Raw genomic sequence first — 57050 nt, forward strand, 5'->3', positions numbered from 1 at the left:
GACGTCGCGCACGACAACCATATCGAGATTGAAAGTGCGTGTGGTGGCGTCAATGCCTGCACCACTTGCCACTGCATCATTCGTAAAGGTTTCGACAGCCTTAATGAGGCTGACGACCTGGAAGAAGACTATCTTGATAGGGCGTGGGGGCTGGAGCCGACGTCGCGTCTGAGTTGCCAGGCGAAAGTGGGGACTGAAGACCTCACCGTTGAAATTCCGAAATATTCGCTCAACCATGCGGCCGAAGCGCCGCATTGATTCAAGGAAATGTCATGAGCCTGAAATGGGTTGATGTACAAGAAATCGCTATACAACTTGCCGAAGCTCACCCTGAGGTCAATCCTCTTACCGTGAACTTCGTCAAGCTGCGCAACCTCGTAATGGCGCTGCCGGATTTTGACGACATCCCTGACCGGGGTGGCGAAAAGGTCCTGGAGGCGATTCAAGGCCTGTGGATCGAAGAAGCAGACTGAGCCGCCTTTTTACGCAGTTAGGCAATACCCAATAACCCGCGTATAATTCGCGGGTTTAATTTTTCGTAAATTACCGTTTCTGGAGTTACACCATGGCTGTTCAACGTACTTTCTCCATCATCAAGCCTGACGCTGTTGCAAAAAACGTCATCGGCGAGATCACCACTCGTTTCGAAAAAGCCGGCCTGAAGGTTGTAGCTTCGAAACTCAAGCAACTGTCCAAGGCTGAAGCTGAAGGCTTCTACGCTGAGCACAGCGCTCGTGGCTTCTTCGGCGACCTGGTTGCCTTCATGATCTCCGGTCCTGTTGTTGTTCAGGTTCTGGAAGGCGAAAACGCTATCGCTCTGAACCGTGAGCTGATGGGCGCTACCAACCCTAAAGAAGCGGCTGCCGGCACCATTCGTGCTGACTTCGCTGAGTCCATCGATGCCAACGCTGTTCATGGTTCGGACTCCGAAGCCGCTGCTGCTCGCGAAATCTCGTACTTTTTCGCTGCTACTGAAGTAACCGCTCGCTAAGCATCGGCTTAAAGAGTGAGGGTGAATCCATGACTACATCGACTGTTAAAACCAACCTGCTGGGTCTGACTCAGCCGGAAATGGAGAAATTCTTCGACTCAATCGGGGAGAAGCGTTTCCGTGCCGGTCAGGTAATGAAGTGGATTCACCACTTTGGCGTCGACGATTTCGACGCCATGACGAACGTCAGCAAGGCCCTGCGCGACAAGCTCAAGGCCATTGCCGAGGTGCGTGGTCCCGAGGTTGTCAGCGAGGACATCTCCAGCGACGGCACCCGTAAATGGGTGGTGCGCGTGGCGTCCGGCAGCTGCGTCGAGACCGTGTACATTCCCCAGGGCAAACGCGGCACCTTGTGCGTTTCGTCCCAGGCAGGCTGTGCCCTGGATTGCAGTTTCTGCTCCACCGGCAAGCAAGGCTTCAATAGCAACCTCACCGCCGCCGAAGTCATCGGCCAGGTGTGGATTGCCAACAAATCCTTTGGCAGCGTCCCGGCGACCGTCGACCGTGCCATCACCAACGTGGTGATGATGGGCATGGGTGAGCCGCTGCTGAACTTCGGCAACGTGATTGCGGCCATGCACCTGATGATGGACGACCTGGGCTACGGCATCTCCAAGCGCCGTGTGACCCTGTCGACCTCCGGCGTGGTGCCGATGATCGATGAGCTGGCCAAGCACATCGACGTCTCCCTGGCGTTGTCGTTGCACGCACCGAATGACGCATTGCGTAACCAATTGGTGCCGATCAACAAGAAGTATCCGCTTAAGATGCTGCTCGAATCTTGCCAGCGTTACATGGCGACCTTGGGTGAGAAGCGTGTGCTGACCATTGAGTACACCATGCTCAAGGACATCAACGACAAGGTCGAGCACGCGGTCGAGATGATCGAGTTGCTCAAGAACACGCCGTGCAAGATCAACCTGATCCCGTTCAACCCGTTTCCACATTCTGGCTACGAGCGGCCGAGCAACAACGCCATCCGCCGTTTCCAGGATCAACTGCACCAGGCCGGCTACAACGTCACCGTACGCACCACCCGTGGTGAAGACATCGACGCCGCCTGTGGCCAATTGGTAGGGCAGGTGATGGACCGCACCCGCCGCAGCGAACGTTATATCGCCGTGCGCGAACTTAACGCCGCCGAAGATTTGCCGCAAATTGCTGTGAATCGAATCTGAGAGAGGATCTCTATGCCCTTGCGCCTTGCGCTGCTTTTACTGCTTACCGGCCTCGTTGCCGGTTGTGTTTCATCGGGCCATGACAGCCCTTTGCACACCACTAAAGGCCGTGATGAGGCGCGGGTTGCCTATGTGCAATTGGGCTTGGGGTATTTGCGTCAAGGTATGAGCGAGCAAGCCAAGGTGCCGCTGAAAAAGGCCCTTGAACTGGACAGCGCGGATGCCGATGCCAACGCCGCACTGGCTCTGGTGTTTCAGGCCCAGGCAGAGCCTGAGCTGGCCGACCGCTATTTCAGCAAGGCCCTGGCTTCCCGTCCTGCCGATCCCAGGTTGCTGAACAACTATGGCAGTTTCCTGTTCGAGCAGAAACGGTATGACCAAGCCGCCGCTTATTTCCAGCAAGCCAGCGCCGATACTCTTTATCCTGAGCGTTCGCGGGTGTTCGAGAACCTCGGGGTGACCTCGATGCGCCTGGGTCAGCGCGACAGCGCGCGTCAGCAGCTGGAAAAAGCCCTGCATCTGAACAGTCGCCAGCCACGGGCTTTGCTCGAAATGGCTGAGTTGTCTTACGAAGACAGGCATTATGTGCCGGCACGAGACTATTACGAGCGTTTTAGCCTGCTCAGCGGGCAAAATGCACGTAGTCTATTGCTCGGTGTGCGCCTGGCGACGGTTCATGAAGAACACGACACGGCCGCACGTTTTGGCCAGCAACTCGAACGACTCTATCCCGGTACGCCGGAATATCAGCAATACCTGTCGGAGCAATGATGAAAGCCGCGCACCCGGAAGATGTAGCAGCTAATCGCGTAAACCCAGGCGAAACCTTGCGTCAGGCCCGCGAAAGCAATGGTTGGTCGCTGGCGGAAGTGGCCCTCAAGCTCAATTTGACCAGCACGTCCCTGGCCAATCTGGAAGCCGGCGCGTTCGACAAGCTGCCTGGGCACACCTTTGCCCGTGGCTATATTCGCGCCTACGCCAAATTGCTGGGTATTGACCAGGCGGTGCTGGTGCAGGAATTCGACCAGTTCACCGGTACCGATGCCCAGGGCAGCAATGTCCATGGCCTTGGGCGCATCGAAGAGCCAACGCGGGTTTCCCACACGATTTTGCGGATTGTCAGCCTGTTGCTGCTGGTTGCCGTGGTCGGCGGCGGTTTCGTCTGGTGGCAAGACCAGGCCTCCCAGCGCAACAAAGACCTGACCAGCAACGCCATGGAGCACGTCGAAGTCGAAAGCGCCGATGGCACCACCCAGATTCATCCGCTGGACGAGCCGGAAGACCAGGCAGTTGCCGAAGGGCAGGCCGCACCGCAAGTGCCGGCTACGGCTGAGCAGCCGGCGCCGCAAGTGGGCACCACGCCTGCTGACACTGCGGCGGTACAGGCGCCGGTGACCCCGGCAGCACCCGTGGTTCAAGCTCCTGCGGCACCCGCACCCGCACCCGCGACGCCTGCGCCAGCCGCACCGGCAGCGCCAGCAATGTCGCCTCCGACCACCCCTGCGTTGATCGCCGGTGACGGGCGCGTACAGATCACCTTCATCGCTGACTGCTGGACGCAGGTCACCGATGGCAACGGCAAAGTGCTGTTCAGCGGTTTGAAGCGTAAGGGAGATACGCTTGACCAGGGCGGCAAGCCTCCTTTGACGCTGCGTCTGGGCTTTGCCCGTGGCGCGCAAGTGGCCTACAACGGCCAGCCTGTAGACGTGGCGCCGTTCACCAGTGGCGAGACCGCTCGCCTCAAGTTGGGACAATAGTCATGCACGGCGAATCTCCAATCAAACGTCGCGTATCGCGCAAGATCTGGGTCGGCTCGGTGCCGGTGGGGGGCGATGCCCCCATTGCAGTGCAAAGCATGACCAACAGCGACACTAACGATGTGGCCGCCACCGTCGCCCAGATCAATCGCCTGGAAGCGGCCGGCGTAGACATCGTGCGGGTTTCCGTACCGGACATGGATGCCGCCGAGGCTTTCGGCCGCATCAAGCAGTTGGTCAAGGTGCCGCTGGTTGCCGATATTCACTTCGACTACAAGATTGCACTGCGCGTGGCCGAGCTGGGTGTGGACTGCCTGCGTATCAACCCGGGCAACATCGGTCGCGAAGACCGCGTGCGCGCCGTGGTGGACGCTGCCCGTGATCGTGGGATTCCGATCCGCATTGGCGTGAACGCCGGCTCCCTGGAAAAAGACCTGCAAAAAAAATACGGCGAGCCTACCCCGGCGGCGCTGGTCGAGTCGGCACTGCGCCACGTTGAGCACCTGGAGCGCCTGAATTTCCAGGACTTCAAGGTCAGCGTAAAGGCCTCCGATGTGTTCATGGCGGTAGAAGCCTACCGCCTGCTGGCCAAGGAAATCGTGCAACCACTGCACTTGGGTATCACTGAAGCTGGCGGTTTGCGCTCAGGCACAGTGAAATCTGCGGTGGGTCTCGGTATGCTGCTCGCCGAAGGGATTGGCGATACTATCCGCATCTCCCTGGCGGCAGACCCCGTAGAGGAAGTGAAGGTCGGCTACGACATTCTCAAATCCCTGCGTTTGCGTTCCCGTGGTATCAACTTCATTGCCTGCCCGAGCTGCTCGCGGCAGAACTTCGACGTGGTGAAAACCATGAACGACCTGGAGCTGCGCCTCGAAGACCTGCTGGTGCCGCTGGATGTCGCAGTCATCGGTTGTGTAGTCAACGGGCCGGGTGAGGCCAAAGAGGCTCATGTGGGCCTGACCGGTGGTACGCCGAATTTGATTTACATCGACGGCAAGCCGTCGCAGAAGCTAACGAATGACAATCTGGTGGATGAGCTGGAAAAGCTGATCCGCGAGAAAGCGGCCGAGAAGGTCGCCGCTGACGCAGCGCTGATCGCTCGCGGCTGATTGAACGAATTTAAGGATTTGATGTGAGCAAGTCTCTGCAAGCCATTCGTGGCATGAACGACATCCTGCCGGAGCAGACGCCACTGTGGCGCTACTTCGAAAGCACTGTCGCGCGCCTGCTGGATAACTACGGTTACAAGCAGATCCGCATGCCGATCGTCGAGTTCACCGAGCTGTTCAAACGCTCCATCGGTGAAGTGACCGACATCGTCGAAAAAGAGATGTACACCTTCGAAGACCGCAACGGCGACTCCCTGACCCTGCGTCCGGAAGGCACTGCCGCGTGCGTGCGCGCCGTACTGGAACATGGCATCACCGGTGGTGGCCAAACCCAGAAGCTCTGGTACATCGGCCCGATGTTCCGCCACGAGCGCCCGCAGAAAGGCCGCTATCGCCAGTTCCACCAGATCGGTTGCGAAGTCTTCAACCTTGACGGCCCGGACATCGACGCCGAGCTGATCGTGCTGACCTGGCGTCTGTGGGGCCAACTGGGCATCCGCGATGCGGTCAAGCTCGAACTCAACAGCCTGGGTACCAGCGAGTCCCGGGGCCGCTATCGCGAAGCCCTGGTCGAATACCTGTCGGCTCACCTGGATAAATTGGACGAAGACAGCCAGCGCCGTCTGAAAACCAACCCGTTGCGCGTTCTGGATACCAAGAACGCCGACACCCAGGCCGTATTGGTCAATGCACCGAAAATGGCCGATTACCTGGACGACGAATCCCGCTTGCACTTCGAGGGCCTCAAGGCTCGCCTGGATGCCGCGGGGATTCCCTACGTGATCAACCCCAAGCTGGTGCGTGGCCTCGACTACTACAGCAAGACCGTATTCGAGTGGGTCACCGACAAGCTCGGCGCCCAAGGCACCGTGTGTGCCGGTGGTCGCTACGACGGCCTGGTCGAGCAAATGGGCGGCAAGCCGACTACGGGCGTGGGCCTTGCCATGGGTATCGAGCGACTGATCCTGTTGCTGGAAACCCTTGAACAGGTTCCCGAAGAAATTTCCCGTCAGGTGGACGTGTACCTGTGCGCTTTTGGCGAGGCTGCCGAACTGGCCGCCCTGGCCTTGAGCGAGAAGGTGCGCGACCAACTGCCGAACCTGCGCCTGCAGATCAATGCCGGCGCCGGCAGCTTCAAGAGCCAGTTCAAGAAGGCTGACAAGAGCGGTGCGCTGTACGCACTGATCCTTGGCGATGACGAATTGGCCCAGCAAGTGATAGGTTTCAAACCCCTGCGTGGCCAGGGTGAACAACAGAACGTTGCCTTTGATGCGCTCGCTGCGCACTTGGCCACCTGCGTCGTGCAGGGTTGAAGCTGTCGAACAGCCGAATTTAGCGATTAAGGAGTATTGGGGTGTCGAGTACTGATGATGAGCAACTGGCCGAGTTCAAGGACTGGTGGCAGCGTAACGGCAAGCCCCTGGTCACTGGCGGCCTGCTGGCTTTAGTGGTGGTGTTCGGCTGGCAAGCCTGGACCAAGTATCAGGCCAACCAATCCCAGGGCGCCTCGATCGTTTACCAGCAATTGCTGGAAACTACCCTGACGCCGGACGGCAAGCCTGACCCTGCACAGGTGGCAGACCTGGCTGGCAAGCTGAAAAACGAATTCGGCGGTAGCACCTACGCCCAGTACGGCAGCCTGTTCGTCGCGAAGGTCGCGGTCGATACCGGCAAGCTGGATGACGCAGCCACCGAGCTGAAGGCCATTGCCGACAAGCCGACCAACCCGACCCTGGGTGAAATCGCACGTCAGCGCCTGGCACAGGTATTGGCGGCACAGAACAAGGCTGACGAAGCACTCAAACTGCTCGACGGCGATGCTGACAAGGCATTCGTGGCCACTCGCGAAGAGCTCAAGGGCGACCTGTTGGTCCAATTGGGTCGTACCGACGAAGCCCATGCTGCGTACCAAAAAGCCAAGGCGGCGCTGTCTGATGAAGCGGCGGTCGGTGGCTTACAAATCAAGCTCGACGACTTGGCCAAAGGGGATGCGTGACGTGATCCGTTGGAAACATGCAGCATTGCTGGCTCTGGCCGTTTTGGCCGCGGGTTGCAGCAGCAACAGCAAAAAAGAACTGCCGCCTGCCGAGCTGACCAGCTTCAAGGAAGAAGTGGTCCTGCAAAAACAATGGAGCCAATCCATTGGTGACGGGCAGGGCGACCTCTACAACCTGTTGCAGCCGGCGATCGACGGCGACAACATCGTGGCCACTGATTCCACTGGCGTCGTGGTTGCCATGGATCGCATGAACGGCGACGTCAAGTGGAAGAAAGACCTCGAACTGCCGGTTTCCGGTGGTGTGGGTGTCGGCTACGGCATGGTGCTGATCGGTACGCTCAAAGGTGATGTGGTCGCACTCGACTCCAGCACCGGCGAAGAGAAATGGCGCGCTCGCGTGACCAGTGAAGTGCTCTCGGCGCCAGCGACCAACGGCGATATCGTCGTGGTGCAGACCCAGGATGACCGCGTAATCGGTCTGGATGCCTCCACTGGCGACCAACGCTGGTTGTACGACAGCACCCCGGCGGTGTTGACCCTGCGTGGTACCAGTGGTCCGATTGTGACCAACAATCTCGCTGTGGCTGGCCTGTCGACCGGTAAAGTAGTCGCCCTGGATACCCAGAACGGCGTGCCGGCGTGGGAAACCCGTGTGGCTATCCCGCAAGGCCGTTCCGAGCTGGACCGCGTCGTGGACATCGACGGTGGCCTGCTGCTGTCGGGTGAAACCCTCTACGTGGCCACCTATCAGGGCCGTGTTGCCGCGCTGGACCTGCAAAGCGGCCGCATCAACTGGCAGCGTGATGCTTCCAGCTATGCGGGTGTCGCCCAAGGGTTTGGCAGCGTCTACGTGAGCCTGGCCTCCGGCACCGTTGAAAGTGTCGATGAGCGTTCCACCACTGCACTGTGGAGCAACGACTCGCTGGCTCGCCGCCAACTGTCGGCACCGGAAGTCTTCTCCAGCTACGTAGCAGTCGGTGACTTTGAAGGTTACCTGCACCTGCTGAGCCAGGTGGATGGTCGCTTTGTCGGTCGCCAACGTATCGACAGCGACGGCCTGCGTGCGCGTCCGCTGGTGGTAGGTAACATGCTTTATGTGTATGGCAACGGCGGCAAGCTGGAAGCCCTGACCATCAAGTAAGAACCATGCTTGGGGTAACCCCCAGGCGGCCCTGCTTTTGCGGGGCATGCGGCATCTGACGATGCTGCCCCGAGCACCAGCCGCTGCCCTGCAGCGGCTTTTGTATTTTCTGAAATAACGAAGTGGAGAGCCGCATGGTTCCCGTAATCGCCCTGGTGGGCCGACCTAACGTCGGCAAGTCCACCTTGTTCAACCGCCTGACCAGGACTCGCGACGCCATTGTCGGCGACCTGTCCGGTCTGACCCGTGATCGCCAATACGGTGAGGCAAAGTGGCAAGGGCGCTCCTACATTATTGTCGACACCGGTGGTATCTCCGGTGACGAGCATGGCATGGACGAAAAAATGGCCGAGCAGTCGCTGCTGGCCATTGAAGAAGCCGATGTCGTGTTGTTTCTGGTGGACGCCCGCGCGGGCTATACCGCCGCTGACCAGATGATTGGCGAGCACCTGCGCAAGCGCAACAAGCGTTCCTATCTGGTCGCCAACAAGATCGACAACATCGATCCTGAGGCGGCCCGTGCCGAATTCAGCCCGATGGGCCTGGGTGATGCGATCCCGGTCGCGGGTGCCCACGGCCGTGGCATCACCCAGATGCTGGAAATCGCCCTGCGCGACTTCCCCAAGGATGATGTCGAGGAAGAAGAGGGCGAGGAAGAGATCGTCGCTGAAGGCGAGGAAGCCAAGCGCATTCCTGGCCCGAGCGAAAAAGACGGTATCAAGATCGCTATCATCGGCCGCCCGAACGTCGGCAAGTCGACCCTGGTCAACCGTATGCTCGGTGAAGACCGCGTTATCGTCTACGACCAGCCCGGCACCACTCGCGACAGTATCTACATCCCGTTCGAGCGTAACGACGAGAAGTACACGCTGATCGACACCGCCGGTGTGCGCAAGCGCGGCAAGATCCACGAAGAAGTTGAAAAGTTCTCCGTGGTCAAAACCCTGCAAGCGATCAAAGACGCCAACGTGGTGATCTTCGTGATGGACGCCCGCGAAGGCGTGGTGGACCACGACCTCAACTTGCTGGGCTTTGCCCTGGAAGCCGGTCGGGCCCTGGTGATCGCGATCAACAAGTGGGACGGCATGACGCCGAGCGAGCGCGATTACGTCAAGATCGAACTGCAGCGTCGGTTGTTCTTCGTCGAGTTCGCCGATATCCACTTTATCTCGGCACTGCACGGTACTGGCGTGGGTAACCTCTACGCCTCGGTACAGAACTCGTTCAAGTCCGCGGTCACCCGCTGGCCGACCAACCGTCTGACCCAGATCCTCGAAGACGCCGTGGGCGAGCACGCACCGCCGATGGTCAACAACCGTCGGATCAAACTGCGTTACGCCCACTTGGGTGGTGCCAACCCGCCGATTATCGTGATCCACGGTAACCAGATCGAGAAGGTGCCCAAGTCCTACGTGCGTTACCTGGAAAACACTTACCGCCGAGTCTTGAAACTGGTCGGTACGCCGATCCGTATCGAGTTCAAGGGTGGCGAGAACCCATACGAAGGCAACAAGAACACACTGACCGACCGTCAGGTGAACAAGAAGCGTCGTTTGATGACTCACCACAAGAAGGCCGACAAGAAGCGCCGTGACAAGAAATAACGGCAGCTTTGCGTTGTAAGCGACACGCTGCAAGAGAGGGCTCCTTTGGAGCCCTTTTTTGTGCGCGGCCGTTTGTGCCTTGACCCGGTGCAATTGGCAGCTTAAAACTTGGGGCTCACCTGCAGGGGCCTCCGATGATCACCAGCAAGCTGCCGAATGTCGGCACGACCATTTTCACCACTATGTCGCAACTTGCGGCTGAAACCGGCGCGCTCAACCTGTCCCAGGGTTTCCCGGATTTCAATGGCCCGCAAGGTTTACTCGATGCAGTGGGCAAGCATATCGCTCTGGGTCACAACCAGTACGCGCCCATGACCGGCTTGCCCGTGTTGCGTCAGCAGGTGGCCGCCAAGATTGCTCGCAGTTATGGCGCCGCAGTCGATGCCGACAGCGAGGTGACCATCACTCCTGGCGCCACCGAGGCGATCTTCTGCGCGATCCAGGCGGTGATTCACAGTGGCGATGAAGTCATCGTGTTCGACCCCAGCTACGACAGCTATGAGCCCTCGGTGGAGCTGGCCGGTGGTCGTTGCATGCATGTGCAACTGAGCCTGGACGGTTTTGCCCTCGACTTCGAGCAGATCAAGGCGGCGCTGTCGCCGCGCACCCGCATGATCATCATCAACTCGCCACATAACCCCACTGGTGCGCTGATCAGCCGCGCCGAGCTGGACCAGTTGGCCGAACTGATCCGCGACCGCGATATCTACCTGGTCAGCGATGAGGTCTACGAACACCTGGTGTTCGACGGTGTGCCCCACGTCAGCATATTGGCCCATCAGGAGCTGTATCAGCGCGCCTTCGTGGTCAGCTCCTTCGGCAAGACCTATCACGTGACCGGCTGGAAAACCGGTTACGTGGTCGCGCCGCCGGCTCTGACTGCCGAACTGCGCAAGGTGCATCAATATGTCAACTTTTGCGGCGTGACCCCTTTGCAGTACGCTTTGGCTGACTTCATGGCTGATCACCCGGAGCATGTCGAAGAACTGCCGGCCTTTTACCAGGCCAAGCGCGACATGTTTTGCGACCTGCTGGGGCCATCCCGCTTCAGTTTTACCCGGGTGAGCGGCACTTATTTCCAACTGGTGGATTACTCACAGATTCGCCCAGACCTGGATGACATTGCCATGTCCTTGTGGATGACCCGCGAACACGGCGTGGCGACCATACCGGTCTCGGTGTTCTACCAGAACCCACCCCAAGGCCAGCGCCTGGTGCGTCTGTGCTTTGCCAAACGCGAGGAGACGCTGCAACAAGCAGCCGAAAAGCTATGCGTGATCTGAGTGCACTGCCCAATCTGAACATCGCCCTGATTCAGACCAGCCTGGTGTGGCATGACCGTCAGGCTAACCTTGAGCATTTTGAGCTGCTGCTGGAGCAGGCCAATGGTGCGGACCTGATCATACTGCCGGAGATGTTCACCACCGGTTTCTCCATGGAGTCAGCCACCCTCGCCGAGCCGGAAAAGGGGCCGACCCATCACTGGCTCCAGGCGCAGGCAACCAAATACAACGCGGTGATCACTGGCAGCGTGATTATCCAGGCCGCCGACGGTAGCCACCGCAACCGCCTGTTGTGGGCAAGGCCGGATGGCGAGGTGCTGCATTACGACAAGCGTCACCTGTTCCGCATGGCCGGTGAGCACGATCACTACACCCCCGGCGAACGCCAGGTGCAGTTTGAGTTAAAGGGCTGGCGCATTCGCCCACTGATTTGCTACGACCTGCGCTTCCCGGTATGGAGTCGCGATGCCCAGGACACCGACTTGCTGCTGTACACCGCCAATTGGCCCGGTGCACGTCGTCAGCATTGGAACCGCTTGTTGCCGGCGCGGGCGATTGAAAACCTGTGCTATGTGGCTGCCGTGAATCGGGTAGGCACGGATGGCAAAGGATTTGCCTATACAGGCGACAGCCAGGTGCTGGATTTCCAGGGTGAAACCTTGCTGAGTGCAGGGGAGGCGGACGGGGTGTTCCAGGTGATTCTGGATGCGGCGGAGTTGGCTGCTTATCGCACCAGGTTTCCAGCGAACCTGGATGCCGATAGCTTTCAGTTTGTCTGATAAACCGCTATCGGGAGCAAGCCCCCTCCCACTTTGATTTGCGAATACATTCAAATGTGGGAGGGGGCTTGCTCCCGATAGGGCCATCAGCGCCACCATAACCCCAAAGCAAAAAGGCCCCTGGATTCACACCCAGGGGCCTTTCACATTTCAGCAGCCGATTACGCCGCTTTGGCTTCCAACTGGCTCAGCGAGCGGTTCAGCGCACTGAACAGCGCCTTGAAGCTGGCGGTGGTGATGTTTTCATCAATGCCCACACCATGCACCGGACGTTCGCCGTTCACGCGCAGTTCAATGTAGGCGGCCGCCTTGGCATTGGTGCCCGCACCGATGGCATGTTCGTTGTAGTCCATGATCTCCACGCCAATCGGCAGGCCGGCCACCAAGGCTTCCAGCGCGCCGTTGCCTTTGCCTTTCCAGTGCAGGTTGGTTTCGCCCTGGCCCTTGCCGGAAACTTCCACCTCGACAAAGCTGTTGCCGTTCTCTTCCTGCAGGCGATGGCTGACCAGCGCGTACGGGGTGTTGGCTTGCAGGTATTCACGCTGCAGCAAGGCGTAGATCTGCGGCGCAGTCATCTCAAGGCCCACGCGGTCGGTTTCGGCCTGCACAACCTGGCTGAACTCGATCTGCATACGACGCGGCAAGCTGATGTCGTATTCCTGTTCCAGCAGGTAGGCGATGCCACCTTTGCCCGACTGGCTGTTTACACGAATCACCGCTTCGTAGCTGCGGCCAATGTCCGCCGGGTCGATCGGCAAGTACGGCACTTCCCACAGCGCATCGTCTTTCTGCTGGGAGAAGCCTTTGCGGATCGCGTCCTGGTGGGAGCCGGAAAATGCGGTGTGTACCAGGTCGCCCACATAAGGATGACGCGGGTGCACCTGGATCTGGTTGCACTCTTCAACGACTTTGCGCACACCGTCGATATCGGAGAAGTCCAGTTGCGGGTCCAGGCCCTGGGTGTACATGTTCAGGGCCACGGTCACCAGGTCGACGTTGCCGGTACGCTCGCCGTTGCCGAACAGGCAGCCTTCGACGCGGTCGGCGCCGGCCATCAGGCCCAGTTCGGTGGCGGCGACACCGGTGCCGCGATCGTTATGGGTGTGCAGGCTGATGATCACACTGTCACGACGGTTGATATGGCGACCGAACCACTCGATCTGGTCGGCATAGATGTTCGGTGTGGCGCATTCAACGGTGGCCGGCAGGTTGAGGATCATCTTGTGCTCGGGCGTCGGGTTCCACACCTCGATCACTGCGTCGCAGACTTCCTTGGCGAACTCCAACTCAGTGGCGCTGAACGTTTCCGGGGAGTATTCGAAGGTCCACTGGGTTTCAGGCTGTTGGGCGGCGTATTTGACGAACAGTTTGGCCGCGTTGACGGCGATAGCCTTGATGCCATCCTTGTCCTGGTTGAACACGATGCGGCGGAACGACGGCGACGTGGCGTTGTACAAGTGCACGATGGCCTTCTTGGCGCCGCGCAGGGATTCGAAGGTGCGTGCGATCAAGTCTTCACGGCCCTGGGTCAGCACCTGGATGGTGGTGTCCTCGGGGATGTGGTTGTCTTCGATCAGGGTGCGCACGAAGTCGAAGTCGGTTTGCGAGGCGGCCGGGAACGAGGCTTCGATTTCCTTCACGCCTACAGATACCAGGGTCTTCCAGAAACGCAGCTTTTTCGCGGCGTCCATCGGCTCGATCAGCGACTGGTTGCCATCACGCAGGTCAGAGCTGCACCAGATCGGCGCGGTGGTGATGGTCTTCGATGGCCAGGTGCGGTCCTGAATATCAATGGTCGGGAACGCGCGGTACTTCGACGACGGGTCTTTGAGCATGCTCATCGGGAAATCCTTTGTTGTTGGGGCCGAGAAAAGGCGGCCTGCCGTGAAACTGTTTTTGGGGAGAAAGCTTGGGACGAGGCAGATCGATTCAGCCTGGCAGTCGTGCGCTGACGAGGCACAGGCTGCGGTGCTGGCGAAGCTGAATGAGGGTGTGAGAGGTTTTCATAAGCTCAACCCTAACCGCAGGGGTGAAAGATGGCAAGCAGTCGATAAAAATTGAGATAAGTTCTGCTCTGCGCAGAATAAACGAGATTTTATGCTGGTTTTGAAGTTGATATCTGGTTTTAGTTGCGCGCCGGTGATGGGGCGCGCAATCGCGTGTTTCAGGGTTGGAATGCGCCGATAAAGATAGCCGGGTCAACCCGTGCATCGTTCAGGCTGACGTTCCAGTGCATGTGCGGCCCCGTCGCCCGTCCGGTCGAGCCCACCTTGCCCACGACCGCACCGCGCACCAGTTGCTGGCCCACCTTCACGTCGATCTTCGACATATGGCAGAACATGCTGATAAAGCCCTGGCCATGGTCGACGAATACCGTGTTGCCATTGAAGAAGTAATTGCCAACCAGAATCACCTTGCCGTTCGCGGGCGTCTTGATCGGCGTACCGGCCGGCACGGCGAAGTCGAGGCCCGAATGCGGGTTGCGCTCTTCACCGTTGAAGAAGCGCCGCACCCCGAACTTGCTCGACAACGGGCCGTTCACCGGTTTGTCCAGCACCAGGTTGCTCGGCAGGGTGGGGCTGAAACTGCGGTAAGCCTTGAGCTGTACCGCCAACTCGCCTTCGATGCGCTTGAGCTGGGCTGGGTCAGGGTTGACCTGGCTTTTATTCTTCAGCGTGATGCGCTGTTCCGGGTACTTCTTGTAACCGACGATAAACGGCAAATTGCGCCCGCCGCTGCTGATGCGCTCGTTACCAGGCTTGACCGTCAACGGGATACCGACGATGGCTAGCCAGTTGTCCTGTTCTTTGACCACCAGCACCGGTTTGCCTTGGTATGTGGCTTTGGGCGCCGTGGCGGCCGGTCCCAGTTCGACCACGGCCACACCACCGGGCACCGGTTTGTTCAAGGTGCGGGTGATATAGCTGTCCGCGTAGGTATTCATGGACAGGCACAGCAGCAACAAACTCAGTAGACGTGGCATCAATCAATCCAGTAGCGAAAGGGTGACGGGGGTCAGGTGATTGTCTTCCACCCGCACTTGCAGTTGACCTTCACCCAGGCGCGCGGTCAGGCGCTGGCCGGTGTGGGTTTGTGCGGCATTGCGAATCGCCTGGCCGCGTTCATCCAGCAGGATGCTGTAGCCACGGCCCAGGGTCGCCTGCGGGCTGACCACCTGCAACGTCTGCACCTGGCTTTGCAGTTGCAGGCGTCGGGCCTTGAGACCTTCGCGCATGGCTCGGGGCAGGCGTTCGGCGAGGCTGTCCAGGCGCTGGCGCAACAGCGCCAATTGGCGGCCCGGATGCTGGCCGGCGAGGCGGGTCTCCAGGCGAATCAAGCGCTCGCGACGGGTATTGAGGCCGCGCTCGAAGGCGCGGCGCATACGCATGTCCAGGTCATCCAGACGTTGTGCCTGCTGGCGCAAGCGCTCGCCCGGGTGACGCAGGCGCCGGGCCATGCCTTCCAGGCGCAGGCGGCTGTGGCTCAGGCGGTTACGCATCAGCATCACCAGGCGCCGATGCAGGTTGTCTACCTGGCGCACCAGATGGCTGGCGTCCGGTGCCAGCAACTCGGCGGCGGCGGAGGGCGTCGGAGCGCGCACGTCCGCCACGAAGTCGCTGATCGACACATCGGTTTCATGGCCGACGGCGCTGACGATGGGCGTGACGCAGGCGTCCACCGCTCGGGCCACGGCTTCTTCGTTGAAGCACCAGAGATCTTCCAGTGAGCCGCCGCCACGGGCCAGGATCAGCGCGTCGAAGCCGCGGGCATCGGCGAGTTTGAGCGCCCGCACGATCTGCGGGATCGCCTCGCGGCCCTGCACAGCGGTCGGGATCAGTGTCAGTTCAATGTTCGGCGCCCGGCGGCGGAACACACTGATGATGTCGCGAATCACCGCGCCGGTCGGCGAACTGATGATGCCGATACGCCGCGGGTGCGCGGGCAGCGGCACCTTGCGCTCGGCGCTGAACAGGCCTTCGGCGCTGAGCTTTTCCTTCAAGGCATCGAAGGCCAGGCGCAGCGCGCCATCGCCGGCAGGTTCCACGGTGTCGAGGATCAGTTGATAGTCGCCACGCCCCTCGAACAACGAGACCTTGCCACGCACTTTGACCGCCAGGCCGTCCTTCAACGCCTGGCGCACGCGTGCAGCGTTGTTGCGAAACAGCGCGCAACGCACCTGGGCCCCGCTGTCCTTGAGGGTGAAATACACATGGCCGGAAGCCGGGCGGGCGAGGTTGGAGATTTCGCCTTCGACCCAGATATTGGTGAACACGTCTTCCAGCAACACCCGCGCGCGGCCGTTGAGCTGGCTGACAGTCAGGACTTCGCGGTCCAGGCCCAGACGGGCAAAAGGATCTTTAATCATGGGCGGCAGTTTATAGGCATTCGTGCAGGGTTTGACAGAACTGCTCTACCAGCGCGTTCGGCGCCTGCGCGCAGGCGAGGGCCACGGTGCTATGGCAGTCCGGGTCGGCCAGGGGTAAAAAGTGCAGGTTGGCGGGGGCGATGTACTGCATGGATTTTGGTAACAAGGCAATGCCGAAACCGGCCTGGATCAATTGCAACTGCGTGGTCTTGCGCGACATCACCCGTGCGGCCCTGGGGAAAAATCCTGCACGCATGCACAGTTCGGCCGACAGATAACTCAGCCCGCCGCGTTGGGGATGGGGGATCGAGATAAACGCTTGGTCCTTTAGCTGCGCCAACTCCACCGGCGCGTCGCTGCGCGCCAACGGATGATTCGGCGGCACCGCCAGCACCAACGGCTCCGTGTACAACGGCAGCACACGCACGCCGTCGCGCTGGCGCAGTACGGGCAAGCGCAGCAGGCCGACGTCCAGGCGACCCTCGGCGATGTCCTCCAACTGGGCTTCGGAGGAGAGCTTGGCGATATCCACCGATACTCCAGGGCAGCGCTCTAGCCAGGTGCTGATGCCGTGCAACAACGCGCCGCTCATCGGCACTGTGCTCGAGTGACTCAGGCGCAGCGTGCCAAGCTGGCCATTGCCTACTAGGGTCGCCACTTCGCTGGCCTTGAGCAACTCACTCAGCAAATTGCGCGCCCGTGGGTAGAACGCTTCACCGGCCGCTGTGAGCCGCGGTTGGCGTGCGGTGCGTTCGAACAATGGGGTTTGCAGTTGATTTTCCAGTTCCTTGATCTGCCGGCTCAAGGCCGACTGCGCCACAAACAGGCGTTCGGCCGCGGCACTGAAGCTGCCGCTCTCGGCGATTTCGACGAAGTAACGCAGTTGCCGCGTGGAGATCACGAGTCATGCCTTTTTGAGATGAGTGGCTAGCTTTGAAGATATTAGTCGCAACAGTCGACAATGGCTAAAGTGAAGGCCATGTCCAACAAGGGATAACCCATGAGCCTGGTTGAGTTGATGAGTCAGTGGTCGTTCGGGGCTGTGGATTGGCTGGTGATCGGCCTGGGTGTGGTGCTGGCCTATGTGGTGTTTGGCATTGCCGGGTTCGGGACGGCCTTGGTCGCCGGGCCGATCCTGATTGTGTTTATGCCGCTGTCGAAGATCATCCCGTTGCTGGTGCTTCTCGACTTTGTCGCGGCGTTTGGCGGCTTGCTGCAAACGCGGCGCGATGTGAACAAACCAGAACTGTTGCGGTTGCTGCCCTGCATGGCCGTCGGCTGCAGCCTGGGCGTGTTGTTTTTGCTCAACCTGCATTCGGACCTGTTGCTGCTGTTGATGGGCCTGTTTATCAGCGCCTACGCGATTTACAGCCTGGCGGTGAAGGCGCGGCCGACTGAGCTGGCAGCGGGCTGGTCGATTCCCATGGGCACTGTTGGGGGGCTGTTTGGTGCGCTATTCGGCAGTGGCGGCTTTTTATATGCGATTTACCTGAACAGCCGTTTGCCCAAGGACGCGGCGCGGGCCACGCAAAGCGCGCTGATCAGTTGCAGCACGGTCGTGCGTTTGAGTCTGTTCCTGATTGCCGGCGTGTATGCAGATTTGCCGTTATTGATGTTGGCGGTTTGCCTGTTGCCGGCGATGGCCCTGGGGCTGTGGTGTGGACGCAGGCTGACGATGCGGCTGTCCCGTGAGGCGTTCGTGCGGTTGGTGACCTGGTTGGTATTGGCCAGTGGTATTGCGTTGATCGGGCGGTATGTGAGTACTTGACCTGATTTTTTCAGGGATTAAGCTGCCGTCCTCCCGGGCGTCATCGCGGGCAAGCCCGGCTCCCACATTGGAATGCGATCAACTGTGGGAGCCGGGCTTGCCCGCGATGGCGCCAATAGCCACACCGCAGGACTCCCATGAATTCCCAAAGCATCCTTGTCCCGAAAATCTCCACCTTGCCCGTCCACGAACCCCGCGCCCGGGCGATCGTGCGTTGGCTGGTGCGCAAGAACATCATCAAGGAAGAACTCACTACCTGCGGGCGCACCGGCAACCGCATGGGCTACGCCCTGGCCGATGGTGCCCGCGCCGTGGTGCTGCACCCTGAAGCGCTGCCGTTCAACGAGCCGGTCAATGGCCTGGAGATCATCTACAAGCGTTGCATCTACACGCCGGCCAAGGGGTTCCTTGAAGAAGCCGGCTGCCCGGAATGCCTGAAGGAAGTTGGCGAGGCGCTGTTCGAAAGCCTGGAAGACTGGATGCCTGGTCACACCGACAACTTCACCTGCCCGCTGTGTGGGCATGAAGATGACATCAACGGCTTCCTGTTCCTGCAGGAATGCGGGTTTTCCAACCTGGGGTTCATCTTCAACAACTGGGCGGAGGCGGGGTTCAAGCAGAGCTTTATCGACGAATTTGCCGATTGGTTGGACCAGAAAATGAGCTGGGTCAAAGTCGAGCTTTAATCCTTCTATCAGTATTACCAAGTTTGTCAGAGTTTTACATTGAGCCGGGCAGGGTGCATGTATATAATGGCGCGCTTCCATTTTCCCGCTCGGGAGCCCCCGCGATGCTGCGTATCAGCCAAGAAGCTCTGACATTCGACGACATTCTCCTAGTGCCCGGTTATTCCGAGGTGCTTCCTAACGAAGTCAGTCTCAAGACCCGCCTAACCCGTGGCATCGAGCTGAATATTCCCCTGGTTTCCGCTGCCATGGACACCGTCACCGAAGCCCGTCTGGCCATTGCCATGGCTCAGGAAGGCGGCATCGGCATCATCCACAAGAACATGACTATCGAGCAGCAAGCTGCCGAAGTGCGCAAGGTCAAGCGTTACGAAGCCGGTGTGGTGAAAGATCCAATCACCATCGAAGCCGACGCCACCGTGCGTGACCTGTTCGAACTCACTCGCATGCACAACATCTCCGGCGTCCCGGTGCTGCACGATGGCGACCTGGTCGGCATCGTCACTTCCCGTGACGTGCGTTTCGAGAACCGCCTTGAAGTCACCGTCCGTGAAGTGATGACGCCTAAAGAGCGCCTCGTTACTGTCAAGGAAGGCGCCGACAAGAACGATGTGCGCGAACTGCTGCACAAGCACCGCATCGAGCGCGTGCTGATCGTCGATGACAAATTCGCCCTCAAGGGCATGATGACCGTCAACGACATCGAAAAAGCCAAGGCTTACCCGCTGGCCAGCAAGGATGACCAGGGTCGTCTGCGTGTTGGCGCGGCAGTCGGCACCGGTAAAGACACTGGCGACCGCGTTTCGGCGCTGGTTGCTGCCGGTGTTGACGTGGTGGTGGTCGACACCGCCCACGGTCACTCCAAAGGCGTGATCGACCGCGTGCGCTGGGTCAAGCAGAACTTCCCTGACGTGCAAGTGATCGGCGGCAACATCGCCACCGGCGCTGCCGCCAAGGCTCTGGCCGAAGCTGGCGCTGACGCTGTCAAGGTCGGTATCGGCCCTGGCTCGATCTGCACCACGCGTATCGTCGCCGGTGTGGGCGTGCCGCAGATCAGCGCCATCGCCAACGTCGCCGCTGCCCTTGAAGGCACTGGCGTACCGTTGATCGCCGACGGCGGCATCCGTTTCTCCGGTGACCTGTCCAAGGCCATCGTGGCCGGTGCTTCCTGCGTGATGATGGGCTCGATGTTCGCCGGTACCGAAGAAGCGCCGGGCGAGATCGAACTGTTCCAGGGCCGTTCGTACAAGGCTTACCGTGGCATGGGTTCGCTGGGCGCCATGTCCCAGGCGCAAGGTTCTTCCGATCGTTACTTCCAGGACTCCTCGGCAGGCGCCGAGAAGCTCGTACCGGAAGGTATCGAAGGCCGTGTGCCGTACAAAGGCACCCTGAGCGCGATCATCCATCAACTGATGGGCGGCCTGCGTTCCTCGATGGGCTACACCGGCAGCGCCGACATCGAAGAAATGCGCACCAAGCCTGAGTTCGTACGGATCACCGGCGCAGGCATGGCTGAATCCCATGTCCACGACGTGCAGATCACCAAGGAAGCGCCAAACTACCGTGTAGGTTGAGCCTTCCAGCAAAATGTTAAGTAACCGGGGCTGTTCTTTCAGCCCCGAGTTGTTTCTGATTCATTAGACGAGACTGACTTCATGGCCCTCGACATTCACGCCCATCGCATCCTGATCCTCGATTTCGGTTCCCAGTACACCCAGCTGATCGCCCGCCGCGTGCGTGAAATCGGCGTGTACTGCGAACTGCACCCGTTCGACATGGATGACGCAGCGATCCGCGAATTCGCCCCTAAAGGCGTCATCCTCGCCGGTGGCCCCGAGTCCGTGCACGAAGCCAACAGCCCGCGTTGCCCGCAAGCGGTATTCGACCTGGGCGTACCGGTGTTCGGTATCTGCTACGGCATGCAAACCATGGCCGAACAACTGGGCGGCAAGGTGGAAGGCTCCGAGCTGCGTGAATTCGGTTATGCCCGTGTGGACGTGGTCGGCAAGAGCCGCCTGCTGGACGGCATCGAAGACCACATCGACGCCGACGGCCTGTTCGGCCTCGACGTCTGGATGAGCCACGGTGACAAGGTCACCAAGATGCCGGAAGACTTCCACATCCTGGCCAGCACCCCGAGCTGCCCGATCGCCGGCATGTTCAGCGACGAGCGTCGTTACTACGGCGTGCAGTTCCACCCGGAAGTGACCCACACCAAGCAAGGCGGGCGCATCCTGTCGCGCTTCATTCTCGACATCTGCGAGTGTGAAGCCCTGTGGACCCCGTCGAAAATCGCTGAAGACGCCATCGCTCAGGTGCGCGCCCAGGTCGGTACCGACAACGTGTTGCTCGGCCTGTCCGGCGGCGTGGACTCCTCGGTAGTTGCTGCCTTGCTGCACAAGGCCATCGGCGACCAGCTGACCTGCGTATTTGTCGACAACGGCCTGCTGCGCCTGCACGAAGGCGAGCAAGTGATGGCCATGTTCGCCGAGAACATGGGCGTCAAGGTGATCCGCGCCAACGCCGAGGAGCAGTTCCTCAACAACCTGGCCGGCGAGTCCGACCCGGAGAAGAAGCGCAAGATCATCGGCCGTACCTTCATCGACGTATTCGATGCCCAGTCCAACAAACTGGACAACATCAAGTACCTCGCCCAGGGCACCATCTACCCCGACGTGATCGAGTCGGCCGGCGCCAAGAGCGGCAAGGCCCACGTGATCAAGTCCCACCACAACGTGGGTGGCCTGCCTGAGGAAATGAACCTCAAGCTGGTAGAACCGCTGCGCGAACTGTTCAAGGACGAAGTCCGCCGTCTGGGCCTGGAACTGGGCCTGCCGTACGACATGGTCTACCGCCACCCATTCCCAGGCCCGGGCCTGGGCGTGCGTATCCTCGGTGAAGTGAAAAAGGAATACGCCGACCTGCTGCGCCGCGCCGACCACATCTTCATTGAAGAACTGCGCAAGGCCGACTGGTACCACAAGGTCAGCCAGGCGTTCGTGGTGTTCCAGCCGGTGAAATCGGTTGGCGTTGTAGGCGATGGTCGTCGTTACGCCTGGGTTGTTGCGCTGCGTGCCGTAGAGACGATCGACTTCATGACAGCGCGTTGGGCACACCTGCCTTACGAACTGCTGGAGACGGTCAGCGGCCGTATCATCAATGAAATCGAAGGCATTTCGCGCGTGACGTATGACGTGTCGAGCAAGCCGCCGGCGACGATTGAGTGGGAATGATCCTGCAATAGCAGGTGAGTGCTGAATAACAGAACCCCGGCCTGGTGCCGGGGTTTTGTGTTTTTGGGGATGTCAGTGCCTGATCAAGCAGCCTATGGTTGGCCAGGATGCACGCGAGGCATGACTCGCGCGATGTCGGAGCTTTCCGAATACCGAGGCACTCACCCAGAGTTCGAGGCGGTAGGGGAGAAGATGATCTTCCCGGATTACGCTCAGCGCCGCGCAATATCCGAAAAGTAAAACTTATCCAGCGTATGCCGTGACTCGGTGTACTCGAACTGCCTCCCGTCCTGCAAAAACGTCTGGTTACTCACCACGATCACATGGCTTTGCCCATCGAGATCCAGATGCGCCTGGTCGTCCTTGCTGCGCGGCAGGGCTTCGATGGTGCGCTGTGCATAGCTGATCTGCAGCCCCAGCGTTTGCTCGATAAACGCGTAGATCGACTGCTCGGCAATCGAGTGGTCCAGGCCGGGGATCAGGTCGGCAACGAAGTGGTTGATGTCCAGGATCACGCGCTTGCCACCGATACGTCGTACGCGTTTGACGCGGGTGATCAGCGTGCCGGGCTCGGCTTCGATGTGTTGCAGCAAAGAACCTTCCAGCGGGATTTGGGTGAACTCGACGACGTCAGTGCGTACGTCATCGCCCAGGTCGGCGTGGGTCTCGTGAAAGCTGACGATGCCGCCCAACTGGAACTCGATCGGGTTGGGCGACAACACAAAGGTGCCCTTGCCATGGATTTTTTGCGCAAAGCCACGCTCCTGCAACTGCTCGATAGCGCGTCGCACGGTGCCACGGCTGGCCTGGTAGGCGTCCATCAGTTCGGTTTCGGAGGGAAGGCGCGTACCGCGTTGCAGGCGTTCGGTGGTGATGCTGGCAAGCAGATCCGTATAGATCTGGTTGTATTTGCTCATGAGATGGCTCTGTGCCTGGCTTGCATTCAAGGCAGGAACCTTAGTGGCAGAGGTGGGGTTTGTCCATTGGATAGCCGTGCAGGCGAGGGAAAAATCTGACAGTAAGCTCCCACATATAAACAAAAGTGTAACTCGTACAGACGAGTTGTTGATTTAACTCGTACAGACGAGTACTTTTCCCTCCTCGGCGTGCTGCCAATGACTGCCACCCATAAAAACAATCACAGTGGAAAACGAGCATGAGCCACGACTATTCGTCTACTGCCCGCGAGATTCTCGAGCACCTCGGGGGCCGCGATAACCTTGAGCAAGCTGCCCATTGCGTGACCCGCCTGCGCCTGGCGCTCAAGGACCCAAGCCTGGTCAACGGCAATGCGTTGAACCAGGTCGATCTGGTCAAGGGCTCGTTCTTTACCGGCGGCCTGTTCCAGGTGGTGATCGGCCCCGGCGAAGTGGAGAAGGTCTATGCCGCCCTGCGCGAACTGACCGGCCTGGCCGCCTCAACCATTGCCGACGTGAAGAAAGCCGGCGGCGACAAGACCAACCCCATGCAGCGTCTGGTGCGGGTGTTTTCCGATGTGTTCATGCCGATCCTGCCCGCGCTGATCATCGCCGGCCTGTTGATGGGCGTGAACAACCTGATGGGCGCCAAGGGCATGTTCATCGAAGGCAAGACGCTGCTGGAGGCCTACCCGAACCTGGATGGCCTGTGGAGCCTGATCAACCTGATGGCAAACACCTCGTTCGTGTTCCTGCCGGCGTTGGTGGGCTGGTCGGCAGCCAAGCGTTTTGGCGGCAGTGAAATCCTCGGCATTGTGCTGGGCCTGATGCTGGTGCACCCCGACCTGCTCAACGCCTGGAACTACGGCAAGGCGGTCGCCGGCCTCGACGGCCAGAGCCTGCCATACTTCGATATCTTCGGCTGGTTCCAGATCGAGAAGGTGGGTTATCAAGGGCAGATCCTACCGATCCTGATGGCCGCCTTCGTCATGAGCGTGATCGAAAAGTGGCTAAGGGCGCGGGTACCGAATGCCATTCAATTGCTGGTCGTGCCGATCACCACCATCGTTGTCACCGGCGTGCTGGCCCTGGCGATCATCGGCCCGGTCACCCGCCACCTAGGCATCCTGATTACCGAAGGCCTGGTCACCCTGTTTGAGATTGCACCCATGATTGGCGGGGCGATTTTCGGCCTGCTGTATGCGCCATTGGTGATCACCGGTATGCACCACATGTTCCTGGCCGTCGACCTGCAGCTTATTTCGACCCAGGGCGGCACCTTTATCTGGCCAATGATCGTCATGTCCAACCTGGCACAGGGCAGCGCCGCATTGGGCGTGTTCTACATGACCCGCAATGCGCGGGACAAAAGCATGGCGTCCACCTCGGCAATTTCGGCTTATTTCGGCATCACCGAGCCGGCGATGTTCGGGGTGAATCTGCGCTTCAAGTTCCCGTTCTACGCCGCTCTGCTGGGCTCGGCGCTGGGCAGCATTTTCCTGTCGCTGAACAAGGTGACGGCTTCGGCCATCGGCGTCGGTGGCTTGCCCGGGTTTATCTCGATCGTGCCGAGTGCGATTCCGATGTTTGTGATCGGCATGATCGTGGCGATGGTCGTGCCGTTTGCGCTGACTTGCCTGTTGAGCATGAAGATCATTCGGCCTGGTTACCGGGTCGCCTGATCAATCGCCACCGGGGGCAAGCCAGCTCCCACAGGTTGAACGCATTTCAACTGTGGGAGCTGGCTTGCCTGCGATGAGGCCAGACGGGCCAGCACCCAACTCTACTGAAGGAACCCACCATGCAAACCTGGCAACACTCGGTGATCTACCAGATCTACCCCAAAAGCTTCCACAGCCACGCGGGTAACGCTACCGGTGACCTGCTGGGCATCGTCGACAAGCTCGACTACTTGCACTGGCTGGGCGTGGATTGCCTGTGGGTCACCCCGTTTTTGCGCTCACCCCAGCGCGACAACGGCTACGACATCAGCGATTACTACGCCATCGACCCCAGCTACGGGACCATGGCCGACTGCGACTTGCTGATCAGCGAAGCGGCCAAGCGCGGCATCAGGCTGATGCTCGACATCGTGGTCAACCACACCTCCGTCGAGCACGAGTGGTTCCAGCAGGCACGCAGCAGCCTCGACAACCCTTACCGCGACTTCTACATCTGGCGCGACCAGCCGAACAACTGGGAGTCCAAGTTCGGCGGCTCGGCCTGGGAATACGAAGCGCAGACTGGCCAGTACTACCTGCATCTGTTCGACCACACCCAGGCCGACCTCAATTGGGACAACCCCAAGGTGCGCGCCGAAGTGTTCAAGATGATGCGCTTCTGGCGTGACAAAGGCGTGGGTGGGTTCCGCCTGGACGTGATCAACCTGATCTCCAAGCCCGCCGATTTCCCCGAAGACACCAGCGACGGCCGCCGCTTCTACACCGACGGCCCGCATGTGCACGAGTACCTGCAGCAAATGCACCGCGAAGTCTTCGACGGCCATGACCTGATCAACGTGGGCGAGATGTCGTCCACCCGCCTGGAACACTGCATTCGCTACTCGAATCCGGCCTCGAAAGAGCTGTCGATGACCTTCAACTTCCATCACCTGAAAGTCGATTACCCCAACCTGCAAAAGTGGGTAAAGGCCGATTTCGATTTCCTGCAACTCAAGCAGATTCTCTCTGATTGGCAGACAGGCATGCAGGCCGGTGGCGGTTGGAACGCGCTGTTCTGGTGTAACCACGACCAGCCACGGGTGGTTTCGCGATTTGGTGATGACGGCGAATATCGCGTGGTCTCGGCCAAGATGCTTGCCACCGCGCTGCACTTCCTCCAGGGCACACCCTATGTGTACCAGGGCGAAGAACTGGGGATGACCAACCCGGGCTTTGACAGGATCGAACAATACCGCGATGTAGAAACCCTGAATATCTTCCGACTCAAGCGCGATGCGGGAGAGTCCGAAGCATCGAGCATGGCGGCGATCATGCAGAAGTCCCGCGACAACGGGCGTACGCCGATGCAGTGGAACAGCCAGGCCAATGCCGGTTTCAGTCGTGGCGAGCCCTGGATTGGCATCCCGGACAACGCCGCGCGCATCAATGTCGAAAGTCAGCTGGATGACCCGGACTCGGTGCTGCATCACTACCGAGCATTGATCGCCCTGCGGCGCCGCGAACCTCTGATCCAGCAAGGCGTTTATCGCCCGCTGCTGCAAGACCATTCCAAGGTTTGGGCCTACCTGCGTGAAGGCCAGGGCGAGCGCCTGCTGGTGCTCAACAACTTCTACGGCACGCCGTGCGAAATCCAATTGCCCGATCAGGTGATCAACGCGGCGTGCGAACAACGTTTGCTGATCAGCAACTACCCCGACTGCCCGGTGCGCACGAGCACGGTGGTGTTGCGCCCTTACGAATCGTTTGTGCTGCACCTCAAGGGCTAAGCCGCCCTACGGGCGATCGCGTCACGCAAGACAGTAAGAAATAACAATAAAAATAAAAGGAGCGCTTCATGAAAACAAAAATAAAGCTGGGTCTTATCGCCTCTTGCCTCGCTGCGCCGTTTGGCGCCCAGGCTCTGGAATTCGCCGGTTACTTGCGCAGCGGCGCAGGCACATCGACGGGCAGTGGCAAGCAGCAATGCTTCCAACTACCGGGGGCGCAAACCAAGTACCGCTTGGGCAACGAATGCGAGCAATACGCTGAGCTGGAATTGCGCCAGGACCTGCTGACCCTCGATGACGGGTCGGTGTTCAGCGTCGATGCCATGGCTTCCCTCTACAACCAGTACGACCGCGCCCTGAAATTCCAGGGCGAAAACAACGGTTCGGCGCGTATGCCGCAGATGTACGCGCAATGGTCCAACCTGCCCAGCCTCAATGGCGGTTCGCTGTGGGCCGGGCGGCGTTACTACAAGCGTAACGACATCCATATTTCCGACTTCTACTACTGGAACCAGAGCGCCACCGGAGGCGGAATCGAGGACGTGCTGATCGGCGGCTTGAAATACAGCTACGCGCTGTCACGCAAGGACAACCTGTACCAGAAGGAATACGCCACCCGTCACGACTTCAACGTCGCAGGTTTCAATACCAACCCTGGCGGCGAGCTGGAGCTTGGCTTGAGCTACATCGCCAAGGCTGGCGGGCGTGACGCCAACAGCGGATGGGCGCTGACCGCGCAGCATGTACAAGCTGCATTCCTGGGGGGCAAGAACAAGTTTGCCCTCCAGTACGGCGAAGGCCCAGGTACCGGCCTGGGCTATACCGGCAATACCGCGTTGGACAGGAGCAGCAAAAGCTACCGGGTAGTGGAGTTCTTCGACTGGCAGGTGACCCCGCGTTTCGGCGGGCAAGTTGAAGCGGTGTACCAGAAAGACGTGCGCCCAGGGCGCCAGGACCAGAATTGGATCTCCCTCGGCGTGCGCCCGGCGTATGCCATCAGCGAGCAATTCAAACTGGTCGCTGAGCTGGGTCACGATCAGGTTGACGCCACGGGGGGCACGCGCAAGTTGAGCAAATTCACGTTCGCTCCGACCTGGTCGCCCAAAGGTCCTGAGTTCTGGGCTCGGCCGGAAGTGCGGTTGTATTACACCTATGCGTCCTGGAACCAGGCGGCCAAGCGTGCGGCCAATGAGCTGGCGGCGGGTTCGGCATTATCTGATACCGGTGCCTATGGCACTGCGCGGCATGGCTCGAACATGGGTGTACAAGTCGAGTACTGGTGGAAGTAATTCGGTAGCTCCCAATGATCTTTAAAAAACACAACAACAGGTGAAGTCATGACCCCATCTAAACCCCTGACACTGCTGGCGCCCCTGTCCGGGGTCCTGCTGGCGCTGGATCAGGTACCCGACCCGGTATTTTCCGGTCGCGTGATCGGCGACGGGCTGTGCATCGACCCGATCTCGCAGACGCTCTGCGCGCCGTTGGCCGGGGTGATCAGCAACATTCAGGACAGCGGTCATGCGGTCAGTGTCACCGACGACAACGGCGTGCAGGTGTTGCTGCATATCGGTCTGGACACCGTGAACCTGGCTGGCCAGGGCTTCACCCGTCTGGTCGAGGAAGGCCAGCGGGTGGAGGCTGGGCAGCCGCTGATAGAGTTCGATGCCGACTATGTGGCGCTCCATGCACGCAGTCTGCTGACCTTGATGCTGGTGGTGAGCGGCGAGCCGTTTGAGCTGTTGGTGGCAGACCGGGCGTTGGTCGAGGCCGGCCAGCCACTGTTGCGAGTATCGCCCGGGCAGGTATCTGCCGAGCTGGATGAGGAGGAGGGTAACGCGCTGTTCTCCAAGCCACTGACTGTGCCCAACGCTCATGGCTTGCACGCCCGGCCTGCGGCGGTGCTTGCCCAGGCGGCGAAAGGGTTCAACTCGAGCATTTACCTGCACAAGCAAACCCAGAGTGCGAATGCCAAGTCCCTGGTGGCGATCATGGCGCTGCAGACCTGCCAGGGCGACAGCGTGCAGGTGAGCGCGGCGGGCGAAGATGCCGAGGCGGCGATCCAGGCCCTGGTGGCGTTATTGCTCGACGGCTGTGGCGAGACCTTGCCGGTAGCGGTCGAGAAAATCAACACGCCCGCCGCGCCGGCGTCCTCGGCCACCGTGTTACGAGGTGTCTGCGCATCGCCGGGCTCGGCGTTCGGCCAGGTCGTCCAAGTGGCTGAGACGGCGCTCGATATTCCCGAAGCTGGCGTCGGAGAAGCCTTTGAGCGGGCCGCATTGGCGCGCGGCCTACGGGCGGCAAGCGAGGCGCTGCAAGACTTGCAAGCCAAGGCGGCCGGCAGTGCCCAAGCCGAAATTTTCCGCGCTCATCAGGAATTGCTTGAAGATCCAACCCTGCTGGAACAAGCCTATAGCCTGCTGGCCGAGGGCAAGAGTGCCGCCTTTGCCTGGAACCGCGCCACAGTGGCGACCGCCCAACTCTTCGAGGGCTTGGGTAAGGCACTGCTCGCTGAACGTGCAGCGGACTTGGCCGATGTTGGTCAGCGCGTACTCAAGTTGATCCTGGGCATGCCCGAGCGATCCATGGAGCTGCCGGAGTGCGCCATCCTGGTCGCCGAGCAACTGACACCCTCACAAACCGCCGGCCTGGATACCGGTAAAGTCCTGGGCTTCGTCACGGTCGCCGGTGGCGCTACCAGTCATGTGGCAATCCTTGCCCGCGCGCTGGGCCTGCCCTCTGTTTGCGGGGTGCCGAGCCAGGTATTGGCCTTGGCCAACGGCAAACGGGTACTGCTCAATGCCGACAAAGGCGAGCTGCATCTGGAGCCGGACCTGGCTGAAATCGAACAATTGCAGGCGGTTCGCCAACAGCAAAAGCTGCGACTGCAACGTGAGGTGGCACAGGCCTCACGGGCGGCGGTCACCCGCGATGGGCATCACGTTGAAGTCACCGCCAATGTCGCCTCGTTGCAGGAAGTGGAGCAGTCCCTGACCCTGGGCGGGGAAGGCGTGGGCCTGCTGCGTTCGGAGTTCCTCTACCTGGACCGTAACCGCGCCCCGAGCGCCGAAGAACAGGCTGGCACTTACAGCGCCATCGCTCGCGCCCTGGGCACCGAGCGCAATCTGGTGGTGCGCACCCTGGATGTGGGCGGCGACAAACCCTTGGCCTATGTGCCGATGGAGAGCGAGACCAACCCGTTCCTTGGCCTGCGCGGTATTCGCCTGTGCCTGGAGCGCCCCGAACTGCTGCGTGAACAGCTGCGCTCGATCCTTGCCAGTGCAGGCTTGGCGCGACTGCATATCATGTTGCCGATGGTCAGCCTGCTGTCGGAGCTGCACCTGGCGCGCAAGATGCTCGAAGAAGAGGCATTGGCGCTTGGGCTGACCGAGTTACCGAAGCTGGGCATCATGATCGAAGTCCCCAGCGCAGCGCTGATGGCGGATGTGTTTGCGCCCCATGTGGATTTCTTCTCCATCGGCACCAACGACCTGACCCAATACACCCTCGCCATGGACCGCGACCACCCGCGTCTGGCCAGCCAGGCCGACAGTTTCCACCCGGCGGTACTGCGCCTGATCGACATCACGGTCAAAGCGGCCCATGCCCACGGCAAGTGGGTGGGGGTATGTGGTGCGCTGGCCTCCGAAACAGTGGCAGTGCCGGTATTGATCGGGCTCGGTGTGGATGAGCTGTCGGTGAGCGTGCCGCTGATCCCGACCATCAAGGCCACCGTGCGTGAGCTGGACCTGCACGATTGCCAGATCATCGCCCGCCAGGTGCTGGGCCTGGAAGAAGCCAATCAAGTGCGTGAGGCCCTGCGCCTGTACCACGCGGCCACCGTTGAAACCTCATCTGTCGTGGAGCACTGAGCATGTTCGAGAAATTGCAGCGGGCGTTCTGGAAAGCCCTGACGCCTGATTTGGTGGCGGAGACGGTTGCCACACCGACACCGAGCCTGTTGTCGGCCGAGGTGCTGAGTGCATTGGGCGGGGAGGGGAACGTTACGTCACAGCAGCGCGTGGCGCTGACGCGTGTGAGGGTGCAATTGAAGGAGGTGGGTGGGTTGGATGAGTCGGCGTTGAAGGCTGCGGGTGTACCCGCAGTAATGGTACTGCCGGGCGGCGTGGTCCATCTGCTCACCGGCCTCTAAGCCAAGCGCAGATCAAAATGTGGGAGGGGGCTTGCTCCCGATAGCGGTGGATCAGTCACTGTAGTAGTGACTGACACCATGCTATCGGGAGCAAGCCCCCTTGTGGTGTTTGGGGAAAATCGCCTTTACAACTGCGGGCTGTCCTGCGGCGGCTTGGTCTTGTCCACACCCGGCACATGCAGGTTGCCTTCCACCACCTGGTTGCCTTCCAGCTGCGGCTGGGTCACCCAGGTAAGAATGTCGTAGTAACGCCGGATGTTCGCTACAAAATGTACCGGCTCCCCGCCACGCGCATAACCATAGCGGGTCTTGCTGTACCACTGCTTCTGCGACAAGCGCGGCAGCATCTTCTTCACGTCCAGCCACTTGTTCGGGTTCAGGCCTTCTTTCTTGGCCAGGATACGTGCATCGTCCAGATGACCGGTGCCGACGTTATAGGCGGCGAGGGCAAACCAGGTGCGGTCGGGCTCGGCGATCTTGTCGTCCAGCTCATCCTTGATCCTGGCCAGGTACTTGGCGCCGCCCATGATGCTCTGCTTGGGGTCCAGGCGGTTGGACACGCCCATGGCTTGGGCGGTGTTCTGGGTCAGCATCATCAGGCCGCGCACGCCGGTCTTGGAGGTGACCGTCGGTTGCCACAGCGATTCCTGGTAGCCGATGGCTGCCAGCAGCCGCCAATCGACTTTCTCTGCCTTGGCATAGGCACGAAAGTGCTTCTCGTACTTGGGCAGGCGTTGTTGCAGATGCTGGGCAAAGGTATAGGCGCCCACATAGCCGAGTACGTCGACATGTCCGTAATAGCGGTCTTTCAGACGCTGCAACGTGCCGTTCTTCTCGACCTTGTCCAGGTAGCTGTTGATTTCGTTGAGCAGGCTGTTGTCGTCGCCTGCCGCCACGGCCCAGCTTTGGTTGCTGGCATTGCCGAGGTCGAACGCCACGCGCACATTGGGAAAGTACACCTGGTTCATGGCGACTTCGTTGGAGTCCACCAGGGTCAGGTCGATCTGCCCCTCGTCGACCATGCGCAGCAGATCGACTACTTCAACGGCGTCGGACTCTTCGTATTCGATTGCAGGATTCTGTTTCTTCAGCGCCGCAAGCTGTTCGGCGTGGGTGCTGCCCTTGAGCACCATGATCTTCTTGCCCGCCAGATCGGCTGCATTGGTGGGGCGTGATTGGCCGTTGCGATAGATGATCTGCGGGGTCACTTCCAGGTACGGGTGGGAAAAACGCACCTGCTGCTGGCGCTGTTCGCTGCTGACCAGGCCGGCGGCGGCCAGAACCGGGCCGTTGGGTTTGCCCAGCTGACCGAACAGGTCATCGAGGTTGTCGGCGGTCTCGATTTCCAGCTTCACGCCCAACTCGTCGGCAAAACGCTTGACCAGTTCATATTCGAACCCGGTCTCACCGTTACGGTCCTGGAAATACGTGGCCGGACTGTTCCGGGTGACCACCCGCAATACGCCATCCTCCTTGATTCGCTCAAGCGTGCTGGGCTTATCAACACAGGCACTGAGCGTCAGGAAGAGCAGGGTGGCGATGAGCCATTTGACCCATCGCGGGCGCAAAACAGTTGGGGAGAACATCTGCGCAGTATACGCAAACGGCCCGTGGCGCCATATCTCGACAGCGCTGCACTTGTCTGCTAGCGCGGTTAAAACTGTGCTGCAGCCCGCAGAAACGCGGCCTGGAGCGCCATTGTGACGGTTAAAATAACTGCCCTCGACACCGCGGATTTCCTGCCGATGCCGTGCAAACCCTGCCAACTGACGTTCGGCAGCGGCCACCGGTGCCGTTTCGGGTGCCGTTGGCGAAGGTTTACGCTAGAATGCACGGCCTCAAAGCACACCCCTTCCCGAGGCTGTCCCGAAGATGTTGATCCTGCGCGGCGCTCCTGCCCTTTCTGCCTTTCGCCACAGCAAACTCCTTGAGCAACTGAGCCAGAAGGTTCCAGCTGTTACAGGCCTGTACGCTGAATTTGCTCACTTCGCCGACGTTACCGGCGTCTTGACCGCCGACGAACAGCAAGTGCTGGCACGCCTTCTGAAGTACGGCCCAAGCGTTCCCGTTCAAGAGCCGACTGGCCGCTTGTTCCTGGTTCTGCCGCGGTTCGGCACCATCTCGCCCTGGTCGAGCAAGGCCAGTGACATCGCCCGCAACTGCGGCCTGGATAAAATCCAGCGCCTGGAGCGTGGGATCGCCTTTTACGTCGCTGGCCAGTTCAGCGATGCCGAAGCCGAGCTGATCGCCAGCAGCCTGCATGACCGCATGACCCAGATCATCGTCAGCCAGCTGGAGCAGGCTGCCGGCCTGTTCAGCCACGCTGAGCCCAAGCCGCTGACCGCGATTGACGTGCTCGGCGGCGGCCGCGCCGCCCTCGAGAAGGCCAACACCGAGCTGGGCCTGGCCCTGGCCGAAGACGAGATCGACTACCTGGTCAACGCCTTCACCGGCTTGAAGCGCAACCCCCACGACATCGAACTGATGATGTTCGCCCAGGCCAACTCCGAGCACTGCCGTCACAAGATCTTCAACGCCAGTTGGGATATCGACGGCCAAAGCCAGGAAAAAAGCCTCTTCGGCATGATCAAGAACACCTACGTGATGCACAGCGAAGGCGTTCTGTCGGCTTACAAGGACAACGCCTCGGTCATCGTCGGCTCCGTCGCCGGTCGCTTCTTCCCGGACCCGGAAACCCGCCAGTACGGCGCGGTGCAGGAGCCGGTGCACATCCTGATGAAGGTTGAAACCCACAACCACCCGACCGCGATTGCCCCGTTCCCGGGCGCAGCCACCGGTTCCGGCGGCGAAATCCGTGACGAAGGCGCCACCGGCCGTGGCGCCAAGCCCAAGGCGGGCCTCACCGGTTTTACCGTGTCCAACCTGCAGATCCCGGGCTTCGAACAGCCGTGGGAAGTGCCGTACGGCAAGCCTGAGCGCATCGTCACCGCGCTGGACATCATGATCGAAGGCCCCCTGGGCGGCGCCGCGTTCAACAACGAATTCGGGCGTCCGGCGCTGACCGGTTACTTCCGTACCTTCGAACAATCCATCACCACCCCGCGTGGCGATGAAGTGCGCGGTTACCACAAGCCGATCATGTTGGCCGGCGGCATGGGCAACATCCGTGAAGAACACGTCAAGAAAGGCGAGATCCTGGTCGGCTCCAAGCTGATCGTGCTCGGCGGCCCGGCGATGTTGATCGGCCTGGGCGGCGGCGCGGCTTCCTCCATGGCCACCGGCACCAGCTCGGCAGACCTGGACTTTGCTTCCGTACAGCGCGAAAACCCTGAGATGGAACGCCGCTGCCAGGAAGTCATCGACCGTTGCTGGCAATTGGGCGACAAGAACCCGATCAGCTTCATCCACGACGTCGGCGCCGGCGGTTTGTCCAACGCCTTCCCGGAACTGGTCAACGATGGCGACCGCGGTGGCCGTTTCGAACTGCGCAACATTCCAAACGACGAGCCGGGCATGGCCCCGCACGAAATCTGGAGCAACGAATCCCAGGAACGCTACGTGTTGGCGGTCGGTCCTGAAGACTTCGCACGCTTCCAGGCCATCTGCGAACGTGAGCGTTGCCCGTTTGCCGTGGTCGGCGAAGCCACTGCCGAGCCGCAGCTGACGGTTACCGATAGCCACTTCGGCAACAGCCCGGTAGACATGCCGCTGGAAGTGCTGCTGGGCAAAGCCCCGCGCATGCACCGTTCGGCGGTACGTGAAAACGAACTGGGCGATGATTTCGACCCAAGCACGCTGGAGCTGGCCGACAGCATTGAGCGCGTGCTGCACCACCCGGCCGTGGCGAGCAAAAGCTTTTTGATCACCATCGGCGACCGCACCATCACTGGCCTGGTTGCCCGTGACCAAATGGTTGGCCCATGGCAGGTGCCGGTGGCCGACGTTGCCGTCACCGCCACCAGCTTCGACGTGTATACCGGTGAAGCCATGGCCATGGGCGAGCGCACGCCGCTGGCCCTGCTGGACGCACCGGCGTCGGGCCGCATGGCCATTGGTGAAACCCTCACCAACATCGCCGCCTCGCGTATCGGCAAGCTGTCCGACATCAAACTGTCGGCCAACTGGATGTCCGCTGCCGGCCACCCCGGTGAAGATGCGCGCCTGTACGACACCGTCAAGGCTGTCGGCATGGAGCTGTGCCCGGAACTGGGTATCACCATTCCGGTGGGCAAGGACTCCATGTCCATGGCCACTCGTTGGAATGATGAAGGCACCGACAAGAGCGTCACCTCGCCACTGTCGCTGATCGTCACCGGTTTCGCACCGGTCACCGACATCCGCCAGACCCTGACCCCGCAACTGCGCATGGACAAGGGCACCACCGACCTGATCCTGATCGACCTGGGACGTGGCCAGAACCGCATGGGTGCCTCGATCCTGGCGCAGACCCATGGCAAGTTGGGCAAACAGGCACCGGACGTCGATGACGCCGAAGACCTGAAAGCCTTCTTCGCCGTGATCCAGGGCCTCAACGCCGACGGTCACCTGCTGGCTTACCACGACCGTTCCGACGGTGGTTTGCTGACCAGCGTTGTCGAAATGGCCTTCGCCGGTCACTGCGGCCTGAATATCGTGCTCGACAGCGTTGCCGAGGATGCTGCCGAAATCAACGGCATCCTGTTCAACGAAGAGTTGGGCGCCGTGATCCAGGTTCGCCAGGACGCGACTCCGGACGTACTCGCACAATTCAGCGCTGCCGGCCTTGCCGAATGCGTGGCGGTGATTGGCCAGCCGATCAACAACGGCGAAGTCAATATCTCGTTCAACGGCGACACGGTCTTTACCGGTCAGCGCCGCTTGCTGCAACGCCAGTGGGCCGAGACCAGCTACCAGATCCAGCGCCTGCGCGACAACGCCGACTGCGCCGAGCAGGAATTCGACGTGATCCTGGAAGAAGACAACCCGGGCCTGAGCACCATGCTCAGCTTCGACGTCAACCAGGACATCGCCGCGCCTTACATCAAGAAGGGCATTCGCCCACAGGTTGCCGTACTGCGTGAGCAGGGCGTCAACGGTCAGGTGGAAATGGCCGCGGCGTTCGATCGCGCCGGTTTCAATGCGATTGACGTGCACATGAGCGATATCCTCGCCGGTCGCGTTGATCTCAACGAGTTCAAAGGCCTGGTGGCCTGCGGTGGTTTCTCCTACGGCGACGTGCTGGGTGCCGGTGAAGGCTGGGCCAAGTCGGCCCTGTTCAACAGCCGTGCTCGCGATGCGTTCCAAGGCTTCTTCGAACGCAACGACAGCTTCACCCTGGGTGTGTGCAACGGTTGCCAGATGATGTCCAACCTCAGCGAACTGATCCCGGGCAGCGAGTTCTGGCCGCACTTTGTGCGCAACCGTTCCGAGCAGTTCGAAGCCCGTGTCGCCATGGTGCAGGTGCAGGAGTCCAACTCGATCTTCCTGCAAGGCATGGCCGGTTCGCGTATGCCAATCGCCATCGCCCACGGTGAAGGCCATGCCGAGTTCGCCAGCGAAGAAGCGCTGCTTGAAGCCGACCTGTCCGGCACCGTGGCCCTGCGTTTCGTCGACAACCACGGCAAGGTCACCGAAAGCTACCCGGCCAACCCGAACGGCTCGCCACGCGGCATTACCGGCCTCACCAGCCGCGACGGCCGCGTGACCATCATGATGCCGCACCCGGAGCGCGTATTCCGCGCCGTGCAGAACTCGTGGCGCCCGGAAGAGTGGAACGAAGACGGCGCCTGGATGCGCATGTTCCGCAACGCGCGTGTGTGGGTGAACTAAGGCCGTGTACAAGCTCGCCTTCTTCGTGCCCGACAGCCATGTGGAGACGGTGAAAACCGCCGTCTTCGCAGCCGGCGGCGGGCGCATCGGCGACTACGACAGCTGCGCCTGGCAAGTGCTGGGCCAGGGCCAATTCCGCGCGTTGGACGGCAGTCAGCCGTTTATCGGGCAGGTCGGCCAGGTTGAAGTGGTTGAGGAATGGAAGGTTGAGCTGGTGGTGGCGGATGAGTTGATTGTGGCTGTTGTGGCTGCCTTGAAACTCAGTCATCCGTATGAGACACCGGCGTATGAGGTGTGGCAGTTGGCGGATTTTTGATCGGCTGGCTGCATAAACAAGAAACCCGCTGGGCTAGTTTGGTCAGCGGGTTTTTTGTTGGCTGTAAGTGCCAATCGCAGGCAAGCCAGCTCCCACATTTGACCCCGTTGTCAGACCGTACATCAATCCCATGTGGGAGCTGGCTTGCCTGCGATGGCGTCGGTGCAAGCGCCTCAGACCTTTCCGACAAGCCTTTCAGGTTGTCCGTCGGAACTCGCACAACTAACCTTCTCGAGTCGCTGCCAATTCAGTGACCGGGACTGCAAGCCTGAAAAATCACTAGGAGCCTATTCCATATGGAGTTTAATGATGATCAGCGACAACTTGCTAACTGGTTCAATCTCATCTCAAGCCGAGTCCCGCCAAGCTGGTGATTTACCGTCCGACCAGATCTTCACCGTAATACCCAGTCTGAACAGCGAAACCCTGCTCGCCAATGCTTCCCAAGACCTGGCATCCGTGCAGGCACTGGCGGGTCATCTGGCTTTTGATGTCGACGGTCCGCAGCGTGATGCCGTGCTGGGGATTCATCGGATGGTGGAGGGTATTCAGTTGATGGTGGATCGGGTGCTGGATTTAGTTGAGGTGCCTGAGCAGAAGTAATCAGGCGCCTGTGAGGGCCAATCGGGAGCAAGTCGAATCGTCGCACCGCCCCTCCCACATTTTGAATGGCGAACACATTTCAAATGTGGGAGGGGCGGTGCGACGATTCGACTTGCCCCCGATGAGGCCAGAAAAGCCACTACAGCTCTAAACCCTGGCGCCGACCTCACGGCCACTGACCAACCGCTCCAACGCCTCACCCAAGCCAGAGGCCTTGTCACCAACCAACAAGTGCCAAACACCGCTCTCAAGCTGACTCACACCTTGGCAACCGAGCGCAGTGAGCTGAGCTTCAGACAACCCCGAATCATCCCCCAACTCCACCCGCAACCGGGTCATCGCCACAGCTTCCAGCTGGCGCAAATTCCCTCGGCCACCCAGCGCATTCAGCCATTGCTCGGCCTCTTGCACATTCACCGTCAGGGGCTTATCCACAGGTGCAACCGCTACAGGCGCTGCAACAAACCCTGGCATGGCCAAACGAATTTCATCAGCAATGCTATCGGCCATCGGCCCAACCACCACCTGCAAACTCCCGCCGTTACCCGGGCGCACTACAGCCATGGCGCCCAGTGCTTTCAGTTCAGCATCCACCGCCTTGTTGCGATCAACCATGTCCAACCGCAGCCGCGTGGTGCATGCACCCACACTCAGCAAGTTCTCTGCACCACCCAGCGCCTGGATATATGCCGTGGCACGCTGGTTATCACTCATCGCTTCAGCCTGCACCACCTGGATATCTTCACGCCCCGGTGTCTTGAGGTTAAAGCGGCGGATGCAGTAGCTGAACACCGTGTAGTAGATCACCGAGTAGGCCAGGCCCACCGGTACCACCAGCCAGCCATTGGTGGACTTGCCCCAACCCAGCACCATGTCGATAAACCCACCGGAGAAGGTAAACCCGAGGTGGATATTCAACATATTGGTGACTGCCATCGACAGGCCCGTCAGCACGGCATGGATCAGGTACAGGAACGGTGCCAGGAACATGAAGGCAAATTCAATTGGTTCAGTCACCCCGGTCAAAAACGAAGTCAGCGCCATCGACAGAAAGATCCCGCCCATGACTTTACGGCGCTCTGGCAACGCATTGCGGTACATCGCCAGGCACGCAGCCGGCAGGCCGAACAGCATCACCGGGAACATGCCGGTCATGAACTGGCCGCCTTTCGGGTCGCCGGCAAAGTAGCGGGTCAGGTCGCCGGTCACCACCGCGCCGGTTGCCGGGTCGGTAAACGTGCCGAACACGAACCACGCCATATTGTTGAGGATGTGATGCAACCCGGTGACGATCAGCAGGCGGTTGAACACGCCAAACACGAACGCACCCAGGCTGCCGCTTTCCATCAACAACACGCCAAAGCTGTTGATGCCGTGCTGGATCGGCGGCCAGATCAGACCGAAGATCACGCCCAGGCCCACCGCCGAAAAACCGGTGACAATCGGCACAAAGCGTCGCCCACCAAAGAACGCCAGGTACTCCGGCAGCTTGATGTCCTTGAAGCGGTTATACAGCCCGCCCGCCATCAGGCCACTGGCGATACCGGCGAGCATGCCCATGTTGATGGTGGTATCCATCACCTTGAGGGTCGAGATCATCACCAGGTAGCCAATCGCCCCGGCCAGGCCGGCGGTGCCGTTGTTGTCGCGGGCAAAGCCCACGGCGATGCCGATGGCGAAGATCAGCGCCAGGTTGGCGAAGATCGCCTGCCCGGCATCGTGCATCACCGCGATGTTGAGCAAGTCGGTGTCGCCCAGGCGCAGCAAGAGGCCGGCGATTGGCAGGATCGCAATCGGCAGCATCAGGGCGCGGCCCAGGCGTTGCAGGCCTTCGATAAAGTGTTGGTACATGGCGTGTCTCCCTATTCTTGTTGTTTTCAGCTCAGCGGCCAGTGGTGTTGACAGGCTTGGCGAACGGCCTTGGCACTGCTCAGGTCGAGCAGCTCAAGGCTCAGTTGCCGGCATTGCGCCGCGTCCAGGTGGCGGACGCGGTCCTTGATTTCGCCGATCTGCGGCGGGCTTACCGACAGCTCACTGACCCCCAGGCCGACCAGTACTGGCGTGGCCAGTGGGTCAGACGCCAAGGCACCGCACACGCCGACCCAACGCCCGTGTTTCGCCGCACCGGTGCAGGTTTGGGCGATCAGCCGCAGCAAGGCAGGATGCAGCGCATCAACGCGGGCGGCCAAGCCTGCGTGGTCGCGGTCCATCGCCAGGGTGTACTGGGACAGGTCATTGGTGCCGATGGATAAAAAGTCCGCGTGTTCGGCCAACTGCTCGGCCATCAGCGCGGCGGCGGGCACTTCGATCATCACGCCCAGCTCGGGGCGCTGCGTCAGCTCCAGCTCCACGCACAGTTCATCCAGGCGCTGGCGAATCTGTAGCAGTTCATCCACCTCGCTGACCATCGGCAACAGGATGCGGCAGCGCGCCAACGGCGAGACTTGCAGCAGGGCGCGCAGTTGCTGGTCGAGCAGTTCAGGGCGCACCTGGGCCATGCGAATACCGCGCAGGCCCAGCACCGGGTTCGCCTCGACGGGCAGCGGCAGGTAATCGAGCTGCTTGTCGCCACCCACATCGATGGTGCGGATGATCACCGACTTGTCACCCATGGCATCCAGCACGGCCTGATAAGCTTGGCGTTGCTCCTGCTCATCCGGCGCGGTACGGCGGTCGACGAACAGAAATTCAGTGCGCAGCAGGCCGACGCCATCGGCGCCGTTGTCAAACGCCACCTGGGCTTCGGCGCTGGAGGCGACATTCGCCGCCACTTCAACCGTCACGCCGTCGGTGGTGAGTGCCGGTTGCCGGGCTTGGGCCTGTTGTTGCTGGCGTCGTAATTTCTGTGTTTCGCGAATCTGGTGAACTTCGGCGTGGCGCGCTTCACTGGGGGCCAGTTCCAGGCGGCCGTTGGCGGCATCGAGCACTACCCGTTGGCCTTGGGGCACATCAAGCACTTCATTGCCCAGGGCGACGAGACACGGCAGGCCTTTGCCCCGGGCCAAAATCGCCACATGGGAGGTCGCACCGCCTTCGGCCATGCAGATGCCAGCGGCGTGTTGCGCGCTCAGTTGCAGCAAGTCCGAAGGTGTCAGCTCATGGGCACTGACAATCGCCCCCGCCGGCAATTCGAAATGCCAGGCTTCACCCAGCAACGCACGCAGCACCCGTTGTTGAAGGTCTCGCAGGTCATTGGCGCGCTCGGCAAACAGTGGTTTGCCCAACGCCAGCAGCACGGCGCATTGGGCCTGGATCGCATCACGCCAGGCATGGGTGGCGGCGCTGCCTTGTTCGATGGCAGCGGTGGCTGCGTCGAGTAATGCCGGGTCTTCCAGCAGGGCGAGGTGGGCGGCGAAGATCTCTTCTTCTTCGACGTTCTTGCGTTGGCGCGCCTGGCCCAGCGTACTGCGGATTTCGCCGCGCACTTGCTCAAGGGCGGCATCCAGGCGTTGCAGTTGTTCGTCGACGCTATGATTGCCGCTGTCTTGCGGCAGTTCGATGCCCGTCAGGCGGAACAATGGCCCACATACCAGACCGGGTGCCGCGCATACGCCTTGCAGCACATTGGCTTCGGTATTCGCCCGGCGTGGCGTGGCGGCGACTGGTGCGTGGTGTTCCTCGTAAACCGCCACCGACAACGCGGCGACCAGGGCCTGCAACGCCGCCTCGCAATCTTTGCCGCGAGAGGTCACCCGTACCTCGTCACCTTCGCCAATACCCAGCCCCATCAGGCCGATCAGGCTGTCGCAAGCCGCGGTCTTATCACCGAAGTGCAGCTGCGATTGGCTGCTGAAGCCCTGGGCAGTCTTGCGGATCAGCGCGGCAGGGCGCGCATGCAAGCCGCCACGGTGGCTGATGCGCACCGTGGCGCTCACTTGCGCGACCGAGTTATCCACAGCGGTTTGAACCGGTGCGGATGTACGCAGGGCAATCCGCATCAGTGATTCACCGAGCTTCACGGTCTTGCTCGCGATGGGTTGCAGTTCGAAGCGGTCACTGTTGGTCAGGATGATCAGGCTCACCAGGCTTTTGCACTGGCGCGCAATGCGGTCCAGGTCAAACTGCACCAACGGCTGGCCCTCGCTCACCCGTGCGCCATCCTTCACCAGCAAGGCAAAGCCTTCGCCATTGAGCTCCACGGTGTCGATGCCCACGTGCATCAGCACTTCGGCACCGTTGTCGGCGCGGATGGTCAATGCATGACCGGTGCGGGCGACATGGATGATCACGCCGTCACAGGGCGCGTGCAGGCAATCGTTCAACGGGTCGATGGCAATCCCGTCCCCCATGGCGCCGCTGGCGAACACTTCGTCGGGGACGCTGTTCAGGGCCAGCACCGGCCCACTCAAGGGGGCGCTTAAGGTCAATGGATTATTGTTGTTGGGCATGGGCACGGTACTCATCAGGAAAACGCCGCTTTAGTGCGTACGGGTGACTTTGCTCAGGTGGCGCGGCTGGTCCGGGTCCATGCCCCGTGCCTCAGCCAGGCCGGCGGCCATCACGTAGAAGCTCTGGATCGCCAGGATCGGGTCCAGGCTCGGGTGTTCGGCGCGACTAAGGGTCAGGTCGCGTTCGGCGATATCGTCCGGTGCGGCCAGCAGCACGCGGGCGCCGCGTTGGCGCATATCGGCGGCCAGGCTCAACAGGCCGGGCTGCTCGGCGCCGCGTGGGGCGAACACCAGTAGCGGGTAGTTTTCGTCGATCAAGGCCATCGGCCCGTGGCGTACCTCGGCGCTGCTGAAGGCTTCGGCCTGGATCGCCGAGGTTTCCTTGAGCTTGAGCGCTGCTTCCTGGGCGATGGCAAACCCGGCGCCGCGGCCGATTACCATTAATTGCTGGCAGTCGCGCAGGGCCTCGATGGCTTGGGTCCAATCTTGCCGGGCGGCTTCACGCAAACCGTCGGGCAGCGCCTGGCGGGCTTGGAGCAACTCGGTTTCCTGGTTCCAGTGGCCGATCAATTGCGCGCTGGCGCTGAGGGTGGCGATAAAGCTCTTGGTTGCGGCCACGCTTTGTTCCGGGCCGGCGCACAGTGGCACGTGGAATTCACAGGCGGCTTCCAGCGGCGAGTCTTCGGCGTTCACCAGCGAGATGCTCAGGGCGCCGCGCTTGCGCAGCAGTCGCAGGCTGTTGACCAGGTCCGGGCTCTGCCCCGACTGGGAGAACCCAAACGCCACCTGGCCGCTGACTTTCATCGGCGCCTGCAACAGGGTCACCACCGACATCGGCAACGACGCCACCGGGATGCCCACATGCTGCATGGCCAGGTAGGCGAAGTAGCTGGCGGCGTGGTCGGAGCTGCCGCGGGCAATGGTCATCGCCACTTGCGGCGGCTGGCGACGCAGGCGACCGGCAACTTCTTCCAGCAGCGGGTTCAGGCGTTGCAGTTGTGCCGCGACGGCGTCGCAGGAGGCCAGGGCCTCTTCAAGCATTTTTGAAGTCAATGGTTTCTCCTTCGACCATTACGTCGGTGAGTGTCAGGGAGCGGTCCAGGCGCACGCAGTCGGCAAAGCTGCCGGGTTGCAGGCGGCCGCGTTCTTCCAGGCCCAGATAGTCCGCAGGAAATTGCGACAGGCGTTGTGAGGCTTCGCTGATGGGCAGGCCGATTTTCACCAGGTTGCGCAGCGCCTGGTCCATGGTCAGCGTGCTGCCGGCCAGGGTGCCGTCGGCCAGGCGTACGCCACCCAGGCATTTGGTCACGGTGTGGCTGCCCAGCTTGTATTCGCCATCGGGCATACCGGCGGCGGCGGTGGAATCGGTCACGCAGTACAGGCATGGGATCGAGCGCAGGGCCACGCGCATGGCACCGGGATGCACATGGAGCAGATCCGGGATCAGCTCGGCGTATTGGGCGTGGGCCAGCGCGGCGCCGACGATGCCGGGCTCACGGTGATGCAGTGGGCTCATGGCGTTGTACAAATGGGTAAAGCTGGTGGCGCCGGCGGCGAGGGCGGCGACGCCTTCTTCATAGCTGCCCAGGGTGTGGCCGATCTGCATGCGCACGCCGCGTTGGCTGAGGGCGCGGATCAGGCCGTCGTGGCCGGCGATTTCCGGGGCGATGGTGATCACTCGGATCGGCGCCAGGCGCAGGTAGTCTTCGACTTCGGCCATCAATGCGGTGTGGGCGAAGTTGGGTTGGGCGCCGAGTTTGCCCGGGTTGATGTAGGGGCCTTCCAGGTGCACGCCCAGTACCCGGGCGCTGCCTGTCGGGCGTTGCTCGCAGAACCTGCCGAGTTCACCGAGGACGCTGGTGATTTCTTCCACCGGCGCCGTCATGGTGGTGGCCAATAGCGAGGTGGTGCCGAACCGCACGTGGGTACGGGTGATGGTCTCGAAGGCGTGCGCACCTTCCATGATGTCGGCGCCGCCGCCACCATGCACATGCAGGTCGATAAAGCCTGGCAGCAAGTAGGGCAGGTCGTTGTCGGCCGGGTCACACGGCGTGCCTTCAATGGCGACCACCTTGCCGTGTTCGTGCACCAGGCGGCCGCGCATCCAGCCGCTGGGCGTGAGGATATTGTCTTCTGACATGGGCAGTTCTCTAAATTCGCAATTCGGCGGAGTAGTCATGACGGCGCAGCTCTGCGACAAAGTCGTAGTAGTCGTTGCGGCAGTAGGTGTCGGTGATTTCAATCGGCGTGTTGTCGGCGGTGTAGCCCACGCGGGTCATCAGCAGCATGGCGGTGCCGGGGGCGATGCCCACCAGCTTGGCGAACTCGTCCGAGGCGTTGATCGCCTGGATATGCTGCAGGGCGCGCACGATGGGCTTGCCGATGCCTTCCAGGTATTCGTACAGCGAATTGCCGATGGCTTGCGGTTGGGGCAGTACGGAGGCGGGCATGGTGGTCATTTCAATTGCCATGACCGTGTCATCGGCTTTGCGCAGACGCTTGAGGCGCGCCACTTTGTCGGTGGGTGACAGGCACAGGCGGATCAGCTCTTCGTGGGTCGGCGGGGTGATGTCGCGCTCCAGCCACTGGGAGGTGGGCACAAAGCCCTTGAGCCGCAGCATTTCGCTGAACCCCGACAAGCGCGACAAGGGTTGTTCCAGGCGCGGCGTGATAAAGGTGCCGGAGCCCTGGCTGCGGCGGATCAGGCCCTGGGCAAGCAACACTTCCAGCGCTTTACGGGCAGTGACCCGCGAGATGCTCAACTGCTCGCTGAGCGCACGCTCCGAGGGCAGGGCCTGCTCGGATTTCCACTGGCCGGCATGGATCGCGGCTTCAAGGCTGCGAGCCAGTTGCAGGTACAGCGGCGTGGATTGCTTGTCGTCGGGGCGCAGGGCCAGGATGGGATTCATCTGTCAGATTTCCGATGCGTTATTGGAGTGTTGTCGCCCGGTAATGGCCGGAAATTAATACCACTTAAATACCATGTCAATGCTGCCAAAACGGTGCGAACCCCGGTTTCAGGGGGCTTTAATAGGGCTTGGTATCAAGTGGTATTAGAGAGGTCTTTGTGTCGCGCACAAGTGCACTGTCCCGCGCGGTGAACTGGTATTCACCGGCAGGCGCTGCTGGAGGCAGGAATTATTTTCGAATTAATTTACGAACGGTACGAGATTACGGCCGAATCTCGATCATGGTGCCGTCTTTGACCAGGCTCCAGACTTCGCGCATGTCCACGTTGCGCATGCCGATGCAGCCGTCGGTCCAGTCCAGGGTGTGAAACCACTGTTCCGGGTAGTCTTCGGTGTCGGGCGTGCCGTGGATCATGATCATGCTGCCCGGTTTTACCCCTTCGCGGCGGGCGCGGGCAGCGTCGCTGATATTCGGGTAGGAGATGTGCATGGCCAGGTTGAAGCGGTCGCTGGTCTTGCGCCAGTCGATCCAGTAGAAACCCTCGGGGGTACGGCGGTCGCCTTCGATCAGCTTGTGGCCCTTGGGGTTCTTGCCCAGGGAAATGCGATAGGTCTTGAGGGGCTTGCCGTCGTTGATCAGTTGCAGTTGGTGGGCGGACTTGAGTACCAGGACTTTTTCGACGGTTTTACCGCCGAGAGTTTCCACCGTAGAGGCTGGGGACAGCGTGGCAAACGACAGGCAGATAAGAGCAAGCAACCAACGCATTGAAACGGTATCCCTGATAAAGGTGCTGCCTGGAAGGTTATTTGGTTGGGCGTGTCATCGGCGGGACCGACTCGCTGCGCACCGGGTACACCTGTTGGCGACGGTCAGCGAAAAAGCATTCTAAGGTACGCCCGACCGTGCGGAAAGCCAGCTCGGACCAAGGGATATCAGCTTGATCGAACAGCTTCACTTCAAGGCTTTCCGGGCCTGCGGCAAAATCCAGGTCGATCAGCTCGGCGCGGTAGAAAATATGCACCTGGCTGATGTGCGGCACATTGATCAGGGTATAGATGCTCAGGTTGCGCACGCGGGCGCAGGCTTCTTCCAGGGTTTCACGCATGGCCGCCTGTTCCACGGTCTCGCCGTTTTCCATAAAGCCTGCGGGCAGGGTCCAGTAACCCAGGCGCGGCTCGATGGCACGGCGGCACAGCAGCACTTGATCGCCCCACACCGGTACGGTGCCGGCGACGATATTGGGGTTTTGATAGTGAATGGTCGAACAGTGATCACACACAAAACGCAGGCGTGCGTCGCCTTCGGGAATACGTTGGGTAACCGGTTTACCGCACTGGCTGCAGAAATTCATGCTGGGGTTCCTGGAGAATGGGCACATCTTGGCTTGGTGCCGGGCGTTCCTGCAAGTTGTCGTTTCGCGACATGCACCGGGTTTTGGGCTTGGGCGCCCGCACGCTTTGGTGCATGATGCAAGGTAGCCAACAGACCGAGATGACTCATGCTGGACGAGCTACTTCGCCGGGTAAGCAATCACACCCCTCACACCTTGGAAACTGACGGGCGTTTCCCCGAGGCCGCAGTGCTGGTGCCGATTACCCGCACTGACGAACCTGAGCTGATCCTGACTCTGCGCGCCAGCGGCCTGTCGACCCATGGTGGAGAAGTGGCCTTTCCTGGTGGGCGGCGTGACCCTGAAGACCCGGACCTGATCTTTACCGCCTTGCGCGAAGCCGAAGAAGAAATCGGCCTGCCGCCGGGGCTGGTTGAGGTAATAGGCCCGTTGAGCCCGCTGATTTCCCTGCACGGCATCCGTGTAACGCCCTATGTGGGCGTGATCCCTGACTACGTCGAATACCTGGCCAACGACGCCGAAATCGCCGCCGTCTTCAGTGTGCCCCTGGAGTTTTTCCGACAGGACCCACGCGAACATACCCACCGGATCGATTACCAGGGCCGCAGTTGGTATGTGCCCAGCTACCGCTTCGGTGAATACAAGATCTGGGGGCTGACGGCGATCATGATCGTCGAGCTGATCAATCTGCTCTATGACGACGCCAAGATCAGCCTGCACCAGCCGCCCAAGAGTTTTATCAATATCTAAGCCATCGCATGAATGGCAAGCCGTGAGGGAAAACCATGAAATACCGCCTGGGCGATGCCCGCGTCGAGACCCATCCCAACAGTTGGGTCGCACCCAATGCCACGCTGGTGGGCAAGGTCAAGCTGGAGGAGGGCGCCAACGTCTGGTTCAACGCGGTGTTGCGCGGCGATAACGAACTGATCCTGATCGGCAAGAACAGCAACGTGCAGGACGGCAGCGTGATGCACACCGACATGGGCTACCCGCTGACCCTCGGCACCGGCGTGACCATCGGCCATAACGCCATGCTGCACGGCTGCAGCGTCGACGACTACAGCCTGATCGGCATTAACGCGGTGATCCTCAATGGCGCCAAGATCGGCAAGCACTGCATCATCGGCGCCAATTCGCTGATCGGTGAAGGCAAGGAAATCCCCGATGGCTCGCTGGTCATGGGCTCGCCGGGCAAGGTGGTACGTGAGCTGACTGAGGCGCAGAAACGTATGCTCGAAGCCAGCGCCGCGCACTATGTGCACAATTCGCAGCGCTATGCCCGAGACTTGGTTGAGCAGGAAGAATGAGTGCAGTTGAACGGCCTGTAGCCTCGCCCTGTGTGAATATTTGCGCGCTGGACGAGGACGATATCTGTACCGGCTGCCAGCGCAACGTGGACGAGATTACGCGTTGGGGCCGCATGGATAATGCCGAACGCCGGGTGGTGTTGGGGTTGTGTCATGAGCGGGCGGTGGCCAGTGGGATGGTGTGGATGACGCCCAAAAGCTCGGGTGCCTGATCGATTGCTATCGGGAGCAAGCCCCCTCCCACACTTGAATGTGTTCACAGATCAAAATGTGGGAGGGGGCTTGCCCCCGATGAGGCCCTCCCAGACGACATATGTCTAATTGTGAAGTACCCTGTGTCCCTTGTTCACAGGTCATTCATCCATGTTTTTCCTGATCGCCTACATCAGCAGCGTCGTGCTGATCAACTTCGCCTTCTCCACCGCCCCGCACCTGGATGTCATCTGGTCCGCCTGGGGTGGCCTGGTATTTATCCTTCGCGACATGGTGCAAACCCGCTTCGGCCACGGCGCGATCATCGCCATGCTGGCGGCGCTGGTGCTGTCGTATATCACTTCCGACCCGTCCATCGCCCTGGCCAGTGCTACGGCGTTCGCGGTGTCCGAGTGCATCGACTGGCTGGTGTTCAGCATCACCAAACGCCCGCTGCATGATCGCCTGTGGATAAGTTCGGCACTGAGTATTCCCCTCGATACCTTTATTTTCTTCGGCTTGATCGGCGCGCTCACACCGGCGGTGGCGGGCACGGCGTTGGTGTCTAAATTTGCCGGTGTCACCGTGGTCTGGCTGATCATGGCCTGGCGCATCCGCCGCCGCACCATCGCCAACTGAGGCCAATTTTTACAGTTCATGTAAAATGCCGGCCTTTCTCCCCCATGATCCGCTCCCCTGAGGACCTGAGATGACCCGAATCGGAACTCCATTGTCGCCAACCGCGACCCGCGTTTTGCTGTGTGGCTGCGGTGAGCTGGGCAAGGAAGTGGTGATCGAACTGCAACGCCTGGGTGTTGAAGTGATCGCCGTGGATCGCTACGCCAACGCGCCGGCGATGCAGGTGGCGCACCGTAGCCACGTGATCAACATGCTCGACGGTGCGGCGCTGCGTGCAGTCATCGAGGCGGAGAAGCCGCACTTCATCGTGCCGGAAATCGAAGCCATCGCCACCGCCACTCTGGTGGAACTGGAGGCTGAAGGCTTCACGGTTATCCCGACCGCCCGCGCCACGTCGTTGACCATGAACCGTGAGGGCATCCGTCGCCTGGCCGCCGAAGAACTGGACCTGCCGACCTCGCCGTACCACTTTGCCGACACCTTCGAAGACTACAGCAAGGCCGTCCAGGACCTGGGCTTCCCCTGCGTGGTCAAGCCGGTGATGAGTTCGTCGGGCAAGGGCCAGAGCCTGTTGCGCAGCACTGATGACGTGCAGAAAGCCTGGGATTACGCGCAGGAAGGCGGGCGTGCCGGTAAGGGTCGAGTCATCATCGAAGGCTTTATCGATTTCGACTACGAAATCACTCTGCTGACCGTGCGCCACATTGGCGGCACCACCTTCTGCGCGCCGGTTGGCCATCGTCAGGAGAAGGGCGACTATCAGGAGTCCTGGCAGCCACAGGCCATGAGCCCGATCGCCCTGGCCGAATCCGAGCGCGTTGCCAAGGCGGTAACCGAAGCCCTGGGCGGCCGTGGTCTGTTTGGTGTGGAGTTGTTCATCAAGGGCGATCAGGTGTGGTTCAGCGAAGTGTCGCCGCGCCCACATGACACCGGTTTGGTCACACTGATTTCTCAGGACCTGTCGCAGTTCGCGCTGCACGCTCGCGCCATCCTGGGCTTGCCGATCCCGTTGATCCGTCAGTTCGGGCCTTCGGCGTCGGCGGTGATCCTGGTGGAAGGGCAATCGACCCAGACGGCGTTTGCCAACCTCGGCGCGGCATTGAGCGAGCCGGACACGGCGTTGCGCCTGTTTGGCAAGCCAGAAGTGAATGGCCAGCGCCGTATGGGTGTGGCGTTGGCGCGGGATGAGTCGATTGAAGCGGCTCGCGCCAAGGCGACCCGGGCCTCCCAAGCGGTTGTTGTAGAGCTCTAAAAGCATCGGGAGCAAGCCCCCTCCCACATTTAACCGCGTATAACCTTTGGAATGCGGTCGAATGTGGAAGGGGGCTTGCTCCCGATAGCGGTTTATCAGGCGACCTTGTTCAAATCATTATCCCGCGTCTCTTTCAGGCACAGCACCGCAATCAAACTCAGCAACGCTGCCGCCGACACATACCCACCGACATAACTGAGCCCACCCATCGCCACCAGCTTGGTCGCGAAGAACGGTGCTGCAGACGCCCCGACAATCCCACCCAGGTTATACGCCGCCGAAGCACCGGTATAACGCACACGCGTCGGGAACAACTCCGGCAGCAGGGCACCCATCGGTGCGAAGGTCACACCCATCAGAAACAGCTCCAACGCCAGGAACAGCGCCACGGCCCAGGTCGAGCCGTGGGTCAGCAGCGGCTCCATGGTAAAGCCCGAGAGAATCGCCAGGATCGCCCCAACGATCAGCACCGGCTTACGTCCATAACGATCACTGGCCAGCGCTGCCAGCGGCGTCGCCAAGCCCATGAACAGCACGGCAAAGCACAGTAAGCCGAGGAACGTCTCGCGGCTGTAGCCCAGTGTGGAAACGCCGTAGCTCAGGGAAAACGCCGTGGTGATGTAGAACAGCGCGTAGCACACCACCATCGACGCAGCGCCCAGCAGCACCGGCAGCCAATGCTGGCTGAACAGTTCCACCAGTGGCACCTTCACCGGTGCTTCTTTGGCTACGGAGTTGGCGAACACTGGGGTTTCATGCAGCTTCAGGCGTGCATACAGACCCACCATCACCAGTGCGGCGCTGAGAATGAACGGAATACGCCAGCCCCAGCTACGGAACTGCTCGTCATTCAGGCTCATGGCCAGGATCAGGAATAAACCGTTGGCCGCCAGAAAGCCAATCGATGGGCCCAATTGCGGAAACATGCCAAACCAGGCGCGCTTGCCCTTGGGTGCGTTCTCGGTCGCCAGCAATGCCGCGCCGCCCCATTCCCCGCCAAGGCCCAGGCCCTGGCCGAAGCGCAATACGCACAACAGAATCGGTGCCCAGGCGCCGATGCTGTCATAACCGGGCAGTAAGCCGATCAAGGTGGTGCACACGCCCATCAGCAGCAGCGAGGCCACCAGGGTGGATTTGCGCCCGATACGGTCGCCGAAATGGCCGAACAGCGCCGAGCCCAGCGGACGGGCGATAAAGGCGATGCCAAAGGTCAGGAACGAGGCCAGCATCTGCGCGGTGCCGGAGCTCTGGGGAAAGAACACCGGGCCGATCACCAGCGCAGCAGCCGTGGCGTAGATATAGAAGTCGTAGAACTCGATGGCAGTGCCGACGATGCTCGCCGTGGCGACGCGGGCGGTCGAGTTGGTAGGGGCGGCGGTCGCAGCCTCTTGGTAGGTGGTGCTCATGGCAGTATCCCTGACGGTCATTGCGCGTTTGGACGCGGATTATTATTGGTCGAACACCCATGGATCAGGGTTGTGCGCGGGGCGGCTCGGGATGGGAGCAAACACCGGTCGGACATGATTAAGCGGTGCCTGGACACGCTGAGTGCGGGTAGCACGCGGTCGGGCGGGGCTTGGGTAAGCCGGATGGATTATAGGAAGGGGGCTAAGGATCCAACAAGGGGCTGGTGAGGATCTATGGCCTGGAACTGGATCAATGTGGGAGCTGGCTTGCCTGCGATAGCATCACCTCGGTTCAACTGAAGGACCGAGTCGCCTGCATCGCAGGCAAGCCAGCTCCCACATTGACCGGGTTGAGCCTGCTGAGGTCAGGCAGCGACGGGCACATGGCTGGTATGCCAGATCAACACCTTGCTCACCCGGTTGTCCTCGGTTTCGAGGATTTCCAGGCGATAGCGGCCGATCTTCAGGCACACCGCGCAATCGGGGATGGTTTCCAGCGCTTCGGTCACCAGGCCGTTGAGGGTCTTGGGGCCGTCGCTGGGCAGGTGCCAGCCCAGGCTTTTGTTCAGTTCGCGGATCGAAGCGGCGCCGTCAATGATGTAGCGGCCATCGGGCTGGGCCTCGATGTGGGGGTTATCCACAGCCTGATCGCTTTCGAACTCGCCGACGATTTCTTCCAGGATATCTTCCAGGGTAACGATGCCCAGCACTTCGCCGTATTCGTCCACCACCATGCCCAGGCGCCGTTGCTGCTTGTGAAAATTCAGCAGTTGCAGCTGCAATGGTGTGCTTTCCGGAACGAAATAGGGTTCGTGACAGGCAGCGAGCAGCGCCTCTTTGGTCAGGCTGGCGTCGGGGAGCAGGTGCTGGACCTGGCGCGTGTTGAGCACCGCTTCGACCTGGTTGATATCACTGTGGAACACCGGCAGGCGCGTGCGTTGGGAGCTGCGCAGCTGCTCGATGATCTCGCCGATCGAGTCATCCAGGTTGATGCCGTCCACTTCACTGCGGGGCACCAGGATGTCGTTGACGGTGATGTTATCCAGCGCGTGGATACCGGGCATACCGGGCGCACGGTCTTCGTCGGCCTCGGGCGGGGCTTGGTCGTCATGGTCCGGCAGCGGCTCATCGCTGTTTTTCACCACACCGGACTTGCGCGCGAACGGGCGCAGCAGCAACAGGCTGATGCCGTTGAGCAGCCAGGCCAGCGGGTAGAGGATTTTCAGCGGCACGCCCAGCAGGGCGTTACCGAAACCCAACACCGCTTGCGGATGGCGGGTGGCCAGGATGCGAGGCAGGTAGTCGGCGAGAATCAGCAGCAGTGCACAAGAGATCAGCCAACCCAGCCATGGGCCGTTCTGCGCCCAGGCATAGATTGCCAGCAGCGTGCAAAGGATCACCACGGCGGCGCGGCACAGGCTGTTGCACAGAATCAGGCTATGGCGCGGGAAGCTCAGGCGTGCGGCAGCCTTGTCGCCCTGGCGGGTACCGGGGCGCAGGGCCAACAGATGCTGTTGTGCTGCTTCGATGGCGGTAAACAGCGCCGCCCATAAAATCAGCAAGGCAATGACGGCGAGCATCGGCTCCAAAGGCAAGTTATCCATGATCGCTGCCCGTCAGATATGCAGGATGTATTCGCGAACCAGCTTGCTGCCGAAATAGGCCAGCATCAGCAGGCAGAACCCGGCCAGGGTCCAGCGTATTGCCTTGTGCCCACGCCAGCCGAGGCGGTTGCGGCCCCACAGCAGCACGCTGAACACCACCCAGGCCAGGCACGCCAGCAGGGTCTTGTGCACCAGGTGCTGGGCGAACAGGTTCTCGACGAACAGCCAGCCGGAAATCAGCGACAGCGACAGCAGGGTCCAGCCGGCCCACAGGAACCCGAACAGCAGGCTTTCCATGGTTTGCAGCGGCGGGAAGTTCTTGATCAGCCCTGAGGGGTGCTTGTGCTTGAGCTGGTGATCCTGCAGCAACAGGAGCAGGGCCTGGAACACCGCAATGGTGAACATGCCGTAGGCGAGGATCGACAACAGGATATGGGCAAGGATGCCGGGCTCCTCATCGATCACCTGTACGGTGCCGGTGGGCGTGAACTGCGCCAGCAATACCGTCAGCACGCCCAAGGGGTATAGCAGCACCAGCAGGTTCTCGACGGGAATGCGGTAGCAGGCCAGCAGTGTCAGTGCGATGACGGCCGCGGCGATCAGGCTGGCGGCGCTGAAAAAGTCCAGGCCCAGGCCCACCGGCGTCATCAGGTGAGTGAACAGGCTGGCGGCATGGGCCAGCAGGGCCAGCACGCCAAGGCCGACGAGCAGACGTTTGTCCGCTTTGGCGCCTTGGGCCAGACGAGTGCCCTGATAGAGAGTCGCAGCGGCATACAGAATGGCGGCGGCGAGGCTGGGTAGCAAACTGGGTGACAAGGGGAGCATAAATCCTGGTAGGCAAGCCCGAAAGGCGTTGAGTTTGGCACACACCTGCGCTGCAAGAAAGACTCCCGGGCCAGACAGCGGGTGTGCATGGGCGCAGTCTTCGCTATAATCCGCGACCTGCCCACGCCGCAGGCTCGGCGAGCGCTGTTTTTAATAGCGATTGACCACAGCCTGGGCCGCCATTACCTCGGTCTACCTGCATTTCGATGAGTAGGGCCTGAAAGGATCGCGCATGTTTGAAAACTTGACTGACCGTCTCTCGCAGACGCTGCGCCACGTTACCGGCAAGGCCAAGCTGACCGAGGACAATATTAAAGACACCCTGCGTGAAGTGCGCATGGCGTTGCTGGAAGCCGACGTGGCCTTGCCGGTGGTGAAGGATTTCGTCAACTCGGTCAAAGAGCGCGCGGTCGGCACCGAAGTGTCCCGCAGCCTGACCCCGGGCCAGGCCTTCGTGAGGGTCGTCCAGGCCGAACTCGAAAGCCTGATGGGCGCGGCCAACGAAGACTTGAACCTGAGCGCCGTGCCGCCAGCCGTCGTATTGATGGCCGGCCTGCAAGGCGCGGGTAAGACCACCACCGCCGGCAAGCTGGCGCGCTTCCTTAAAGAGCGCAAGAAGAAATCCGTGATGGTGGTGTCGGCCGACGTGTACCGTCCGGCGGCCATCAAGCAGTTGGAAATGCTCGCTGGCGAAGTAGGCGTGACCTTCTTCCCGTCCGACCTGAGCCAGAAGCCGGTCGACATCGCCAACGCCGCTATTAAAGAAGCCAAGCTCAAGTTCATCGACGTGGTCATCGTCGATACCGCCGGTCGCCTGCACATCGACGAAGAGATGATGGGCGAGATCAAGGCGCTGCATGCCGCGATCAACCCGGTCGAAACCTTGTTCGTAGTCGATGCCATGACCGGCCAGGATGCGGCCAACACCGCCAAGGCCTTTGGTGATGCGCTGCCGCTGACCGGCGTGATCCTTACCAAGGTCGACGGCGACGCACGCGGCGGTGCCGCGCTGTCGGTACGTGCCATTACTGGCAAGCCGATCAAGTTCATCGGTATGGGCGAGAAGAGCGACGCGCTCGAACCGTTCCACCCCGAGCGTATCGCCTCGCGTATCCTCGGCATGGGTGACGTGCTCAGCCTGATCGAACAGGCCGAAGCCACGCTCGACAAGGACAAGGCCGACAAGCTGGCCAAGAAGCTGAAGAAGGGCAAGGGCTTCGACCTCGAAGACTTCCGTGACCAGTTGCAACAGATGAAGAACATGGGCGGTCTCGGCGGCCTGATGGACAAGCTGCCCAACATCGGCGGTGTGAACCTGGCGCAAATGGGCAATGCCCAGGGCGCGGCAGAGAAGCAGTTCAAGCAGATGGAAGCCATCATCAACTCCATGACCCCGGCCGAGCGCCGCGACCCTGAGCTGATCAGCGGTTCGCGCAAGCGCCGGATCGCCATGGGTTCCGGCACCCAGGTGCAGGACATCGGTCGCTTGATCAAGCAGCACAAGCAGATGCAGAAGATGATGAAGAAATTCTCCGCCAAAGGCGGGATGGCCAAGATGATGCGCGGCATGGGCGGTATGTTGCCCGGCGGCGGCATGCCGAAAATGTAAAGTATTCGAGCGGGAGCCCGGCTCCTGCTCCGACCCACAGGGATGTGGGATCTCCAGCAAACCCGCCGTTGGCGGGCGCTGACTCGCCGTTTTAACCGACGGCTCTATAGCAGATCTGAATGGCACGCTGATAGGCGCCAGAAAAAGACATTTGCAAAAGTCCGGATATTCCTTAGAATATGCGGCCTTTCGGGCACCTATGCCCGCTGTGCATTTAGATTTGCAGCACCGACTACAGGAACGATGTTCACATGCTAACAATCCGTCTTGCCCTTGGCGGCTCCAAAAAGCGCCCGTTTTACCACTTGACCGTAACCGACAGCCGCAACCCGCGCGACGGTTCGCACAAGGAACAGGTTGGTTTCTTCAACCCTGTTGCTCGTGGTCAAGAAGTTCGTCTGTCCGTGAACCAAGAGCGCGTAGCCTACTGGCTGAGCGTTGGCGCACAGCCATCCGAGCGCGTTGCAAAACTGTTGAAGGACTCGGCTAAGGCCGCAGCCTGAGCAATATGAACGCGACGCCAGCTGTTGCTGATGATTTGATCGTTATCGGCAAGATTTACTCTGTTCATGGCGTTCGCGGCGAAGTGAAGGTGTATTCCTTTACTGATCCGACTGAAAACCTGTTGCAGTACAAAACCTGGACGCTCAAGCGCGAGGGGAGTGTGAAGCAGGTTGAGCTGGTCAGTGGACGCGGGAGCGATAAGTTCCTGGTCGCAAAGCTCAAGGGTCTTGATGATCGTGAAGAAGCTCGTCTTCTGGCCGGTTATGAGATCTGCGTGCCGCGCAACCTGTTCCCTGAATTGACCGACGGCGAGTACTACTGGTACCAGCTGGAAGGTCTGAAGGTTATTGATCAACTCGGGCAATTGCTGGGGAAAATCGATCATCTTCTGGAAACCGGCGCCAATGATGTAATGGTGGTCAAGCCTTGCGCTGGCAGCCTGGATGATCGCGAACGCTTGTTGCCCTATACCGAGCAATGCGTGTTGGCCGTCGACCTGGCAGCGGGCGAGATGAAGGTGGAATGGGACGCGGACTTCTAAGCGTGGCTAATTTGCGCATTGAAGTGATCAGTTTGTTTCCCGAGATGTTTTCCGCCATCAGCGAGTACGGCATCACCAGTCGGGCGGTGAAACAGGGGCTGTTGCAGCTCACCTGTTGGAATCCGCGAGACTACACGACGGATCGACATCACACTGTGGACGATCGCCCATTTGGCGGTGGCCCGGGCATGGTGATGAAGATCAAGCCCCTGGAAGATGCATTGGTTCAGGCCAAGGCAGCCGCCGGGGAGAAGGCGAAGGTAATTTACCTGTCCCCTCAAGGCCGTCAGCTGAAACAGGCGGCGGTACGCGAACTGGCGAATGAGGAAAGTTTGATCCTGATTGCCGGTCGCTATGAAGGCATTGACGAGCGTTTTATTGAAGCTCATGTCGATGAAGAGTGGTCGATTGGGGACTATGTATTGTCTGGCGGCGAGCTGCCGGCAATGGTCCTGATAGATGCGGTTACACGACTGCTGCCTGGAGCTTTAGGGCATGTGGACTCTGCGGAGGAGGATTCCTTCACGGATGGTTTGCTGGATTGCCCGCACTACACCCGACCGGAGGTGTATGCGGATCAGCGTGTTCCCGACGTATTGCTAAGTGGCAATCACGCACACATCCGGCGTTGGCGTTTACAGCAGTCCCTTGGTCGGACCTATGAACGACGCGCCGATCTTCTGGAAAGCCGCTCGCTTTCTGGAGAAGAGAAGAAGCTGCTCGAGGAATACATCCTCGCGCGGGACGATAGTTAACAACGTATCGATGGTAGGTCCATTGACTTACCTTAGGAGCACAGCATGACTAACAAAATCATCCTTGCACTCGAAGCAGAGCAGATGACCAAAGAGATCCCTACCTTTGCCCCGGGCGACACCATTGTCGTTCAGGTGAAAGTGAAGGAAGGCGACCGTTCGCGTCTGCAAGCGTTCGAAGGCGTGGTAATCGCCAAGCGTAACCGTGGTGTGAACAGTGCTTTCACTGTTCGTAAAATCTCCAACGGTGTTGGCGTAGAGCGTACTTTCCAGACCTACAGCCCGCAAATCGACAGCATGGCCGTCAAGCGTCGCGGTGACGTACGTAAAGCCAAGCTGTACTACCTGCGTGACCTGTCCGGTAAAGCAGCTCGCATCAAGGAAAAACTGGCTTAAGTCCAGCTTCCCGATGCAGAAAAAAGCAGCCTACGGGCTGCTTTTTTGTGTCTGAAATTTGTCCATTTGCCGGTATTGACCATGACCACCCGTCTCGAAGAAATCCAGCGCCGCACCGACCTGTCCGTCACCCGCGTGACCAAGGCCGTGTTCCCGCCGACCACCAACCACCACAACACCCTGTTCGGCGGCACCGCCTTGGCATGGATGGACGAAGTGTCGTTCATCGCCGCCACGCGCTTCTGTCGCTTGCCTTTGGTGACGG

At 60.6% G+C, this 57050-nt stretch carries 52 protein-coding genes (2 of these 52 cut by a window edge); 36 read left to right on the top strand and 16 right to left on the bottom strand.

Annotated elements, in window-relative coordinates:
- The 13 genes from fdx to E4O98_RS26815 form a co-directional block, all read left to right on the top strand.
- Nucleotides 1-258, top strand: the 3' portion of a protein-coding gene (gene fdx / locus E4O98_RS26755) for an ISC system 2Fe-2S type ferredoxin (protein WP_005791182.1). 84 nt of this gene lie to the left of the window's left edge; only the last 258 of its 342 coding nucleotides appear in the window; the start codon falls outside the window, past its left edge; its stop codon occupies nt 256-258.
- Between the two features lie 14 nt (nt 259-272).
- Nucleotides 273-473 carry a Fe-S cluster assembly protein IscX gene (iscX, locus tag E4O98_RS26760; protein ID WP_032879605.1) on the top strand — a complete coding sequence of 67 codons (201 nt, stop codon included), beginning with the start codon at nt 273-275 and terminating at the stop codon, nt 471-473.
- Nucleotides 474-565: 92 nt separating this feature from the next.
- A complete protein-coding gene (gene ndk, locus E4O98_RS26765) occupies nt 566-991 on the top strand; it encodes a nucleoside-diphosphate kinase (RefSeq protein ID WP_003175956.1) in 426 nt (141 codons plus the stop codon).
- 29 nt (nt 992-1020) lie between these two features.
- A complete protein-coding gene (rlmN, locus tag E4O98_RS26770; protein WP_248136717.1) occupies nt 1021-2169 on the top strand; it encodes a 23S rRNA (adenine(2503)-C(2))-methyltransferase RlmN in 1149 nt (382 codons plus the stop codon).
- Nucleotides 2170-2181: 12 nt separating this feature from the next.
- Nucleotides 2182-2940 carry a type IV pilus biogenesis/stability protein PilW gene (gene pilW, locus E4O98_RS26775; protein ID WP_032879606.1) on the top strand — a complete coding sequence of 253 codons (759 nt, stop codon included), beginning with the start codon at nt 2182-2184 and terminating at the stop codon, nt 2938-2940.
- Nucleotides 2940-3926, top strand: a complete 987-nt coding sequence (locus E4O98_RS26780; protein ID WP_148852661.1) for a RodZ family helix-turn-helix domain-containing protein — start codon at nt 2940-2942, stop codon at nt 3924-3926. The genes pilW and E4O98_RS26780 overlap by 1 nt, the downstream gene beginning before the upstream one ends.
- 2 nt (nt 3927-3928) lie before the next feature.
- Nucleotides 3929-5038 (top strand): flavodoxin-dependent (E)-4-hydroxy-3-methylbut-2-enyl-diphosphate synthase, encoded by a 1110-nt coding sequence (gene ispG, locus E4O98_RS26785; RefSeq protein WP_003175952.1) that lies wholly within the window; start codon nt 3929-3931, stop codon nt 5036-5038.
- A gap of 23 nt (nt 5039-5061) precedes the next feature.
- Nucleotides 5062-6351, top strand: coding sequence for a histidine--tRNA ligase (gene hisS, locus E4O98_RS26790; RefSeq protein WP_248136719.1), 1290 nt, complete (start codon nt 5062-5064; stop codon nt 6349-6351).
- 41 nt (nt 6352-6392) lie between these two features.
- Nucleotides 6393-7034: a YfgM family protein gene (locus tag E4O98_RS26795; protein ID WP_003194010.1), complete on the top strand. Its 642-nt coding sequence runs from the start codon at nt 6393-6395 to the stop codon at nt 7032-7034.
- The gene (bamB, locus tag E4O98_RS26800) at nt 7027-8178 is read left to right on the top strand and encodes an outer membrane protein assembly factor BamB (protein WP_005791169.1); all 1152 of its coding nucleotides are present in this window, start codon (nt 7027-7029) and stop codon (nt 8176-8178) included. The genes E4O98_RS26795 and bamB overlap by 8 nt, the downstream gene beginning before the upstream one ends.
- Nucleotides 8179-8312: 134 nt before the next feature.
- Nucleotides 8313-9782, top strand: a complete 1470-nt coding sequence (gene der, locus E4O98_RS26805) for a ribosome biogenesis GTPase Der (RefSeq protein WP_248136721.1) — start codon at nt 8313-8315, stop codon at nt 9780-9782.
- Nucleotides 9783-9916: 134 nt separating this feature from the next.
- Complete coding sequence (locus E4O98_RS26810; RefSeq protein ID WP_248136723.1) at nt 9917-11065, top strand: pyridoxal phosphate-dependent aminotransferase; 1149 nt, start codon at nt 9917-9919, stop codon at nt 11063-11065.
- A complete protein-coding gene (locus E4O98_RS26815; protein WP_032879610.1) occupies nt 11053-11844 on the top strand; it encodes an amidohydrolase in 792 nt (263 codons plus the stop codon). The genes E4O98_RS26810 and E4O98_RS26815 overlap by 13 nt, the downstream gene beginning before the upstream one ends.
- Nucleotides 11845-12005: 161 nt before the next feature.
- On the opposite strand, the gene leuA is transcribed toward E4O98_RS26815, so the two are convergent.
- From leuA to E4O98_RS26835, 4 genes are all read right to left on the bottom strand, one after another.
- A complete protein-coding gene (gene leuA, locus E4O98_RS26820; RefSeq protein ID WP_103734900.1) occupies nt 12006-13685 on the bottom strand; it encodes a 2-isopropylmalate synthase in 1680 nt (559 codons plus the stop codon).
- 323 nt (nt 13686-14008) lie between these two features.
- On the bottom strand, nt 14009-14827 hold the full coding sequence (locus tag E4O98_RS26825; RefSeq protein WP_032879612.1) for a M23 family metallopeptidase: 819 nt from the start codon (nt 14825-14827) through the stop codon (nt 14009-14011).
- A gap of 3 nt (nt 14828-14830) precedes the next feature.
- The gene (xseA, locus tag E4O98_RS26830) at nt 14831-16210 is read right to left on the bottom strand and encodes an exodeoxyribonuclease VII large subunit (RefSeq protein WP_248136725.1); all 1380 of its coding nucleotides are present in this window, start codon (nt 16208-16210) and stop codon (nt 14831-14833) included.
- Nucleotides 16211-16220: 10 nt separating this feature from the next.
- On the bottom strand, nt 16221-17111 hold the full coding sequence (locus E4O98_RS26835; protein ID WP_228308940.1) for a LysR family transcriptional regulator: 891 nt from the start codon (nt 17109-17111) through the stop codon (nt 16221-16223).
- Between the two features lie 99 nt (nt 17112-17210).
- Here E4O98_RS26835 and E4O98_RS26840 point away from each other — a divergent pair, with 99 nt between their 5' ends.
- The 4 genes from E4O98_RS26840 (at nt 17211) to guaA (ending at nt 21897) form a co-directional block, all read left to right on the top strand.
- Nucleotides 17211-17978: a sulfite exporter TauE/SafE family protein gene (locus E4O98_RS26840; RefSeq protein WP_103734899.1), complete on the top strand. Its 768-nt coding sequence runs from the start codon at nt 17211-17213 to the stop codon at nt 17976-17978.
- Nucleotides 17979-18115: 137 nt separating this feature from the next.
- The gene (locus E4O98_RS26845; RefSeq protein ID WP_005791157.1) at nt 18116-18664 is read left to right on the top strand and encodes a hypothetical protein; all 549 of its coding nucleotides are present in this window, start codon (nt 18116-18118) and stop codon (nt 18662-18664) included.
- Between the two features lie 104 nt (nt 18665-18768).
- Nucleotides 18769-20238: an IMP dehydrogenase gene (gene guaB, locus E4O98_RS26850; protein ID WP_014719807.1), complete on the top strand. Its 1470-nt coding sequence runs from the start codon at nt 18769-18771 to the stop codon at nt 20236-20238.
- An 81-nt stretch (nt 20239-20319) separates the two neighbouring features.
- Entirely contained in the window at nt 20320-21897 is a 1578-nt protein-coding gene (guaA, locus tag E4O98_RS26855) for a glutamine-hydrolyzing GMP synthase (RefSeq protein ID WP_005791155.1), read from the top strand.
- Between the two features lie 212 nt (nt 21898-22109).
- Here the strand turns inward: guaA and treR are convergent, their stop codons facing one another.
- Nucleotides 22110-22814, bottom strand: a complete 705-nt coding sequence (gene treR / locus E4O98_RS26860) for a trehalose operon repressor (protein ID WP_032879617.1) — start codon at nt 22812-22814, stop codon at nt 22110-22112.
- A gap of 239 nt (nt 22815-23053) precedes the next feature.
- On the opposite strand from treR, the gene treP reads away from it, so the two are divergent.
- From treP to E4O98_RS26885, 5 genes are all read left to right on the top strand, one after another.
- Nucleotides 23054-24496 (top strand): PTS system trehalose-specific EIIBC component, encoded by a 1443-nt coding sequence (gene treP / locus E4O98_RS26865; RefSeq protein ID WP_032879618.1) that lies wholly within the window; start codon nt 23054-23056, stop codon nt 24494-24496.
- Between the two features lie 119 nt (nt 24497-24615).
- Nucleotides 24616-26262 (top strand): alpha,alpha-phosphotrehalase, encoded by a 1647-nt coding sequence (gene treC / locus E4O98_RS26870; protein WP_032879619.1) that lies wholly within the window; start codon nt 24616-24618, stop codon nt 26260-26262.
- A gap of 68 nt (nt 26263-26330) precedes the next feature.
- Nucleotides 26331-27551, top strand: a complete 1221-nt coding sequence (locus E4O98_RS26875; protein WP_005791151.1) for a carbohydrate porin — start codon at nt 26331-26333, stop codon at nt 27549-27551.
- A 48-nt stretch (nt 27552-27599) separates the two neighbouring features.
- On the top strand, nt 27600-30134 hold the full coding sequence (gene ptsP, locus E4O98_RS26880) for a phosphoenolpyruvate--protein phosphotransferase (protein ID WP_248136727.1): 2535 nt from the start codon (nt 27600-27602) through the stop codon (nt 30132-30134).
- A 2-nt stretch (nt 30135-30136) separates the two neighbouring features.
- Complete coding sequence (locus E4O98_RS26885; protein ID WP_216092068.1) at nt 30137-30415, top strand: PTS transporter subunit EIIB; 279 nt, start codon at nt 30137-30139, stop codon at nt 30413-30415.
- A 125-nt stretch (nt 30416-30540) separates the two neighbouring features.
- Here E4O98_RS26885 and mltF read toward each other — a convergent pair whose 3' ends face one another.
- Nucleotides 30541-32001: a membrane-bound lytic murein transglycosylase MltF gene (gene mltF / locus E4O98_RS26890; RefSeq protein WP_005791148.1), complete on the bottom strand. Its 1461-nt coding sequence runs from the start codon at nt 31999-32001 to the stop codon at nt 30541-30543.
- A gap of 286 nt (nt 32002-32287) precedes the next feature.
- Between mltF and purL the strand changes: the two genes are divergently transcribed.
- The 3 genes from purL to E4O98_RS26905 all read left to right on the top strand — a co-directional run bounded on the left by purL (nt 32288) and on the right by E4O98_RS26905 (nt 37103).
- The gene (gene purL, locus E4O98_RS26895; RefSeq protein ID WP_032879622.1) at nt 32288-36184 is read left to right on the top strand and encodes a phosphoribosylformylglycinamidine synthase; all 3897 of its coding nucleotides are present in this window, start codon (nt 32288-32290) and stop codon (nt 36182-36184) included.
- 4 nt (nt 36185-36188) lie between these two features.
- Nucleotides 36189-36500, top strand: coding sequence for an NIF3 1 (locus tag E4O98_RS26900; protein ID WP_003193986.1), 312 nt, complete (start codon nt 36189-36191; stop codon nt 36498-36500).
- A gap of 309 nt (nt 36501-36809) precedes the next feature.
- Entirely contained in the window at nt 36810-37103 is a 294-nt protein-coding gene (locus E4O98_RS26905) for a DUF6124 family protein (RefSeq protein ID WP_032879623.1), read from the top strand.
- 147 nt (nt 37104-37250) lie between these two features.
- On the opposite strand, the gene nagE is transcribed toward E4O98_RS26905, so the two are convergent.
- From nagE to E4O98_RS26940, 7 genes are all read right to left on the bottom strand, one after another.
- Nucleotides 37251-38954, bottom strand: a complete 1704-nt coding sequence (gene nagE, locus E4O98_RS26910; protein ID WP_228308929.1) for an N-acetylglucosamine-specific PTS transporter subunit IIBC — start codon at nt 38952-38954, stop codon at nt 37251-37253.
- 26 nt (nt 38955-38980) lie between these two features.
- Nucleotides 38981-41491, bottom strand: a complete 2511-nt coding sequence (gene ptsP / locus E4O98_RS26915) for a phosphoenolpyruvate--protein phosphotransferase (RefSeq protein WP_248136804.1) — start codon at nt 41489-41491, stop codon at nt 38981-38983.
- Between the two features lie 30 nt (nt 41492-41521).
- Nucleotides 41522-42544 carry an SIS domain-containing protein gene (locus E4O98_RS26920; RefSeq protein ID WP_248136729.1) on the bottom strand — a complete coding sequence of 341 codons (1023 nt, stop codon included), beginning with the start codon at nt 42542-42544 and terminating at the stop codon, nt 41522-41524.
- Nucleotides 42525-43631: an N-acetylglucosamine-6-phosphate deacetylase gene (gene nagA, locus E4O98_RS26925; protein WP_248136731.1), complete on the bottom strand. Its 1107-nt coding sequence runs from the start codon at nt 43629-43631 to the stop codon at nt 42525-42527. The genes E4O98_RS26920 and nagA overlap by 20 nt, the downstream gene beginning before the upstream one ends.
- A gap of 10 nt (nt 43632-43641) precedes the next feature.
- Nucleotides 43642-44400: a GntR family transcriptional regulator gene (locus E4O98_RS26930; RefSeq protein ID WP_078822243.1), complete on the bottom strand. Its 759-nt coding sequence runs from the start codon at nt 44398-44400 to the stop codon at nt 43642-43644.
- Between the two features lie 262 nt (nt 44401-44662).
- Nucleotides 44663-45166, bottom strand: a complete 504-nt coding sequence (locus tag E4O98_RS26935) for a L,D-transpeptidase family protein (RefSeq protein ID WP_103734891.1) — start codon at nt 45164-45166, stop codon at nt 44663-44665.
- Nucleotides 45167-45203: 37 nt separating this feature from the next.
- Complete coding sequence (locus E4O98_RS26940; RefSeq protein ID WP_223017895.1) at nt 45204-45752, bottom strand: NUDIX hydrolase; 549 nt, start codon at nt 45750-45752, stop codon at nt 45204-45206.
- Between the two features lie 147 nt (nt 45753-45899).
- On the opposite strand from E4O98_RS26940, the gene E4O98_RS26945 reads away from it, so the two are divergent.
- The 5 genes from E4O98_RS26945 (at nt 45900) to purT (ending at nt 49145) form a co-directional block, all read left to right on the top strand.
- Nucleotides 45900-46502, top strand: a complete 603-nt coding sequence (locus tag E4O98_RS26945) for a CoA pyrophosphatase (RefSeq protein WP_078822240.1) — start codon at nt 45900-45902, stop codon at nt 46500-46502.
- Between the two features lie 35 nt (nt 46503-46537).
- Nucleotides 46538-47062 carry a gamma carbonic anhydrase family protein gene (locus E4O98_RS26950; protein WP_005791135.1) on the top strand — a complete coding sequence of 175 codons (525 nt, stop codon included), beginning with the start codon at nt 46538-46540 and terminating at the stop codon, nt 47060-47062.
- Complete coding sequence (locus E4O98_RS26955) at nt 47059-47274, top strand: DUF1289 domain-containing protein (RefSeq protein WP_032879631.1); 216 nt, start codon at nt 47059-47061, stop codon at nt 47272-47274. The genes E4O98_RS26950 and E4O98_RS26955 overlap by 4 nt, the downstream gene beginning before the upstream one ends.
- A 151-nt stretch (nt 47275-47425) precedes the next feature.
- Nucleotides 47426-47893, top strand: coding sequence for a preQ0 transporter (locus tag E4O98_RS26960; protein ID WP_005791131.1), 468 nt, complete (start codon nt 47426-47428; stop codon nt 47891-47893).
- A 70-nt stretch (nt 47894-47963) separates the two neighbouring features.
- A complete protein-coding gene (purT, locus tag E4O98_RS26965; protein WP_019817237.1) occupies nt 47964-49145 on the top strand; it encodes a formate-dependent phosphoribosylglycinamide formyltransferase in 1182 nt (393 codons plus the stop codon).
- Between the two features lie 95 nt (nt 49146-49240).
- On the opposite strand, the gene E4O98_RS26970 is transcribed toward purT, so the two are convergent.
- The 3 genes from E4O98_RS26970 to ccsA all read right to left on the bottom strand — a co-directional run bounded on the left by E4O98_RS26970 (nt 49241) and on the right by ccsA (nt 52971).
- Entirely contained in the window at nt 49241-50551 is a 1311-nt protein-coding gene (locus tag E4O98_RS26970; RefSeq protein ID WP_005791128.1) for an MFS transporter, read from the bottom strand.
- A 365-nt stretch (nt 50552-50916) separates the two neighbouring features.
- Entirely contained in the window at nt 50917-52155 is a 1239-nt protein-coding gene (locus tag E4O98_RS26975) for a transporter associated domain-containing protein (protein WP_248136733.1), read from the bottom strand.
- A 12-nt stretch (nt 52156-52167) separates the two neighbouring features.
- Nucleotides 52168-52971 carry a cytochrome c biogenesis protein CcsA gene (gene ccsA / locus E4O98_RS26980; protein ID WP_177327411.1) on the bottom strand — a complete coding sequence of 268 codons (804 nt, stop codon included), beginning with the start codon at nt 52969-52971 and terminating at the stop codon, nt 52168-52170.
- Between the two features lie 241 nt (nt 52972-53212).
- On the opposite strand from ccsA, the gene ffh reads away from it, so the two are divergent.
- The 6 genes from ffh to E4O98_RS27010 form a co-directional block, all read left to right on the top strand.
- On the top strand, nt 53213-54589 hold the full coding sequence (gene ffh, locus E4O98_RS26985; protein WP_248136736.1) for a signal recognition particle protein: 1377 nt from the start codon (nt 53213-53215) through the stop codon (nt 54587-54589).
- 251 nt (nt 54590-54840) lie between these two features.
- Nucleotides 54841-55092, top strand: coding sequence for a 30S ribosomal protein S16 (rpsP, locus tag E4O98_RS26990; protein WP_003175899.1), 252 nt, complete (start codon nt 54841-54843; stop codon nt 55090-55092).
- 5 nt (nt 55093-55097) lie between these two features.
- Nucleotides 55098-55634, top strand: a complete 537-nt coding sequence (rimM, locus tag E4O98_RS26995) for a ribosome maturation factor RimM (RefSeq protein ID WP_003175898.1) — start codon at nt 55098-55100, stop codon at nt 55632-55634.
- On the top strand, nt 55616-56389 hold the full coding sequence (gene trmD / locus E4O98_RS27000; RefSeq protein ID WP_173664496.1) for a tRNA (guanosine(37)-N1)-methyltransferase TrmD: 774 nt from the start codon (nt 55616-55618) through the stop codon (nt 56387-56389). The genes rimM and trmD overlap by 19 nt, the downstream gene beginning before the upstream one ends.
- Nucleotides 56390-56434: 45 nt before the next feature.
- Nucleotides 56435-56785, top strand: coding sequence for a 50S ribosomal protein L19 (rplS, locus tag E4O98_RS27005; RefSeq protein WP_003175895.1), 351 nt, complete (start codon nt 56435-56437; stop codon nt 56783-56785).
- Between the two features lie 81 nt (nt 56786-56866).
- On the top strand, nt 56867-57050 hold the 5' end (the start) of the coding sequence (locus E4O98_RS27010; RefSeq protein ID WP_005791095.1) for an acyl-CoA thioesterase. Its footprint extends 230 nt past the window's final position; the window shows 184 of its 414 coding nt (coding positions 1-184); its start codon is at nt 56867-56869; its stop codon lies off the right edge, out of view.

Origin of the sequence: Pseudomonas sp. W2Jun17, assembly GCF_023127795.1 — a bacterium.
GTDB lineage: Bacteria > Pseudomonadota > Gammaproteobacteria > Pseudomonadales > Pseudomonadaceae > Aquipseudomonas > Aquipseudomonas synxantha_A.

What these genes read in the sequence shown, in the direction of transcription:
- E4O98_RS26875 (WP_005791151.1), top strand. Translation starts at nt 26,331, where the DNA reads ATGAAAACAAAAATAAAGCTGGGTCTTATCGCCTCTTGCCTCGCTGCG.
- E4O98_RS26960 (WP_005791131.1), top strand. Translation starts at nt 47,426, where the DNA reads ATGTTTTTCCTGATCGCCTACATCAGCAGCGTCGTGCTGATCAACTTC.
- guaA (WP_005791155.1), top strand. Translation starts at nt 20,320, where the DNA reads ATGGCCCTCGACATTCACGCCCATCGCATCCTGATCCTCGATTTCGGT.
- ispG (WP_003175952.1), top strand. Translation starts at nt 3,929, where the DNA reads ATGCACGGCGAATCTCCAATCAAACGTCGCGTATCGCGCAAGATCTGG.
- der (WP_248136721.1), top strand. Translation starts at nt 8,313, where the DNA reads ATGGTTCCCGTAATCGCCCTGGTGGGCCGACCTAACGTCGGCAAGTCC.
- pilW (WP_032879606.1), top strand. Translation starts at nt 2,182, where the DNA reads ATGCCCTTGCGCCTTGCGCTGCTTTTACTGCTTACCGGCCTCGTTGCC.
- E4O98_RS26815 (WP_032879610.1), top strand. Translation starts at nt 11,053, where the DNA reads ATGCGTGATCTGAGTGCACTGCCCAATCTGAACATCGCCCTGATTCAG.
- mltF (WP_005791148.1), bottom strand. Translation starts at nt 32,001, where the DNA reads ATGTTCTCCCCAACTGTTTTGCGCCCGCGATGGGTCAAATGGCTCATC.
- ptsP (WP_248136804.1), bottom strand. Translation starts at nt 41,491, where the DNA reads ATGCCCAACAACAATAATCCATTGACCTTAAGCGCCCCCTTGAGTGGG.
- rimM (WP_003175898.1), top strand. Translation starts at nt 55,098, where the DNA reads ATGAACGCGACGCCAGCTGTTGCTGATGATTTGATCGTTATCGGCAAG.
- E4O98_RS26845 (WP_005791157.1), top strand. Translation starts at nt 18,116, where the DNA reads ATGAATTCCCAAAGCATCCTTGTCCCGAAAATCTCCACCTTGCCCGTC.
- treP (WP_032879618.1), top strand. Translation starts at nt 23,054, where the DNA reads ATGAGCCACGACTATTCGTCTACTGCCCGCGAGATTCTCGAGCACCTC.
- E4O98_RS26970 (WP_005791128.1), bottom strand. Translation starts at nt 50,551, where the DNA reads ATGAGCACCACCTACCAAGAGGCTGCGACCGCCGCCCCTACCAACTCG.
- ndk (WP_003175956.1), top strand. Translation starts at nt 566, where the DNA reads ATGGCTGTTCAACGTACTTTCTCCATCATCAAGCCTGACGCTGTTGCA.
- rpsP (WP_003175899.1), top strand. Translation starts at nt 54,841, where the DNA reads ATGCTAACAATCCGTCTTGCCCTTGGCGGCTCCAAAAAGCGCCCGTTT.
- E4O98_RS26940 (WP_223017895.1), bottom strand. Translation starts at nt 45,752, where the DNA reads ATGAATTTCTGCAGCCAGTGCGGTAAACCGGTTACCCAACGTATTCCC.
- guaB (WP_014719807.1), top strand. Translation starts at nt 18,769, where the DNA reads ATGCTGCGTATCAGCCAAGAAGCTCTGACATTCGACGACATTCTCCTA.
- iscX (WP_032879605.1), top strand. Translation starts at nt 273, where the DNA reads ATGAGCCTGAAATGGGTTGATGTACAAGAAATCGCTATACAACTTGCC.
- E4O98_RS26975 (WP_248136733.1), bottom strand. Translation starts at nt 52,155, where the DNA reads ATGGATAACTTGCCTTTGGAGCCGATGCTCGCCGTCATTGCCTTGCTG.
- ffh (WP_248136736.1), top strand. Translation starts at nt 53,213, where the DNA reads ATGTTTGAAAACTTGACTGACCGTCTCTCGCAGACGCTGCGCCACGTT.
- E4O98_RS26810 (WP_248136723.1), top strand. Translation starts at nt 9,917, where the DNA reads ATGATCACCAGCAAGCTGCCGAATGTCGGCACGACCATTTTCACCACT.
- E4O98_RS26945 (WP_078822240.1), top strand. Translation starts at nt 45,900, where the DNA reads ATGCTGGACGAGCTACTTCGCCGGGTAAGCAATCACACCCCTCACACC.
- rplS (WP_003175895.1), top strand. Translation starts at nt 56,435, where the DNA reads ATGACTAACAAAATCATCCTTGCACTCGAAGCAGAGCAGATGACCAAA.
- E4O98_RS26780 (WP_148852661.1), top strand. Translation starts at nt 2,940, where the DNA reads ATGAAAGCCGCGCACCCGGAAGATGTAGCAGCTAATCGCGTAAACCCA.
- E4O98_RS26885 (WP_216092068.1), top strand. Translation starts at nt 30,137, where the DNA reads ATGTTCGAGAAATTGCAGCGGGCGTTCTGGAAAGCCCTGACGCCTGAT.
- treR (WP_032879617.1), bottom strand. Translation starts at nt 22,814, where the DNA reads ATGAGCAAATACAACCAGATCTATACGGATCTGCTTGCCAGCATCACC.
- E4O98_RS26935 (WP_103734891.1), bottom strand. Translation starts at nt 45,166, where the DNA reads ATGCGTTGGTTGCTTGCTCTTATCTGCCTGTCGTTTGCCACGCTGTCC.
- E4O98_RS26905 (WP_032879623.1), top strand. Translation starts at nt 36,810, where the DNA reads ATGATCAGCGACAACTTGCTAACTGGTTCAATCTCATCTCAAGCCGAG.
- E4O98_RS26840 (WP_103734899.1), top strand. Translation starts at nt 17,211, where the DNA reads ATGAGCCTGGTTGAGTTGATGAGTCAGTGGTCGTTCGGGGCTGTGGAT.
- E4O98_RS26950 (WP_005791135.1), top strand. Translation starts at nt 46,538, where the DNA reads ATGAAATACCGCCTGGGCGATGCCCGCGTCGAGACCCATCCCAACAGT.
- treC (WP_032879619.1), top strand. Translation starts at nt 24,616, where the DNA reads ATGCAAACCTGGCAACACTCGGTGATCTACCAGATCTACCCCAAAAGC.
- trmD (WP_173664496.1), top strand. Translation starts at nt 55,616, where the DNA reads ATGGGACGCGGACTTCTAAGCGTGGCTAATTTGCGCATTGAAGTGATC.
- nagA (WP_248136731.1), bottom strand. Translation starts at nt 43,631, where the DNA reads ATGTCAGAAGACAATATCCTCACGCCCAGCGGCTGGATGCGCGGCCGC.
- E4O98_RS26825 (WP_032879612.1), bottom strand. Translation starts at nt 14,827, where the DNA reads ATGCCACGTCTACTGAGTTTGTTGCTGCTGTGCCTGTCCATGAATACC.
- nagE (WP_228308929.1), bottom strand. Translation starts at nt 38,954, where the DNA reads ATGTACCAACACTTTATCGAAGGCCTGCAACGCCTGGGCCGCGCCCTG.
- E4O98_RS26930 (WP_078822243.1), bottom strand. Translation starts at nt 44,400, where the DNA reads ATGAATCCCATCCTGGCCCTGCGCCCCGACGACAAGCAATCCACGCCG.
- bamB (WP_005791169.1), top strand. Translation starts at nt 7,027, where the DNA reads ATGCGTGACGTGATCCGTTGGAAACATGCAGCATTGCTGGCTCTGGCC.
- purL (WP_032879622.1), top strand. Translation starts at nt 32,288, where the DNA reads ATGTTGATCCTGCGCGGCGCTCCTGCCCTTTCTGCCTTTCGCCACAGC.
- leuA (WP_103734900.1), bottom strand. Translation starts at nt 13,685, where the DNA reads ATGAGCATGCTCAAAGACCCGTCGTCGAAGTACCGCGCGTTCCCGACC.
- rlmN (WP_248136717.1), top strand. Translation starts at nt 1,021, where the DNA reads ATGACTACATCGACTGTTAAAACCAACCTGCTGGGTCTGACTCAGCCG.
- E4O98_RS26955 (WP_032879631.1), top strand. Translation starts at nt 47,059, where the DNA reads ATGAGTGCAGTTGAACGGCCTGTAGCCTCGCCCTGTGTGAATATTTGC.
- purT (WP_019817237.1), top strand. Translation starts at nt 47,964, where the DNA reads ATGACCCGAATCGGAACTCCATTGTCGCCAACCGCGACCCGCGTTTTG.
- ptsP (WP_248136727.1), top strand. Translation starts at nt 27,600, where the DNA reads ATGACCCCATCTAAACCCCTGACACTGCTGGCGCCCCTGTCCGGGGTC.
- xseA (WP_248136725.1), bottom strand. Translation starts at nt 16,210, where the DNA reads ATGATTAAAGATCCTTTTGCCCGTCTGGGCCTGGACCGCGAAGTCCTG.